Origin of the sequence: Pedobacter sp. KACC 23697 (genome assembly GCF_045348445.1) — a bacterium.
In the GTDB taxonomy this organism is placed as follows: domain Bacteria; phylum Bacteroidota; class Bacteroidia; order Sphingobacteriales; family Sphingobacteriaceae; genus Pedobacter.
Map to the genome: position 1 here is coordinate 346,028 of NZ_CP157485.1, position 57,671 is coordinate 403,698.

General features: G+C 39.6%; 43 protein-coding genes and 1 tRNA gene (1 of these 44 cut by a window edge). 20 read left to right on the forward strand and 24 right to left on the reverse strand.

Annotated elements, in window-relative coordinates; translation table 11 throughout:
• Nucleotides 1-1,027, reverse strand: partial view of a vitamin K epoxide reductase family protein gene (locus ABEG20_RS01250; RefSeq protein ID WP_406825606.1) — the 5' portion only. Its footprint begins 425 nt before the window's first position; 1,027 of the gene's 1,452 nt are visible here — the first part of the coding sequence; the start codon lies at nucleotides 1,025-1,027; the stop codon falls past the left edge of the window.
• Between the two features lie 775 nt (nucleotides 1,028-1,802).
• Between ABEG20_RS01250 and ABEG20_RS01255 the strand changes: the two genes are divergently transcribed.
• From ABEG20_RS01255 to ABEG20_RS01265, 3 genes are read left to right on the forward strand one after another with little or no spacing between them, the layout of a single operon-like run.
• Entirely contained in the window at nucleotides 1,803-2,126 is a 324-nt protein-coding gene (locus ABEG20_RS01255; RefSeq protein WP_406825607.1) for a S41 family peptidase, read from the forward strand.
• A 5-nt stretch (nucleotides 2,127-2,131) separates the two neighbouring features.
• On the forward strand, nucleotides 2,132-3,247 hold the full coding sequence (locus ABEG20_RS01260; protein ID WP_406825608.1) for a sensor histidine kinase: 1,116 nt from the start codon (nucleotides 2,132-2,134) through the stop codon (nucleotides 3,245-3,247).
• Nucleotides 3,244-3,969: a LytR/AlgR family response regulator transcription factor gene (locus ABEG20_RS01265; RefSeq protein WP_406825609.1), complete on the forward strand. Its 726-nt coding sequence runs from the start codon at nucleotides 3,244-3,246 to the stop codon at nucleotides 3,967-3,969. The genes ABEG20_RS01260 and ABEG20_RS01265 overlap by 4 nt, the downstream gene beginning before the upstream one ends.
• A 169-nt stretch (nucleotides 3,970-4,138) precedes the next feature.
• On the opposite strand, the gene ABEG20_RS01270 is transcribed toward ABEG20_RS01265, so the two are convergent.
• On the reverse strand, nucleotides 4,139-6,673 hold the full coding sequence (locus ABEG20_RS01270) for an ABC transporter permease (protein WP_406825610.1): 2,535 nt from the start codon (nucleotides 6,671-6,673) through the stop codon (nucleotides 4,139-4,141).
• A complete protein-coding gene (locus tag ABEG20_RS01275; protein ID WP_406825611.1) occupies nucleotides 6,663-7,397 on the reverse strand; it encodes an ABC transporter ATP-binding protein in 735 nt (244 codons plus the stop codon). Before ABEG20_RS01275 ends, ABEG20_RS01270 begins: the two co-directional genes overlap by 11 nt.
• A 57-nt stretch (nucleotides 7,398-7,454) precedes the next feature.
• Here ABEG20_RS01275 and ABEG20_RS01280 point away from each other — a divergent pair, with 57 nt between their 5' ends.
• Nucleotides 7,455-8,138, forward strand: coding sequence for an arylesterase (locus ABEG20_RS01280; protein ID WP_406825612.1), 684 nt, complete (start codon nucleotides 7,455-7,457; stop codon nucleotides 8,136-8,138).
• A gap of 310 nt (nucleotides 8,139-8,448) precedes the next feature.
• Here ABEG20_RS01280 and ABEG20_RS01285 read toward each other — a convergent pair whose 3' ends face one another.
• Both ABEG20_RS01285 and ABEG20_RS01290 read right to left on the reverse strand, forming a co-directional pair.
• A complete protein-coding gene (locus ABEG20_RS01285) occupies nucleotides 8,449-10,167 on the reverse strand; it encodes a cytochrome-c peroxidase (protein ID WP_406825613.1) in 1,719 nt (572 codons plus the stop codon).
• A gap of 151 nt (nucleotides 10,168-10,318) precedes the next feature.
• Nucleotides 10,319-11,812 carry a hypothetical protein gene (locus tag ABEG20_RS01290; RefSeq protein WP_406825614.1) on the reverse strand — a complete coding sequence of 498 codons (1,494 nt, stop codon included), beginning with the start codon at nucleotides 11,810-11,812 and terminating at the stop codon, nucleotides 10,319-10,321.
• A 362-nt stretch (nucleotides 11,813-12,174) separates the two neighbouring features.
• Here ABEG20_RS01290 and ABEG20_RS01295 point away from each other — a divergent pair, with 362 nt between their 5' ends.
• Nucleotides 12,175-13,608, forward strand: a complete 1,434-nt coding sequence (locus ABEG20_RS01295) for an ATP-binding protein (protein ID WP_406825615.1) — start codon at nucleotides 12,175-12,177, stop codon at nucleotides 13,606-13,608.
• Between the two features lie 8 nt (nucleotides 13,609-13,616).
• Here the strand turns inward: ABEG20_RS01295 and ABEG20_RS01300 are convergent, their stop codons facing one another.
• The 5 genes from ABEG20_RS01300 to ABEG20_RS01320 all read right to left on the reverse strand — a co-directional run bounded on the left by ABEG20_RS01300 (nucleotide 13,617) and on the right by ABEG20_RS01320 (nucleotide 17,030).
• Nucleotides 13,617-14,504, reverse strand: coding sequence for a hypothetical protein (locus ABEG20_RS01300; RefSeq protein WP_406825616.1), 888 nt, complete (start codon nucleotides 14,502-14,504; stop codon nucleotides 13,617-13,619).
• Nucleotides 14,504-15,493: a hypothetical protein gene (locus tag ABEG20_RS01305; RefSeq protein ID WP_406825617.1), complete on the reverse strand. Its 990-nt coding sequence runs from the start codon at nucleotides 15,491-15,493 to the stop codon at nucleotides 14,504-14,506. Before ABEG20_RS01305 ends, ABEG20_RS01300 begins: the two co-directional genes overlap by 1 nt.
• A 66-nt stretch (nucleotides 15,494-15,559) precedes the next feature.
• Nucleotides 15,560-16,051 (reverse strand): hypothetical protein, encoded by a 492-nt coding sequence (locus ABEG20_RS01310; protein WP_406825618.1) that lies wholly within the window; start codon nucleotides 16,049-16,051, stop codon nucleotides 15,560-15,562.
• A gap of 17 nt (nucleotides 16,052-16,068) precedes the next feature.
• Nucleotides 16,069-16,536 carry a hypothetical protein gene (locus ABEG20_RS01315; protein WP_406825619.1) on the reverse strand — a complete coding sequence of 156 codons (468 nt, stop codon included), beginning with the start codon at nucleotides 16,534-16,536 and terminating at the stop codon, nucleotides 16,069-16,071.
• Nucleotides 16,537-16,700: 164 nt separating this feature from the next.
• Nucleotides 16,701-17,030 carry a DUF4870 domain-containing protein gene (locus ABEG20_RS01320; protein ID WP_406825620.1) on the reverse strand — a complete coding sequence of 110 codons (330 nt, stop codon included), beginning with the start codon at nucleotides 17,028-17,030 and terminating at the stop codon, nucleotides 16,701-16,703.
• Nucleotides 17,031-17,260: 230 nt separating this feature from the next.
• Here ABEG20_RS01320 and ABEG20_RS01325 point away from each other — a divergent pair, with 230 nt between their 5' ends.
• Nucleotides 17,261-19,105 (forward strand): helix-turn-helix transcriptional regulator, encoded by a 1,845-nt coding sequence (locus ABEG20_RS01325; RefSeq protein WP_406825621.1) that lies wholly within the window; start codon nucleotides 17,261-17,263, stop codon nucleotides 19,103-19,105.
• A 10-nt stretch (nucleotides 19,106-19,115) separates the two neighbouring features.
• Here ABEG20_RS01325 and ABEG20_RS01330 read toward each other — a convergent pair whose 3' ends face one another.
• The 3 genes from ABEG20_RS01330 to ABEG20_RS01340 form a co-directional block, all read right to left on the reverse strand.
• Nucleotides 19,116-19,643, reverse strand: a complete 528-nt coding sequence (locus ABEG20_RS01330; protein ID WP_406825622.1) for a hypothetical protein — start codon at nucleotides 19,641-19,643, stop codon at nucleotides 19,116-19,118.
• An 8-nt stretch (nucleotides 19,644-19,651) separates the two neighbouring features.
• On the reverse strand, nucleotides 19,652-20,308 hold the full coding sequence (locus tag ABEG20_RS01335; protein ID WP_406825623.1) for a suppressor of fused domain protein: 657 nt from the start codon (nucleotides 20,306-20,308) through the stop codon (nucleotides 19,652-19,654).
• A 95-nt stretch (nucleotides 20,309-20,403) separates the two neighbouring features.
• Entirely contained in the window at nucleotides 20,404-20,736 is a 333-nt protein-coding gene (locus ABEG20_RS01340; protein ID WP_406825624.1) for a DUF4870 domain-containing protein, read from the reverse strand.
• A 197-nt stretch (nucleotides 20,737-20,933) separates the two neighbouring features.
• Between ABEG20_RS01340 and ABEG20_RS01345 the strand changes: the two genes are divergently transcribed.
• On the forward strand, nucleotides 20,934-22,796 hold the full coding sequence (locus ABEG20_RS01345) for a helix-turn-helix transcriptional regulator (RefSeq protein WP_406825625.1): 1,863 nt from the start codon (nucleotides 20,934-20,936) through the stop codon (nucleotides 22,794-22,796).
• Between the two features lie 176 nt (nucleotides 22,797-22,972).
• On the opposite strand, the gene ABEG20_RS01350 is transcribed toward ABEG20_RS01345, so the two are convergent.
• Together ABEG20_RS01350 and ABEG20_RS01355 are read right to left on the reverse strand one after the other, a co-directional pair.
• Nucleotides 22,973-23,122 (reverse strand): hypothetical protein, encoded by a 150-nt coding sequence (locus tag ABEG20_RS01350; protein WP_406825626.1) that lies wholly within the window; start codon nucleotides 23,120-23,122, stop codon nucleotides 22,973-22,975.
• A gap of 274 nt (nucleotides 23,123-23,396) precedes the next feature.
• Complete coding sequence (locus tag ABEG20_RS01355) at nucleotides 23,397-23,936, reverse strand: AAA family ATPase (RefSeq protein WP_406825627.1); 540 nt, start codon at nucleotides 23,934-23,936, stop codon at nucleotides 23,397-23,399.
• A 382-nt stretch (nucleotides 23,937-24,318) separates the two neighbouring features.
• Between ABEG20_RS01355 and ABEG20_RS01360 the strand changes: the two genes are divergently transcribed.
• The 3 genes from ABEG20_RS01360 to ABEG20_RS01370 are packed head-to-tail and all read left to right on the forward strand — an operon-like array spanning nucleotide 24,319 to nucleotide 26,771.
• Nucleotides 24,319-25,194, forward strand: a complete 876-nt coding sequence (locus ABEG20_RS01360; protein ID WP_406825628.1) for a universal stress protein — start codon at nucleotides 24,319-24,321, stop codon at nucleotides 25,192-25,194.
• A gap of 53 nt (nucleotides 25,195-25,247) precedes the next feature.
• Complete coding sequence (gene adhP / locus ABEG20_RS01365) at nucleotides 25,248-26,285, forward strand: alcohol dehydrogenase AdhP (protein ID WP_406825629.1); 1,038 nt, start codon at nucleotides 25,248-25,250, stop codon at nucleotides 26,283-26,285.
• A gap of 30 nt (nucleotides 26,286-26,315) precedes the next feature.
• Nucleotides 26,316-26,771: a pyridoxamine 5'-phosphate oxidase family protein gene (locus ABEG20_RS01370; protein ID WP_406825630.1), complete on the forward strand. Its 456-nt coding sequence runs from the start codon at nucleotides 26,316-26,318 to the stop codon at nucleotides 26,769-26,771.
• A gap of 93 nt (nucleotides 26,772-26,864) precedes the next feature.
• Here ABEG20_RS01370 and ABEG20_RS01375 read toward each other — a convergent pair.
• From ABEG20_RS01375 to ABEG20_RS01390, 4 genes are all read right to left on the reverse strand, one after another.
• Nucleotides 26,865-26,952, reverse strand: a tRNA-Ser gene (locus tag ABEG20_RS01375).
• Nucleotides 26,953-27,125: 173 nt separating this feature from the next.
• Nucleotides 27,126-27,572, reverse strand: a complete 447-nt coding sequence (locus tag ABEG20_RS01380) for a DoxX family protein (RefSeq protein ID WP_406825631.1) — start codon at nucleotides 27,570-27,572, stop codon at nucleotides 27,126-27,128.
• Between the two features lie 252 nt (nucleotides 27,573-27,824).
• Nucleotides 27,825-28,655, reverse strand: a complete 831-nt coding sequence (locus tag ABEG20_RS01385) for a response regulator (protein ID WP_406825632.1) — start codon at nucleotides 28,653-28,655, stop codon at nucleotides 27,825-27,827.
• The gene (locus tag ABEG20_RS01390; RefSeq protein WP_406825633.1) at nucleotides 28,640-31,861 is read right to left on the reverse strand and encodes a two-component regulator propeller domain-containing protein; all 3,222 of its coding nucleotides are present in this window, start codon (nucleotides 31,859-31,861) and stop codon (nucleotides 28,640-28,642) included. The genes ABEG20_RS01385 and ABEG20_RS01390 overlap by 16 nt, the downstream gene beginning before the upstream one ends.
• Nucleotides 31,862-32,539: 678 nt before the next feature.
• Between ABEG20_RS01390 and ABEG20_RS01395 the strand changes: the two genes are divergently transcribed.
• The 10 genes from ABEG20_RS01395 (at nucleotide 32,540) to ABEG20_RS01440 (ending at nucleotide 51,516) form a co-directional block, all read left to right on the forward strand.
• Nucleotides 32,540-35,743, forward strand: a complete 3,204-nt coding sequence (locus ABEG20_RS01395; protein WP_406825634.1) for a SusC/RagA family TonB-linked outer membrane protein — start codon at nucleotides 32,540-32,542, stop codon at nucleotides 35,741-35,743.
• 19 nt (nucleotides 35,744-35,762) lie between these two features.
• Nucleotides 35,763-37,667, forward strand: a complete 1,905-nt coding sequence (locus ABEG20_RS01400) for a RagB/SusD family nutrient uptake outer membrane protein (protein ID WP_406825635.1) — start codon at nucleotides 35,763-35,765, stop codon at nucleotides 37,665-37,667.
• Nucleotides 37,668-37,679: 12 nt separating this feature from the next.
• Entirely contained in the window at nucleotides 37,680-38,381 is a 702-nt protein-coding gene (locus ABEG20_RS01405; protein WP_406825636.1) for a DUF3823 domain-containing protein, read from the forward strand.
• Between the two features lie 210 nt (nucleotides 38,382-38,591).
• Complete coding sequence (locus ABEG20_RS01410; protein ID WP_406825637.1) at nucleotides 38,592-39,557, forward strand: glycoside hydrolase family 43 protein; 966 nt, start codon at nucleotides 38,592-38,594, stop codon at nucleotides 39,555-39,557.
• 119 nt (nucleotides 39,558-39,676) lie between these two features.
• The gene (locus ABEG20_RS01415; RefSeq protein WP_406825638.1) at nucleotides 39,677-40,714 is read left to right on the forward strand and encodes a family 43 glycosylhydrolase; all 1,038 of its coding nucleotides are present in this window, start codon (nucleotides 39,677-39,679) and stop codon (nucleotides 40,712-40,714) included.
• A 16-nt stretch (nucleotides 40,715-40,730) separates the two neighbouring features.
• On the forward strand, nucleotides 40,731-41,810 hold the full coding sequence (locus ABEG20_RS01420; RefSeq protein ID WP_406825639.1) for a 1,4-beta-xylanase: 1,080 nt from the start codon (nucleotides 40,731-40,733) through the stop codon (nucleotides 41,808-41,810).
• Nucleotides 41,811-42,150: 340 nt separating this feature from the next.
• Nucleotides 42,151-44,001 carry a glycoside hydrolase family 2 protein gene (locus ABEG20_RS01425; RefSeq protein WP_406825640.1) on the forward strand — a complete coding sequence of 617 codons (1,851 nt, stop codon included), beginning with the start codon at nucleotides 42,151-42,153 and terminating at the stop codon, nucleotides 43,999-44,001.
• Nucleotides 44,002-44,166: 165 nt separating this feature from the next.
• The gene (locus ABEG20_RS01430; protein ID WP_406825641.1) at nucleotides 44,167-45,687 is read left to right on the forward strand and encodes a glycoside hydrolase family 43 protein; all 1,521 of its coding nucleotides are present in this window, start codon (nucleotides 44,167-44,169) and stop codon (nucleotides 45,685-45,687) included.
• 202 nt (nucleotides 45,688-45,889) lie between these two features.
• Nucleotides 45,890-50,818, forward strand: a complete 4,929-nt coding sequence (locus ABEG20_RS01435; protein ID WP_406825642.1) for a YCF48-related protein — start codon at nucleotides 45,890-45,892, stop codon at nucleotides 50,816-50,818.
• Between the two features lie 17 nt (nucleotides 50,819-50,835).
• Nucleotides 50,836-51,516 (forward strand): hypothetical protein, encoded by a 681-nt coding sequence (locus tag ABEG20_RS01440; protein ID WP_406825643.1) that lies wholly within the window; start codon nucleotides 50,836-50,838, stop codon nucleotides 51,514-51,516.
• 166 nt (nucleotides 51,517-51,682) lie between these two features.
• On the opposite strand, the gene ABEG20_RS01445 is transcribed toward ABEG20_RS01440, so the two are convergent.
• From ABEG20_RS01445 to ABEG20_RS01465, 5 genes are all read right to left on the reverse strand, one after another.
• Nucleotides 51,683-52,126, reverse strand: a complete 444-nt coding sequence (locus ABEG20_RS01445) for a GNAT family N-acetyltransferase (protein ID WP_406825644.1) — start codon at nucleotides 52,124-52,126, stop codon at nucleotides 51,683-51,685.
• A 253-nt stretch (nucleotides 52,127-52,379) separates the two neighbouring features.
• The gene (locus ABEG20_RS01450; RefSeq protein ID WP_406825645.1) at nucleotides 52,380-53,195 is read right to left on the reverse strand and encodes an MOSC domain-containing protein; all 816 of its coding nucleotides are present in this window, start codon (nucleotides 53,193-53,195) and stop codon (nucleotides 52,380-52,382) included.
• Nucleotides 53,196-53,207: 12 nt separating this feature from the next.
• A complete protein-coding gene (locus ABEG20_RS01455; protein ID WP_406825646.1) occupies nucleotides 53,208-55,568 on the reverse strand; it encodes a mechanosensitive ion channel family protein in 2,361 nt (786 codons plus the stop codon).
• Nucleotides 55,569-55,856: 288 nt separating this feature from the next.
• The gene (locus ABEG20_RS01460; protein WP_406825647.1) at nucleotides 55,857-56,456 is read right to left on the reverse strand and encodes a GIN domain-containing protein; all 600 of its coding nucleotides are present in this window, start codon (nucleotides 56,454-56,456) and stop codon (nucleotides 55,857-55,859) included.
• A gap of 320 nt (nucleotides 56,457-56,776) precedes the next feature.
• Entirely contained in the window at nucleotides 56,777-57,286 is a 510-nt protein-coding gene (locus ABEG20_RS01465) for a PRC-barrel domain-containing protein (protein ID WP_406825648.1), read from the reverse strand.
• Between the last annotated feature and the right edge of the window lie 385 nt (nucleotides 57,287-57,671).

The following is a 57,671-nucleotide window of genomic DNA, read 5'->3' on the forward strand; positions in this document are numbered from 1 at the left end:
TAGGTTCTTTACTGCCTAACTCAATAGGGTAAAGTGTATGATCTACAGCATAGCACGGCTGTTTTGAAAGTATTTGATGGAATAGCTCCTTATTATATTTAAACGTTTTTAGCTGTGTACGTAACGGTTCCAGCTTTATCCAATCGCTAAAAACGGGTTTTAAGGAGAACCATATGCTTACCGGAAACAGAAAAGCTAATGCGAGAATAATAACATCGGCGCTGCTTAATACCGGTATGCTATATTCAAATGCAAATAAAAAGTAAAAGAACTCCGCCCCGAGCAGACCTTGCACGCAACAGCATAAAATGCACCAGTTTTTGTTGAAGTATTGGTACCCGATAGACCAAACCGTATAAGGAAGACATAAAAGATTCAGTATGGCTAAAAAATGGATATAGAAAGATGAAACCAACAGAGCGATAAGACTGCCTGAGAAATAAAAAAAACCGACTTCAGACCAACTAAGCCATGAATTGATCCGGGCTGCACTAGAATTAAGGATCTTATTGCAGTTAGTCTTGCCGCCAAGCTTACAAAGACTGTTTGCAAGAGTGTTATTGCCATTAACTGTGTGGATCAGTAGCAGGGTACTTATGGCTAAGCCTGCGAGCTTGATCAGTACCGGAATAAGTGCCTCTGCTGGGCGATGCTGTGTTAGAAAAATAGAGAGGACAGCGCCGAATATTAAGACCATCAACATCGGAAGGCCAAGGCTATTTAAATATCGGTTGGATAGGTTCTTCAATTCCAGGCGCGGACCGCTTTCTGCTCCAGCTTCAGCATGAAGGAAAATCCCATTCCATTGCTCAAGAAAATCACTTTCGGCAATTTTTGCGGAGATCTGTTTAGCATCAGAATAAGTCACCATTCCATCTTCAATCGCTTCTATAACAATAAAATCTTTTTTTGGCATGTAAGCCAATAAAGGATACTCCAAAAGCGTTGGGTCATATTCATCTTTACCGATGCGATAGGTAGCGTTCTCTATACGCCATTCATCAAGACAGTCACTAACAGCAAGCATGCTAGGATAATTTGGATGTTTTCGGATACAGGCATCACTGGTACTCGTATTTATCGGAACTTTTAAGCTTCTTAAAAGAGCACTTAAAATAATTTCCAGGTTTTGTCTTTTTAGCTTGAAAATATTTATCTGTTAGATTAGGTGTTCAAAATTTGCTCAGATCTAAGAACAGCAAGTCATCATTTATTTTTCTTTGCTCTGTGATATCAATCTGTCCGTGCAAATCCCAAGAAGGAATCGGACTGACACAGTATAGCTCATGTTTTTTTTATCGCATTCTGATTCACTGTTGTTTTTACTAAGTTTCTCACTTTTTATCGTTAATCAAAGCGGTCAAAAACACAATTACACCAAAACCCCTTTCGTATGGACGACATACCTGCTGCTGATTGACCAACACGAAAAAAAACAGAAAGTAAGAGCTTTTTTAAACCGGAAATGTGAGCTGTAAACTTTCTTAATCGGGAAGAAATTTCGAAAAAAATCCTAATTGACACCTTCGACTCATAAAAACTACGTGAAATCTTCGAAAATGTGTAGCGCAATTTTATCAGGTCAGATATTTTTTATATATACCGTGGTATTACTATTTAAAGGATGTACCGACCATACACGTGTTTAGTCCTGAAATATAACCATTTGGTGTATTACACTTGGAGTCTATACTAATAAATTATACTTTTAATTAATTTCACAAATACCTTATACCTATTATTATGAACAACAATAAACTTAAAAAAAGAGTACAAATCGTTTTTAAAAGAAAGCGGTCAGAATGCCTAAAGTCTTAAGTTATCCAAAATATGTATCTCTGATCGTCAACAAGAGCACGGCGAGTGCTGCGGAACTTTTCATCTTACAGGCAAAACAAAGCGCTAAGGTAAAAATTTACGGTACTAAATCATCCGGGGCTATAGACTATTTGGAAGTGGTAAGGGCTGAACTGCCTTGCGGTTTTTATCGCCTTGGTTATCCGGCATGTAAATCATTAAGATTGCCCGGGCAGCCACTGGATAACATTGGAATCAAACCTGATATAGAAATTCCACTCAAAATATCTGACTGGATAGATTTTGTAAGAACGAACAGGACAAAATAAAAAACATGAAAAAAAATCACAGAATAATACTATTCCATGTCATTTTTTGGTTGGTGTATATGCTGATAAGTACCCTTATAGAATTTGCCCTTAATCCGAAAGACTATGCATTTAGTATCGGAGATTTTTTCTTTAGCCAGTTTGCCAATATCTGTACCTTCTACCTATGCATTTTTGTATTCGCTAAATATGTCAGTCCGTTAAAAATCATTCCCCTAATAATTGCGATAATTGCTGTTTACCTGTTTTCATATGTACACTGGTTTGTAACAGCTTACCATATCCGGCCTTTGATAAAAGCCAATGGCGGGCCTACTGCCACTTTTCATGTTTGGACGTTTGCAGTTGCCGTTCTTTGGTTATATATTAAATATTCATTTTTCGCGTTCGGGTATTATTACTCCAACGAAACCATTAAACATCAAAAAAGGCTTCGCATTATCGAAAAAGAAAAGCATCACGCGGAGTATGCCTTTCTGCGTGCCCAGATCAATCCTCATTTTTTAAACAATACGCTTAATTTCTTCTATGCTAAATCATTACCGCTTTCTTCAGAACTGGCCGATGGAATTATGACGCTGAGTGAGATTATGCACTATTCTTTAAAACAGGACAGGGAAGACGAGACCACATTGATCGAAGAAGAGATTGCACATATCAGGAATGTGATCAACATTAACCAGCTTCGTTTTAATCATGAACTGCAGGTCAATTTTGAGGCTCATGGCCGTACTACAAACGCACGCATCATACCCCTGATCCTGATTACCATCGTCGAGAATGTGTTAAAACACGGTAATTGTACCGATGAGTCAAACCCAGCGAAAATCATCCTGAACATTAGTGAAGAAGAAGGTTATGTACAGTTGAGAACCTATAATGCAAAGAAAAAAGGCCCTAAAGAGTTATCCAGTGGCATCGGCATGAAAAATATCAGAAAACGGTTAAGCCATCATTACGGAAAAGACTATCGGCTCTCTATCCAAGAAACAGAAACTGATTACACGCTTGAAATGATTTTATATCAGATCTACCACAACAAGGCAACAGCCTACAATACCAGTGATCATCCCCCTTTATTTCAGCCAGTAAATACTAAACCACAATATCCTTTACCATGATAAACTGTATTATTGTTGATGATGAAGCGCATGCTATAGAAGTTTTACAGCATCATATCAAATCTATTCCCCAACTTAACTTAATCGCCAGTTTTACCAAACCCAACGAGGCCATTACTTTTCTAGGCGGGCAGCCGGTAGAACTCATATTTCTGGACATCCATATGCCGGAAATATCGGGAATAGAATTCATTCAAACTGTACGCCATGAAAATTACCATTTTATCCTGACAACGGCGTATCGCGAATTCGCTGCCGATGGATTTGATCTCGATGTAATTGATTACCTTATAAAACCCATCTCCTTAGCGCGCTTTTTGCAGGCTGTTACAAAAGCTCAAAAGGCAATCGCCAATTCAAAAAAGTCTTGGAATAAAGGTTCGATCGAAACAGATTATTTCATGGTCAAAGGGCAAATAAAAGGCAAGATGATTAAAATCAACCTCATCGATATTGATTACATCGAGGGTATGAAAAATTACGTTGCTTTCCATCACAACGGAATTCGTACGGTCGCCCTCACTACCATGAAAGATATTGAAGGAAAATTGCCAGAGCAAAATTTCATCCGGATTCAAAAATCATTCATCGTTTCATTAAATAAAATTACTGCTCTTGATGGTAACCGCGTTATTCTTAAAAATGTCTCCTCAGAAATTCTAATTGGTGAAACCTACAGAAAGCACTTTTTAGAAACGATTAAAAAAAAACAGCTTCTGTAAATCGTCTTTAGAAATTAAATAGATTCAGATCTGGTATAACATGCTGTTAGCGTGTTAAATAGAGTTATTTTTTAATTGTGATAACATTTGTATAAGTCTCTTTTCTTTAAGAGTAAAATCTCTTACATCAACCCCTTAACGCTTCCGCTCAGCAATAAACGCCAGTTGCTTATCCTTCCGTTCTCAAAATCTTCAAGGGCGGTTGGTTCAGAATACTTCTCGTGCTCAACACACCCGTAACTACCACAAGCAATACAATTGAACCAAACAACAATAGGGTCGGTACAAACGGGGGCACAAAGGCCGCGTCGAAAGTAAATTTAGCCAATGCCCAGCTTCCGCTTATGGCTAAAATTAATCCGGCACCTGCCGCAAAAGTTCCTAAAAAGAAATATTCGATCGCATTTATCGCTAAAATCTGCTTTTTGCTTGCACCCATGGTCCGCAATAAAATGCTTTCCTTTATCCGTTGGTTTTTACTGGTTAATACCGAAGATATTAAAACAATCCATCCGGTTACCATACTAAAGCCTGCCATGAACTGGATTACGAAACCAATTTTACTCAGCAATTCATCCAGTAATTTTAACACCAGGTCCAGATCAATCACCGAAACATTGGGGAATTTTTGGACTACTTCTCCCTGGAAACGCGCTGAAACTTCTCCTGATGGTACCCTGGTCATCAATACATGGAACTGTGGCGCTTCTTCGAGTACGCCAGCGGGAAAAACGACCCTGAAATTGGTCTGCATCCGGCTCCAGTTTACTTCCCTTAAACTGCCCACAACTGTAGGGATCATCATACCCTGCACGTTAAAAAGGATTTTATCATTCAAACCGACGTTAATGGATTGGGCATAACGCTGATCAAGTGAAATATAAACCGTTTCGTTGGGTTTTATTTTTCCGGTCCATTTGCCTGCTGTAATTTTTTCGGCAGCGGTTAAAGTATCCTGATAAGTAGCCCTGATCTCATTGCGGTAGGCTCTTCTGTTATTGGTATCGGCACTGGCTTTCTTTCCATTGATTTCTTCTATCCTCATGGTAATTACCGGTACCTGGTTCATTAACGGCAGCTTGAAAGCTTTGGTTAAACTGTCCAATCCTTCTTTTTGGGTATTTTGAATATCAAACATCACCATATTAGGCTGGTTATTGCCGGAGGATAGTGTAACACGGCTCATCAATATGCCCTGTACAAAAAACAGGGTGCAGATAAATGCTGTTGATAAACCTATGGAAACCGTAAGCATTAAAGTTTGGTTATTCGGACGGTAAAGGTTGGCAAATCCCTGTCGCCATAAATAACTGGATGAATCAGGTAAGAGTTTTCTCACCAGGAACATCAATAATTTAGACAGCACAATTAACAGTACAAAAGCAATGGCTATACTCAACGTAAAAGCCAATGTCTGTATCCATGTTTTCATCTGCAAATGGGTAAAGCCGGTAATAAAGGTGGCCATTAGCAGGTACACCAACCAGGTGAGCGGATCTCTTTTTCCACCTGCTTTTTCGAAAGATATCCGTATGGCATTTAATGGCGAAATTTTTCTGACAGATAGGAGTGAGGGGAGCGCAAATAGGATCGAAATAATCAAGCCCAGTAAAATTCCCTGACCAACGGCTGGCCAAGAAACCTGCATGGTAATTTCTACCGGCAGAAAATCTTTCAGCACCAGGGGCAATAAAAATTGAATGCCTGTACCCAAAATGGCGCCCAAAACCGAGGCGATTAACCCGATGAAAAACACCTGGATGAGGTAGATTAAAAAGGCATGACGGGATTTTAGTCCTAAACACCTTAGCGTGGCAATGGCACTTAATTTTTCCTGGATATAAACATGGATAGCACTCCCCACACCAACACAACCCAATAACAAAGCGATAAAACCGGATAAAGCCAGAAAACGGTTTACATCTTTAAAAGATCTTCCGGTCTGTTCTTTTCTCGATTCTACGGTATCGGCATCAAAGCCTTCCTGTTCTAATTTACTGTCGTTCTTTTTTACCCACTCATCTATTCCGGATGGATTATTGTACCTGAAATAAAATTTATTATTGATGCGGCTTCCGGTTTTAATCAGGTTGGTTTTGTCAAGTATTTGTAGTGGAATATAAACCGTTGGGGCGATACTGGCACCAATACCGGTTTGTCCGGGCGCTTTGGTTAAAGTGCCCAATATGTTGAAATTGAGGTCGCCTATTTTAACCGAATCGCCAACTTTTGCATTAAACTGCAGCATCAGGGTCTGATCTACCAGGGCATTTCTCCCGGTTTGAAAATGCTTGGCGGCAGCCAGCGGAACGGTTTCTATGGTGCCATAGTAAGGGTAATTTCCCTCCAAAGCCTTCATTTGTACCAAACGGCTGCCCCCGCCTTTCTGGAAATAAATCATGGAGGCAAAGGTTTTCTCCTGCGATCGTTCATCGCCAAGCGTATCGAGCATTTTTTGCATGGCCTTGCTTACCCCTTTCCGGCTATCTAAAACCAGATCGGCCCCGGTAAGTTCCTTTGCCTGTGCGTCAATATCTTTTTGCAGGTTATCCATAAACGAATAAACGGCAACAAGAGCCGCAATGCCCAAAATGATTGATGAAATAAAGAGCAGCAAACGTGCACGGTTTTTCCTGCTATCGCGCCAGGCCATTTTAAACAGCCAGGAAAACGGAACAGATTGTTTTGGAAGGCTATTGTACATAAGCAGGATTTTCGTCTGAAATGATGATGCCACCTTTAATTTTAATGTTTCTCTCCGTTCTGGCGGCCAGTTCAAGATCATGTGTTACGATGATCAAAGTGGTTCCTGCATCTTTGTTTAAATCAAATAGCAATTTGATTACTTTTTCACTGGTTTCGGCATCAAGGTTTCCGGTAGGTTCATCTGCAAAGAGGATAGCAGGTTGATTAGAGAATGCCCTGGCTAACGAAATGCGCTGTTGTTCTCCACCCGATAACTGGATGGGATAATGATGCGAACGATCGGCCAGCCCAACTTTATCCAGTAGTTCCAAGGCATGTGAACGGATATTTTTTGCGCCTCTTAATTCTAAAGGAACCATTACATTTTCCAAAGCGGTTAAAGTAGGTAGCAACTGAAAATTCTGAAAAATAAACCCTATATATTGATTTCTAACGGCAGCGCGCTGATCTTCGTTTAACTTTTCGAGTGCAATTCCATTCAGTTCAACCGTTCCGTTGCTGGCCCTGTCCAATCCAGCACACAAACCTAGCAAGGTGGTTTTTCCACTTCCCGATGGTCCTGTAATGGCTACCGTTGAGCCCGCCGTTATCGAGAAATTAATATGATCCAGAACGGTGAGTTCACGTCCGGCACTTTGGTAAATTTTGCTTACATTTCGGATGTTCAATATGCTTTCCAATAGCTGAATTTTTAGGGTTTGCGAATAGATGTAGCCAAACATAACAGGGCATTTCCTGTTAAGATAATGGTTTATTAATTAGATACAGATTAATTAGATATGTTACGAAAACGATTAATGGGGCTATTTGTTTTGAGCCTTTTGGTGATAAGCTGCGGAAACCGGCAAAGTAAAAACAATACGGATCAAACGTTAGATTCAACTGACCAAAAAAACACTGCTGTGGCAACCGAACGGAAAAATATCCTTTTTTTCGGTACGAGTTTAACTGCAGGTTATGGGCTAGATCCTACTGAAGCTTACCCGGCATTAATCCAAAACCGGATTGATTCTTTAAAAATGCCTTATAATGTGATTAACGGTGGTTTAAGTGGGGAAACTTCTGCCGGAGGTAAGGCGCGCATTGACTGGCTGCTTAAACAGCGGGTAGATATTTTTGTGCTCGAACTGGGGGCAAACGATGGGCTCAGGGGATTGCCCGTTGCGCAAACCACTAAAAACCTTCAGGCCATTATCGATCGGGTAAAAGCTAAATATCCCGATGTTAAAATGGTATTGGCGGGAATGCAGGTTCCGCCAAATATGGGGGCAAAATATGCTGCCGACTTTAAAAACATGTTTCCTGAACTGGCAAAGAAAAACCAAATGGCCCTGATCCCATTTTTATTGGATAAAGTTGGCGGTGTTCCAAAATTAAACCAGGCCGATGGTATTCACCCAACAGCAGAAGGGGATAAGATTTTAGCAGAAAATGTGTGGATGGTGTTGAAGGATTTATTGTAGTCTTTAACCGAAAAGAACTTGAAGCGGAGTAGAAAAGCACGCTTTTACATTAAATATTTTGGGTCTTTGCATTTTAGTGGTAAAATATAATTCCCGTCTTTTTATACATTTTCGATGAGGTAGTGTAGGTGCTGAAACAAGGGGGTGGAAATTTAAGGGTAGTAGTCTGAAGTGCAATCAGCAAACTAAACACCTGGCTTTGTTTTCCAATACGAAACCTTAGTGCTCTTTGCGTTGAAAATAAAAGGGGGCCTGTTTATGCTCGGTGCCTTACCGCTGTTTTTCCTGTGTTAAAAAAGTTATTATCAGGTTAAGGCAAATCCTCAAGTGTTCCTAAAAAGGCAATAATCTGCTTAATCTCCGTTTTCGTTAAATTTAGCTTATCACTAGACAGCGTTTGGTTATCAACCTTAATACCCATACCGGCGCCTCCGCCCCTGTTGTAGAAATCGATTACTTCTTCCAGGGTTTTATAAACACCGTTGTGCATATATGGACCTGTTTTGGTAATGTTTCTTATGGTCGAAGTTTTGAAAGCGTGTTTATATTGTGGATAAGCATAAAGCGCATACCGGCCCAAGTCGGCGTCTATTTTTGGCTTTAAGGTATCTGTTGTAGCGGGTACACCCAAAACTTCTGCCTCACTTTTAATAAATAAAGGTGCCTGGGTTCCGTTAAACAGAGGGGCAAAATGGCAGCTTCCACATTTTGCTTTTCCCATAAAGAGATTAAAGCCGGCTTTCTCTTGTTGATTTAACTGTTTTTTATCTCCCTGCATATAGCGGTCAAATCGGGAGTTGAAAGGGGTTAACGAGCGGACATAGGAAGCCAGCGCATGTTGGATTTTCCATGGATCAGCTTTTGTGCTTTTGTCCTGATAGGCCTTTTGAAAAAGGGCGGCATAGTTTTTTGAAGAATTGATGCGCACGGATGCTTCTTTGAGCGATCCATTCATTTCCTGTTTATGATGAACTACATCAAGTACCTGATCTTCCAGGGTTCCGGCCTTTAAATCATAAAAAAATCCGCGTTGTAATCCTGCATAAGCTAAGGTTGGTGTATTTCTTAATAATATTTCTCCTTTTCCTATTCCTGCTGCTTTGGTTAAACCATCAGTAAACGAGAGTGACTGTTGGTGGCAGCTGGCGCAGCTTCGTTTATTACCATTGGAAAGTATGGTATCATTGAACAGGATTTTTCCAAGCGCAACTTTATCATTATTGATAAATAAAGTGCTATTGCCTACAAATTTATTTACATTAAAGGCATTTACCTGAAACATGCTTGTGGCGTCATCGTAAAGCGCAGAGCCACTGGTGGCAGTAGGTATTTTCTTTTCTAAACGAAGTAGGTTGATGTATTTACTGATCGGATCAAGATATGCTGTGATAAAGGTTAAGCGGTCGAAATGATTAAAATCGGTATTTCTATTCAGGTAGCTGATTGCTGAAGGTATTAATTGATCTGATTCATTATTTTTATACCGGGCAAGTACGTTGGCTATTCCCTTTAATGCCGAAGCTGTTTCGGGGATCGACTGTAAAGCATTTGGGGTATCAAAGCCCGTAATGCCCAAACTGGTAATCCTGAAAATTTCTAAACGGATGGCGTCAAACAATTGCGCATCGGTAATCTGGTATTGCTCATTAAAGCGGCTAACCCGTTGCAGGTTGAGCTGCATTTTTTTTACCTCATTGACTAACGCCTCCCGGTTTTCTGTAGTTGGATCTTGGTAGATAATTTCTTCCATGACCTGAAAGCCTGTTGGATTTTCAACAAGATTTTCGCCCAGTTCGATTTCATCAATTGGTGCACCGTTAAGCAAAGTAGAAGTTGAAGGGAAAAAATATTCGATATAATACTCTAACTGTTTATATTTTATTCTCGCCTGTAGAAAAGATTGTTTAATGGCTTTTTCATCCCTTTTTTGAACAGCCTGAAATAAATTTTTGTCAATAATATCCTGAAATTCAATAAGCTCCCGGTCAAAATCTGCTTTTACCCATGCTGCATTTGATCTGTTTTCCATTTTGCAGAAAATGGATAGCAGGGTAGTAAAGGTGATGAGCGAAATGAAAAAGACAATTTTTTTAAGGCTGAACATGCTTGAATAAGGGATTGAAATAAAATAGAAAAATCCCTTCCGGCATTTGCCAAAAGGGATAAAGAGGTAAAATCGGTTATTTAGAAACGCCGCGAACAATTACCACTTGTCCGCCTTCGCTATTATTTGCCAATCTGGTGGTACCACCATCGGCATTTTTGTATTTATCGCTTGTCCAGGTGTGTGGGTGTAAGTTAACTATAAATGTTTCCGGGATGCCGGTCAGTGCAGAGATATCGTACATTGCGCCATATTCCCAGCTACTTAACTGTACATTATTTGATGGATTGTATTTGGCATTAAAGGTTGCATCTGTTCTGCGGTGGTTCATTTGCAACATTGGTTTTAATGATTTTGATGCTATTGCAAATTGCCATATCGTTCCATCATGGTCATTGTTTTTGTAGAACGAATCTCCGTCTTCCTGGATATAAACATAGTTTTCGGTTACACACAGGTTATCCGGGTTTACAATGCTTTTTCCAGGATTGTCATTTCCGTCAACGGCAACTTCCAGTTTACCTTTTAATGGATTGCTGGCATCCAATACAAGTTTGTAAACGCGGCCCCACATGGTTTTTCCACTTACTGGTGTAATTTTATCACCCTGGCTTACACCAGTTGCCGTAAAATATACTTCGCGTCCGTTTGCAGCACTGCCTTTTCTGTAATCGATATCTTCTACACGAGCTAACATTAATGCTTTTTTCTCGATTGTTTGTTGCTGTAACTGTGCACCCGTGCTGCTTTTTACATTATCAAGTTCCACAAATTCCACATCGTAGCTTTGTCCTTTTTCCATATTGGTTTCTATCGGATCATTATTGCTGCGCTTCATTACATACAACTTGCCATTTTCCAGATCACCTTGTGTATTGGATACATACATGGCCAATTGTCCGTCACTCTCATCTTCGCCGATCATAATTACCGTTTTGCCACTAAATGCCCCTTTTGGTAGAGGTACTGCATTCTCGGCACTCCATCTGCCCAATGCACTAACTGTTCTTTGTTTGTTCTTTTTATCTGCGGCACCAAGAGGGTCTATGGCGTGGATCATTGATTCTGCACCACTTTCTCCCGCGGTTAAAAAAATGGGTTTGGAAAAGCCGTGTTCCTCAGGAGTTGCCATTGTAGCAGAGCACAAACGGGTCATACCACCATCCGAATCAACAATGTATTCTCCTTTAACTGGTTTAAAGTTTTTATCTAGATATACACGTGATACCGATTGAAGAATTTCATGATTGTTAATCATAATAAAACCTTCGCCTGCAGGGTTTTTGATTATTCCTGCTCCATCAGGTTGCGCACCAAAAATAAAATTTGGCGATTCAGGCAGTACATCATCCGAACTGATTAAAGTAGTAATGTTCAGGTTTTCGAAACCTGACATTGCTTTTACCAAAGCCGGGTTTACCGAATAATCTTTTAGTGTTGCCGGTGTAGTGGTTTCTGGGTTTTCTGCCTCATTATTCTTTTTACAGGCACTGATTACAACTGCCGAAGTAACGAATGCAGCAACAGCAAGGGTTAAAGCCCTTTGCTTCAATAAAGTTTTGTTCATCATTTTTTGTTTTCCGTTTCGGCAAAATTAAATGGGCTATGTTTCCGGAAATTAAAGTCTATGTTAAACTAAACTGTATCTTATTATTTAGAATGGTTCTGTGTAAAGCCGGGTTTATGATTTTAAAGCGCTGATTTTTAGTCGGTAAATTTTATGAAAAGAGCCGGAAATTTTATTGTCGTATCTGTTGAACCATCGGATTTTAAAAATTTTTGTTCAAATTGATACTTTATATCTACAGCCAAAATTGTATATTTGATATATGTTTTGGCTGCAGATAATTTTTTATCCGCAGCCAAAAATGTATTTTTAATCTATATTTTGGCTGCGGATATTAATTGGTTTATTGACTAAATAAAAGAAAAATGGAATTGCTCATCGGAAGGATTACCGAAAGAAAAATACTCGAAGAAGTACTTGCATCACCTTCGTCAGAACTTTTGGCCATTTTTGGCAGGCGAAGGGTTGGAAAAACTTTTCTGATCCGTTCGGTTTTTCAAAAACAGCTTATATTCGAACTTTCAGGCGTTCATCATGCAAATGCTACGGAGCAACTGCTTAATTTTAGCAGGTCGATGGCAGAGGCTTTAGGTTCCCGATTGGCACTCGCAACGCCAAAAAACTGGACAGAAGCTTTTTGGCAGCTCAGAGAATTTGCAACCCCTGTACTCAGGAAAAGAAAAGCGGTAATTTTCTTCGACGAATTCCCTTGGTTAAGCTCGCATAAATCGGGTTTTCTGTCTGCATTTGAATATTTCTGGAATCAATGGGCATCACAACAACCTAATTTAATTGTTGCCATCTGCGGATCTGCTGCCACATGGATGATCAAAAAAGTTGTGAACAGTAAAGGAGGTTTACATAACCGGCTGACGCGAAAAATACGCCTTTTGCCTTTTACATTGCAAGAAACGGAACTGTACCTTAAAAGAAATCATATCCATCTCGACCGTTACCAGATCTTGAATATTTTTATGGTAATGGGCGGTGTGCCACATTATCTAAAAGAACTTAAAAAAGGTGAAAGTGCCATTCAGGCGATTGACAGGCTTTGCTTTACTAAAGATGGCCTGCTGTCAACAGAATTCGCAAACCTTTACCGCTCTCTTTTCGAAGCCGCAGACAGGCACATTGCTGTGGTTAAAGCGCTGGCAGACAAACCATCGGGATTGACGAGAAACGAAATCATGGCTGCCTGTAGCCTGAAAAGTGGAGGAACTACGAGTATCTTGCTTGAAGAACTGGTAGAGTCTGGTTTTATTACTCCGTACCTGCCGCTCCATAAGAATGCCAATAAAAGCATTTACAAACTTAGTGATGAATACAGTCTTTTCTACCTCAAGTTTATCGAACATTCCAGATCTACCGAGACAGGCACATGGCTAAAAAAATCATCTACATCTTCCTGGAAAAGTTGGAGTGGCTATGCTTTTGAAGGAATTTGTATGAAACATGTAGGTAATATTAAACAGGCATTGGGCATTTCAGGGGTGTTTACCGAAACTTCAGCCTGGCGACATGCGCCAGAAACAGGAAACGGTGCGCAGATCGATCTGTTGCTGGATCGGCAGGATAATGTAATCAGTGTATGTGAAATGAAATTCTCCAATACTGAGTTCGCGATAGACAAAGCCTATGCCGCCGAATTACAGTACAAACTTAATACATTCCGCCAGGAGAGTAAAACTAAAAAAGCATTGTTTTTGGCCATGGTTACCACATATGGCATTAAAAGCAATATGTATACTATTGGTTTGGTACAGAATGAGGTTACTATGGACGATTTATTCGACTTATAGGATCAACATTAGAACGCCTTTCTAAAACTTTTAAGTGTGCCATCATCATTGAATTGGATATCAAAACGCTCACGGGTACCGTTGATACTTCTTGGAAACCAGCGCATATCGTTATCCCAGATAGAAATGTAGACTGAATTAGTTGGTACAGCCCCCTCAATCTGAGCGGCTTTTTCGTTATAGATTTTGATTACCTTCCATGCGTCTTCAAAATGCATTCTGCTTAAAGGGAAGGTTTGGCCTTCGATATCTCTGGCCAATACGGGTTTCGGTAAAGACCATTCCCCATCCCGATATTCATAAGCATCGGCATATTGGAGGTTTACAGGGTGCCGCAACATTAGGTTTATGGAGCCATTACCATAAAAATGAACTGATTGGTACACGATAATTTCTTTATTCCGGTATTGGAGGAGTTTCTTTAACCGTTCTTGTGCCAATGCCAGTCCGGCAGTACTTAATAATCCTTTTTTAGTTTTTACTATAGATTTTTCTGTACCAATGGTTTTAAGCCCGCCTTCTTCCAGTTTCATCTCTTTTAAAAACCGGTTTACCCTTTTCTTTATTTCTTTAGCTGTCGCCGGGCTTTGTTTCTGCTTTAACAATTCAATGTCTTTGAACATCTCTTTTGTTTTGAGCGCCATTTCAGATGTATCGACGGTATCATCGTTTTTAACGATAATTCTTTCTTGCTGGCGCTGTATAGAAGTGGCAGAAGATGATTTTGTAATGCCTTTAGCTACGCTATTATGTTTAAAACTGTTTTCTTTATTATATTTTACTAATGAATCGTTTGGATGAAAGGTTTCATTTACACTTTTGGTAATCTGTCTACAGCTCAAACCGAATAAGCTGAGCAGCACGGCCAGGCCATAAAATTTTCTGAAATTTTTCATCAAAATTCTCCTTTAAGTTCATTAAGATCACTTTCAAAGGCAATTTTTTGTGGATTTTCGTTCAGGTAAAAAATAGAAAAATAAGGCTGTCTAACACTGTCCAGGTCTAGCAGATCTACAATCTTTTTAATATTTGCCCGATATTTTTGGTTAAACTGATTGGTAAATTCGAGTTCAAAATCGATCATCGGTTGCGCATTGATATAAGTTCCGGTCTGGCTCAATTTGAGTAGCCTGGCAGTAGTCTGCGTACCTTTAAATTTAATCAGGAATAACTGATCAGGTTTGCCGATAAACTTTTTAGCTATAAAAGCACCGAAAGCACGATAAAGTAGCAGCATCAGGGCGCAGGTTAATAAAGGATGGCCAATACCCATAAAACGCCAGCCCATGCCCCTGCTTTCTACATGATAACAATAAACATAATACCAGACAACAAGGGAGGCAAAGGTAAGCCAGGCCAGGCTGGTCAGAAATATAGTCATTTTTTTAATGCTTACTTCTGTAGAGGCAAAAATAAAATAAGGGGCTTTTTTTACTTCTTTGTCTAACAAAATGCCAACAGTCTTGCCCGCTTCGTAACGGCGTTCATAAGGTTTTGCATCATTTACCATGGTTTTTTGCCTCACCAGGCTGCCCGACAGGTTTTTGAATTGCAGGGTAAGTTCATAGGTATCGTAGGCCGTGTCTTTTTTATGTATTTTTGTCGATTCCAATATTTTGGCCTCCCGCGGTTCGCCGGTGGTTTTAAGTTTTTCTATATTACGTTTGATCGAAAAAGTGCGGGCCACCCATTTCTGGTAATAACCAATTAATAATATGGTCCAAAAGAGTATGGATATGGCCAGTATAGAAAGCGAATACCATGGATTGTCGGTTATTAGGTTGGGTATGCTATCGTCTTTGGTGTTGTAATAGATGAACATGGGGAACGGAATAGCGAAAAACAGCATGTAAATTATCCAGAATATCGAAAGTCCTTTGTTCATATCTTTAGATTGGCCAGGTTAATATTTTGATCGTATCTAATTATGATATTTGAGGTTCTTGGTTTATCATCTTTTCAGGTGGATGATTTTTTCAATTTCCGCCAAAACCTCTGTTTCAAATGCGGCTTGCCTGATCCGGCTTTTGCGGTTGCTGCCAAAGGCCTGGCTGATGGCAAAGCTTTTGCCAAATTTATTCTGTTGATGTGATAAGGCATAATGCAACAGCCCGTCTTCCTGTACGTGGAGGAGATATACATCCTCAAAAGCCATAATTTTGCGGGTAAATACCCCGGGGATCTTTTTATATACCTGCCCCGTGTATTGATCAAAAATATAGGTAACATTAAAATGGAAGATAAAATCGTAAAGTGCTGTTAGCGCCGATACAAACCCAATGGCCATTACGCCCCAGTGCGTATCCCGGTAGAGGTGTAGCATAGGCGTTACCACAAATATTCCTACCGCAAGGAACGAAAAAAATAAAATTTTGCCTTTATAATCCCGTTCAGGCTGAAAACTCAGACGTCCGCTTTCCGTTTTTAGATTATATCCTGTCATAGTTAGGTATTGCGGTTTTAATGTTGTGGCAAGCCCATGATCGTACTCACTTCTTCACTAAGTCTTTGCAGGGGTTTTGCGGTGAATAAGGTTTGTGCCAGCAGGATATGTCTGGTTTTATTATCTTTTCTCATGACCATAATGGCCTGAACCATGACGGTGATAAAATAGCTTTTTTGTTTTGCGATGAGAAAATGGTCAAAATCATCAAAGCTATAGTTAGCCGGAGCGCTGAAGAAAAAACGTTTACGCTGTATTTCCCGGTTTTGGCTATCGAAAATAATAGCGCCAGTTGTACGCAGGATGCACATGAGACCTATAAAAGCAAATAATGCGATATATAAAAATGTCGCCTTGCTGGTGCTATACATCAAAATGGCTATTATGGCTGCAATACAGCCAAAAGCAAGGGTATATAAAAGTCCCTTTTGTATTTTTAGGTTATAAGTATTTCCTTCTTGTTCGAAGTATTTAAATGCTTCCATTTTTATGATTATCTGCAGTATAATATATGCTTCAGTTCCTATACCATCCGTTTTAAGGTATAACTTTAAGTTTAATCCTTGGCTAATATTAAAAACATGCGGTGATGGCAAATACCATCACCATTTGCATGACATTTTAAATTTTGAGGCGCATAAACTTCTTATTAATATTTACCAACAAATGAAGACTTGTCTTCAAACCATTTACCAATAAATGGAACAGGTTTTAGAGCGCCATTGGCCGCATTGATGATTCCAATGATCCAAAGGATGATAAATGCATAACCCACAAATCCTAAAAAGGATAAGCTAGGTACTATTCCGGCAATAATGGTAAAGGCGATGTTGAAAATAATACTTACAATGGCAAGGCCTAACGACTGTCTTAAGTGATATTTAAGCAAAGCATCAGCTTTATCTTTTCCGACAAAATAAGCGACTAACCAACCAATAAGGGTGATGTAAGAAACGATTGAAAGGGTTTTGTTGTCCATGATTTCTGTTTTTTTAGGTTGAAAAATTATTGAGGTCAAATTTGGGGCAAACCATCATCATCTAAAAGAATCTGCCAACTACAGAGCATCTACAATGTTTTTAAAAACGTCTACAATACATCTACAATTTAATTTAATGATCTGAAATTCAGTTTTTTATGATGTTTTATGGTTTTCGGATTTTGTCTGCAATTAGTATCCAACTCCAATCTTTATGTTAATTTTAGCCAATGAAACATCAATATTTTAAAAAGATATTTCTCTTAACTGGTATTTGCATTAGTTATTTTATAACGAATGCACAAACTTTATTGGACAGTACTGCGATTAATAACCTAAGCGATAAAGATAAGCCGGCATTGCTAACGCAGCTTGCAGAGCGAAGTAGAATTAATGGCGATTATAAAGCAGCGATACGAAAGGCTCAACAGAGTGCAGCTTTAGCTTTAAAATTTAAAAATGTAACAGAAGTTACAAAAGCCTATACCATACAGGCAAGTATATATGCCACAACAAAAGCTTTTGTTTTATCAAAAAAAGCAAGCGATAGTGCATTGTTTATCGCGCAGCAATCACGGCAGCCTGTTGCAATGGCCTACGCTTATTATGCACAGGCTTTGTTCTATAATGCGATTGATAATTCGGAGCAGATGACCAAATATTGTGGGCTTGCACTAAAGTTATTGGAAAAAACAGCAGACCCTTACCTCAGCGCCAAAATATATTACCTGCTTTATATGATCAATACCCATTGGGATGATGTTAAAAATGTAAATAAATATGCGAGGGCTGCTACCGAAAATGCATTAAAAACCACCGATTATAACCTGTTGGGCAATTGTTATACTGCTTTATCTGTTGCTGCAGATTATAATTACGCCAGCACTAAAAATGAAGTTTTTCGAGACAGTATCATTTACTATTTAAATAAGGCCCAAAACCTTTATCAGCAATATCCTAAATATGTTGCCCGCAAAACTTATGGTATAGCCTGTATCAATAGTGCAGATTATTATCTGCGTTATTTTTCTGATACCGATCAGGCTGCAAAAGCCCGTGCTATTCGCTATGCCGGAATGGCCAACGAAGTCATGAAAGGGGCCATCAATGGCGAAGAAATCAGGGCAAGCAGTTTGGGGATTTTGAGTGAATATGCCAAGAGAAATAAAAAATTTGTGATGACTGAAGCCTATCTGCAAGAAGCTTATAGCATATTAAAAACTCAAAAAGTACCTTCTTATTACACTTTAATCAATATCGTAACCGCGCTGGCTAAGTTTTATGAGCAACAGGAAAACTATGAAAAGGCCTTGGAATTTCAAAAAAAAGCAACCGAATATAACAGCAAATATTTTGATGAAAAACGGACTTTAAATGCTCAAAAATTAGAGGTACAGTACGAGGCTGAAAAAAGAAACAATGAGGTAAAGCTTTTAAAGCAACGCGAAAAATATGCGAGACAACAAAAGTACCTCTACTTCGGTATTGCCATTGCTTCCCTTTTGGGCCTTATATTTATGTTCCGTTCTTACCACTTCAGGTTAAGGTACTCTTTACAGCGCGAAAGGCAATTGCACTTAGAAAAACAGGATGCCGAACTGCTGATGAAATTCGAAAAAGAAGAGCAGGCCCGGTTAAAAGCGGAGCAGCTTTTGCTGGAAAGCCAACAGCAGCAATTGCAGAAAGAAGTAATGGCCAGTCAGTTACAGCTTGAACATAAAAAGGAAGTGCTGTTTCAGCTTAAGGAAAAACTTAGTGATAACCAAAAGCTCAACATCAATAAAATCTGGAATGAAGAACTCCTCCTGGATAATGATTTCGAAGAAGCCAAATTCCAGATCCAGCAGGTGCATCCTGAGTTTTTTTCTTTGTTAAATCAGAGAGCACAGCAGAAACTTACCCCGCTCGATTTAAAACTCTGTGCCTACCTTCATTTAAAAATGGACACCAAAAAAATTGCGCAGTTGATGCATATTGAAGCCAAAAGTGTGCGCATGAGCCGTTACCGGATAAAGCAAAAATTGGGTTTGGGTAAGGATGAAGACCTGAAACTGTTTTTACAGGATATGGGATAGTCTGCCTGCATTAATTCAGGTGGTTAACCAAATTAAACTGTTTTTGTATTTCGGCCAATTTGGTTTCTTTTTTGGTGATGAGCTTACGCATTTCCATTTTTTTGTTCAGTAATTGCCACTGTTTTGCCATCGCGCTATCGCGCATCTGTATTGTGTTTTTTTTATCCTGGCTTAGCTGCTGAAGGACGATTTCCTGTCTGTCTGAAATTTCCACCTGTTTAACTGCATCGTAATAGCTGACTGCTGCTTTCTTTAGTTCATTTCCATGTTCAATATCTTTTGTTTCCACCGCGTTTATCTCATTGATTACCTGGTTAAAAGCCTTTTCCTTGTCATCAACCGCCTGCAGGGCGCATTTAAAATTGCCATCGATTAGGCATTTTAGTTTCTTTTCATTAGGGCCGTTTTTACCCACCATGATATTAAATATATTCCTTTCTGCATGTACGAGGACTGTATTTAACTGAGCTGCCTTTTTAGACTGACAAGAGGTTAAACCAACGATGAGCAGTATTAAAAGGATATTTCGTTGTAGCATAGCCATTTCTATTTCCGGTTCAGGTCGGTAATCAATAGCGGGTTATCCTTCTTTAAGTTTTTGATCAGTTCTTCAACAGTTCCTGCAGAGGGATTTTTTTTTAGTTCTTCTACCTCGGTGTCGGTAATCCCCACCAACTGGAGAAAACTAAGTTCGCCATGAGGGGTTTCAATTTTTCCCAGTTCCGGATCCAATGCAAAAACAAAACCCGTTATCTGGGTATCAGTATTCAGTCTTATTGGTCCGTTAGCCGGGATGAAATGGTTTTCCTCAAACCATTTACCACTCGAAAATACGTATCTGGCTAAATTATTCATTACCTGAATGGCCCAGACAGGATCTTTTTCATCATCTTTAAATGGTGCTAACCTAAAGGTAAATTCAAAACCCCACCTGCTAAATTCTCCACCGGCTTTTTCTTCATTGTAATAAAGTTCGCTCATACCATAGCTGATGATGTGGCGGTGAAGGCTTTGGTGGTTACTATCATAAATACTGGCACCATCTATCGGGTCGGTGCCACCAGCTACATAATGGATTCCGCACAGCGGTGGATAATGACGGGCTTCGGTAGTGCCATAAATTTTTTCCAGTTGATGATCTATCGCCTGCCATCCGGGGCTATCATCTGGTTTAAACTGTTGTTTATATTGAGCAGTTGTCATGATCAGGTTAGTTAAGTTTTTAAAATGCTTTCAAAGATTTTGCCATTTTGCAATGTGAGCTATTACATTTTCACATCTGTAAAGCCATAACAAACTCAATTAGAGAAATTGAATTTCCTTTCAAATATGCGTCCGATTAAAGGAACTGGTTTTTCTAAACCATTATTGGCCGTTACAATTCCCAACAGCATCAATATAAATGGAAGTAATAAAATAAGGTAAAATATAAGGCCCAATGCGGGTATTATAGCCAGTATAATACTACTTAAGATACTTAAGAGAACGGAGGTAATGATAATGCCCAGTGACTGCCCCAAATGGTAATTGGCCAATGCACTTTTTTCTTTCGATTTTTTAAATTCGAGATAAGAAATAATCCATCCAATGATTGTAATGTAGGCCACTACTGCAATTGTTTTCTGTTTCATAGTTTAAATTTCTGGTAAATTGAACAATGCAAAATTACCTGAGCCTTTATGTTCTGCCAAGAAAAGAGAACCTACACTGCGACTACCAATTGCTCAAATGCCGTCTACAAGGAGACTACAAAAACCCTAAACCGGGCTTATTTCCAATTAATTGTTGTAATTCTGTACTCGTAAATGTTTCTTTTCTATTTTTGATTATGCAGCTACCACTGAAAAAATTATTAAGTATTTTATTTTTTCTTCTATTTTTTTTTAAAAGTGCCGAAGCACAAAAGATCTACATCGATTCTTTAAACCATTTGCTGGCACAGAAAAGCATTTCAAAAGAAGAAAAGGCAAATATATACTGCAGGCTGGCCAAGGCTAATTTCGAAAAAAAACTTCCGCTTTCCTTTCAACAGGCCAATGAGGCCCTTAAGGTTGCAGAAGGGCTAAGGGATGGGAAAAGTAAAGCCATGGCCTATGCCACACTCGTACATTTATATGTATGGAAAAAAGACCTTAAAAGCGCTTATGCAAGTTTAGATAGTGCCCAACATTATGCTCAAAAAACAAAAGACCGTATGGCATTGGGCTTTGTTTGGTTTAGAAGTGGTTGGTTAGACCTGGTGAACGATGAGAACGATAAGTCGGTCCCCAAGCTGCTTAAAGCACTTGATTTTTTTAAAGATCAGCATGCTGATGATTACGAAAGTACCATATATCACTATCTGGCCAGTTTTTATGGATATGGCAATGATCCGTCAAAACAGCAGAAATACGCCGGTTTATGTTACTTAAGTGCATCGAAAAGTAAACAGGTTGACCTGTTAAATAATGCTTATTTTACGATTGGGCAAAGTTATTTCGACCGTTTTAAGCTGGATACATTAAAACGTAATCTGCTCGACTCGACTTTGTTTATGTATAAAAAGTCGATTCGACTCTCGAAAGAGCAGGCCGGCCGTATGCTTACCTACAGCAATACGGCTGCAGCAGCTTTAAATATTGCCAATACCTATTTTCAATATTTTCCGGCATCTTATCGCGATAGTGCCGAAAAATATGTCGATATCGCTATTGGAATTGCGACGAATACAAATTTACTGGAGGTTTTACTCAATTGCTATGGATTAAAGAGCGAATATGCTTTGCGCGACGGAAATTATGACCAAGCAGAAAAAATACTCCTCACCGGATTGGATAAAATTTCTGGTGTGGTTGTGAAAATGCCATTAACGCAGGCCAGGATATACCAGGGACTTGCCAATATTGCCGAAAAAAAAGGTAATCAGCAGGCAGCCTTAAATTATTTAAAGCAGTATTTCAATTATTATAAAAAAGCTTTTGATGAAGAAAAAATAAACAGCACCGTCAGGATAGAGGCGCAGTATCAATCGCAGAAAAAAGAGCAGGAGATAGCCTATTTACAGCAGCAAGCCAGGTATACCAAAAAACTAAATGTTTTTTATATTATTTCGGGATTAACGGGGATTGCCGCATTGCTTTTATTGCTGATGTCTTACAATTATAAGCTCAAAGCATCGATCAGGAAACAAGAGCTGATTGATCAGCAAAAAAAGGCTGTTGAGTTAAGGGCACAGTTAAAAGAGGCAGAAGCGATCCAACTTCAAACCGAGCAGGTTTTGCTCAAAGAGCGGCAGGAGCGTTTGGAGAAAGAAGTGTTAGCAGGTAATTTACAGATTGAAGAAAAGAATGAACTGCTGGAACTTATACCGGAAAAGGTAAACCCTGAAAGCCACCTTTCTGTTGATGAGCAGATTAAACGGATTGTGAACCAACAGAAAAAGATGGATAAAGTATTTGAAGCACATAAGACAGATTTTTTTGAAACCAATCCTGCTTTTTTTGAACGCCTGCAGGAAAAAGCAAACCACGCACTTACCAGGCTCGATCTAAAATACTGCTCCTATATGCTAATGGGTTTGAGTAATAAAGAGGTTTCTGTTCGTTTAGGTATCGAACCTAAAAGTGTGCGCATGAGCCGTTACCGGATTAAACAAAAGTTGGGTTTGGGCAAAGAAGAAGATTTGAATCTATTCTTACAGCAGTTAGGGTAATCCTGTTGATTATCATTAAATGAAATCTGGTTCAAATATAAATGATCACAAGACGAAAGTATATGTAATTAATTACCTTTCGTGCTGTTTAAAAAAGCCTACACTTATGCTATTGGCAACAAGACTACTTATTTTGATAGAGTAAACATATCAAAACTATAGTTGCACGGAATCGTTTACTCTATATTATTAAACCGCGGTGCTGATGAAGAGATTCTTACATTTTTGTGCTCTTGTGGAGAAGAGAACTTATAAAACAAAAGCCAATAAGTGATGGCCATAATCAACATACCTAAGAGCGCACTGATTACATCATTCCTTTTCATACCGCCATTGTAACAAAAACAATGCCGACCAAAACAAACTTGTAAAATAAATGGTTTTTTTTGGATGATATTTAGGGGAACCTGTTTTTTTAAAAAATTGAGAAAGAGTCTTTCTCTACCAGTTTACAAGCAGCATTATACTTTAAACTGTTTTGGTAGGTCTGCTGATGCAGTATAGGATGATGTAACCTCCGGTAGGTAGGCCTTCTTTCCCGACCGGACAAATTTAGACACTCCTAATTCTTTCAATTACTAAATATAAATACTGAAAAGCCTAACTACGATCAACACCGTCAATAATACGCCCTAACCGTTCCGCTACTGTGGTATCTCTTTCAATTTTTATAACCGGGCAGTTTACAGCTTCCAGCCAGCTTTCGTGAATACCGATATTCCGGCCCGTAAAAGAACGGTCATCATATTTTGATGCCCAATCTATAAACTCTATAAACAATTTGTGCCGCAATGGATCATCATAAATATTGTTCCCGTACCGTTCTACTTCTCTTTTTACCAGGCGCTCCATCCTGATTTCTTTTGGCAGGTAAAGAAAAACTGCAAGGTCGAACATTTGTTTCCATTCCTCGCCCCAGCTGACCAGCGAGCCGCTTACAATGTAGCTTTCTGTTTGGCTTAACGCATTCTTAAGCATTTGGTTCCGTGTTACAGCATCTCTTTTTATTGTATAGGGGATAGCTGATTTCTCCCAGAAAAAGCGATCCGTATCAAAAAAGGGGATATTTAATGCTGCAGATAAAGCCTCGGCCAGTGTTGTGGCCCCCGCACAGGATGCACCCAGGATATGAATTTTCATGGTATAAAGATATTGCAAAATGATTTATTAAAGCTTAGAACTTAGAACCGATAAAATTTCTATCCTTTGATGTATCCTTCTCTAAATATCTTCACTACGTTAGGTAAGTTTTATTACCTAGCCCGGGCAAGGCCTTACTTGTGCTTCCATGACAATTATGGTTCACATTATAAAAATCTAAAACGCCTAAAAATTTTTTTGATCAAACAACGGAAATAACGGTCCAATTTTATCTTTCATCAATCCTTTCTTATTAAAAAACGAGATCTGGGAATCTTAGTTGCTCGCCGCATGTAGTTGAAAATCATTAAAATAGCTGATGCTGGTCATATTTTTAACATTGGTTTTTTGCAAACTTTATGCTTAATAAACAGCGCGTAATATGAAAAAGATCCTGGTACCTGTTGATTTCTCTTTAACAGCAGAGAACGCAGCAAATTATGCAACTGATTTAGCCTTTAATATCGGGGCAAGGTTAGAACTATTCCATGTTTTTCAACTTCCTGTGGTATCTCCGGTTGCAGCGTCGCTGGTATGGCCTGCTGAAGCGTACAGCCAGATGGAAGATGACGCTAAAAAAGCACTGGAGAAATTGCTTCATAAGATCGAAAAGAAATACGAAGCCGCCTATCACGATTACAGCCTTAAACCAGAAGTGTACGCTAAAGTTGTTTATGGAGAAGTGGATGATGAGGTTTATAAATATTTTACCGAATGTAAAATGAACCTTGTTATAATGGGATTGAACAGTGCAAGCAAGTTCTCCAAGATTTTAATCGGTAGTAATGCCAGAAAAATGATTGAGCGCCATATACCGCTTTTGCTCATCCCAGGTACTTATCTGTTTAAGAAACCAAAAAAAATTGCTTTCGCTACCGATTTTAGCCATAGTGACATCTCTGTTTTATGTGCGCTTGCCGAATTTGCAAAAACTTTAAATGCCGATATACTCATTATGCATACCGGGCATCCAGCCTCAGATCAGGCAGGTTACAAACAAAAAACTGAAGATTTTTTAAACCGGGTTGCCGATAGGGTCAACTATAGAAATATTTACCACAGGCAGGTGAACAGCGAGCGGGTTAAAGATGGCCTGGACTGGATCGTAGAAAATGGCCAGATCGATATGCTGGTAATGGTACACCGTAAACAAGGATTTTTTTATCGCCTGTTTAATGGTAGCTATACACTGACCATGTCTGATCGTATTCAGATCCCGCTTCTGGTTTTACCACCTGAACACCGCATACCGATGTAAAGCCTGGTGAGTTTTTAAAACTTAATTGTACAATCTATTCCTAAACAAAAAATATGTATCCTAAAACAATGAAAGCCGCTGTTGTCCATCAATATGGAGGACCGCTGGCCATAGAAGAACTTAAGGTCAGACCGCTCAATCAATATGAGATCCTGGTCAAAGTAATTTCATGTGGTGTATGCCATACCGACCTGCACGCCTGTAATGGAGACTGGCCGGTAAAATCAAAAATGCCATTGGTACCTGGTCACGAAGCTATTGGTTTGGTGGCCGCCATGGGGCATGATGTTAAAAGTGTTAAAGAGGGTGATGTAGTTGGCGTTCCATGGTTGTACAGTGCCTGTGGTTGTTGCGACTTTTGTTTAACAGGTTGGGAAACATTATGTTATGAACAGCAAAATGGTGGTTATAGCGTTGATGGCGGTTTCGCAGAATATGTAATTGCCGATTCAAGGTATGTTGCCCATTTCCCTTCACACGTAAATTTTGCAGAAATGGCACCGATTATCTGTGCAGGAGTTACCGTTTATAAAGGATTAAAGGAAACCGAAGTAAAAGCAGGCGAATGGGTTGCCATATCGGGCATTGGCGGATTAGGCCATTTAGGCGTTCAGTATGCAAAAGCCATGGGTTTACAGGTTGCTGCAATTGATGTTTCAAACGATAAGTTGGAAATGGCCAGAAAACTGGGTGCCGATATTGTGGTTAACGCACTTGAACAGGACCCTGGCGAATTTCTTAAAAAACAAACCGGGGGAATGCACGGCGTATTGGTTACAGCAGTATCGCCGATCGCTTTTAGTCAGGGGCTTTCCGCATTGCGCAGAAAAGGCACTTTGTCGCTAAATGGGCTGCCTCCAGGTAGTTTTGACCTTCCCATATTTGATACTGTGTTAAACAGGATTACGATCAGGGGTTCTATTGTAGGAACGAGAAAAGACATGCAGGAGGCTATCGAATTCGCTGTGGATGGCAAGGTGAGGGCACAGATTAAATCCGCCAAACTGGAAGACATCAACGCCGTATTTGAACAGATGAAAATGGGGGAGATTGAGGGAAGGGTGGTTTTAGACATTTCGGAAACGCAGTAGTAATAAATGTTCAACATTAATTTTTTGAAAATGTTAGGGAAACTAGAAGAACAGGAAGTTGAAAAGCTCCTTAAAGAGCAATACATAGGCCGTTTAGGCTGCCACGCCCATGGGGTGAGTTACATTGTGCCTATTAATTATGTGTACCGCAACGGTACAGTTTATGCCCATTCTGCTCCCGGACAAAAAATCAGGATGATGAGAAGCAACCCACAGGTCTGTTTCCAGATTGACCAGATCCGTGACACCTTCAACTGGAAAAGTGTAGTGTGCTGGGGCAAATTTGAAGAAATTACCGATACTTCAGAAAAGCAAAACGTTTTGCAGGGCATTATCCACCGGATGATGCCCTTGACCAATACACCATCAGAGCAGCCATCGCATGGCACAGGCAAAACAGATACGCATGATGAAGAAATGATTGTGTTCAAAATTGTACTGCACCTAAAAACGGGGAGATTTGAGGTTAATGACAGGAGTAATTGATCCGTTTAAAAGAATATCCTCCGCATTCGAATTTAGAACAGGATGTTTAAATAAAAAAAGCCTGAAATCTGCGATTTCAGGCTTTCGGTTTTTTGGCGGAGAGCGAGGGATTCGAACCCCCGGACCTGTTACAGTCAACAGTTTTCAAGACTGCCGCATTCGACCACTCTGCCAGCTCTCCGCTGCAAAAGTAGGAATTTGGCGTTAATCTGCAAACCTTTTCCGGTCAAATATTTTAATTAATATTTTAAGTCTTGCTAATCATTTAGTTAGGATGGATAAAAAAATGAAAAAGCATCCATAAACCGCCATTTTATGCTGTTGATAGTCACAATCGGGGCTGATTAATCCCGGCTAAATTGCTTCTCTAGCATGAATTTTCTGTCGTTCAACCGATAAATACCCATTTCCTTCAATGGCAAAACAGATTAATCCGGCCAGTACCGAAATCGAAATCCAGAATTCGGAGTAGGGTTTAAAAATTCCGCCGGAAATATTGATGAAAAATACGGCACCGATCAGTATAGGCAAATTAATCAGGCAAAATGTACGTGTGTAGGTACCTAGTGTGATGGCCAAACCGCCAATAATATGTAAAACGATAATGAAGTGTGCCAGCAAGCTGATGCTGATCGCCGTACCCAAGAAGGCTCCCCGCATTAAATTACTAAAGGCTTGCATATTGATATAAAAATCAATGCCTTTCCACATTAAAACGAGCCCTAATAAGATTCTGAAAAAATCAAGCCATTTTGGGTGGTGATGATCGCCCCAGTTTTCGATTTTCTTAAGCATGTTCATAACTTCTATATTTAGTTATAACAATTTAAGCATAATAAAGGATAATAACAATGGCTAGCTAAATGTTTGATGTTGAGATGAAAAATGACGCACTTTCACAGATATGCCTTACAAAAGAGTCGTCTGGACTGAAGCCTAGTCCCGGACGTTCGGGAGAAAGCTGCCTATTTAGAATTAGCTTCGCTGAGCACTAAGTGGTTCTCGGCTGAAAAGCCTTCTCGTAATTGACGATTATCTGCGCTTAATAACCTCTTAAAATGACCCCTTCTTCTTTTCTGCTATCCTGCTGTTCAAATAATCAGTAGGCGACATGCCGAACTGTTTGGCAAAATTCCGTCCGAAATGTGATTGCGAGCTATAACCCACCAATTCTGAAATTTCGTAAATTTTCAATAGCCCTTCGTTTAGCAGTTCCGCAGCTTTTTTCAGACGGGCCAAATTAATCAGCTCATTCGGACTCAGGTTAGAAATGGATTTGATTTTTCGATAGAGTGTTGGCCGGCTCATGTTCATTTTTTCTGCCAGTTGTTCTACATCCAGATCCTGATTACTGATGTTCTGGTTAATGGTATCCTGCAATTTTTCCAGAAAAGACTCATCTGCCTTCGAATAGGCCATGCTTTTCAGGTGAAGGAGGGGGGAGCTGGAGAAATACTCCTTAATTTTGTTCCTGTTTTTAAGCAGACTGGCAATCTGCACCTGTAAAAATTCGGGCGAAAAGGGCTTTTCTACATAGGCATCGGCGCCAAGCTCTAAACCTTCAATTTTAGATTGTAGTGAATTTTTTGCGGTAAGCAGGATTACGGGGATATGGCTGAACTCCAGGGTCGATTTTACTTTTGCACAAAATTCAAAGCCGTCCATTTCGGGCATCATCACATCGCTGATGATGAGCTGAACGATTTCACGTTGTAAGATTTCCATAGCTTCAACGCCGTTTCTCGCCTGTATTACGTGGTATTTTTCATCCAGATCATCCGAAATGAAATCGAGAATATCTTCGTTGTCATCAACCAATAACACAACAGATCTGTCCATATCTTCCGTATCTTTTATGATCAATGTGCCTATAATTTCTTCCATTTTCCGTTCAGGTTAAATTCTATAAGTTGGTGGATAGGCAGTGCTAATACAAATATATTAAAATCACCATCATTAAAATCTAAATAAAGTTTACCTCGATGCAGTTGCGCAAGTGATTTCGAAATCGATAAACCTATTCCCGTTCCCGCCTTTATTTCGGTTTCCTTACCCCGAAAAAAAGGTTCAAATATTTTATCCTTAATCTCTTTGGCGATTCTGTTCCCATCGTTTTTAACCATCACCACAAACTTATCGTCATCCTGCAATGATAAGTGAATTTGTACACTAGCTTTCCCGTATTTTAGGGCATTGTCTACCAAATTGCTGATAATTTTATAAAAAGCTTCCATATCAATATAGGCATGGATTTTTTGTTCGGGTAAATGAAGATGGTATTTGATTTCCTGCTGTTCTGCTGCAGGCTGGAACTGTAAAAATATATCTTTTAAAATTTCGGAAATATCGGCTTTTACAAAATTTAATGAAAATTCGCTGGTTTCTGTTTTTCTGAAATCCAATAGCTGGTTGGTTAATTTGAGTAACCTGTCGGTGTTTCGACCCATAATTCTTAAATTTTTTTCTATTGCAGGTACAGCAGCGGCTTGTTTAATCAGTTTCTCCATCGGTCCGATAATTAAGGTGAGCGGTGTTCTGATTTCGTGTGCAACATTGGTAAAAAATTCAATCTTGGCCTGATAAACTTCTTTTTGTTTTTCATGCTCAAAAACTTCCATTCTCCGGCTGTTTTTTAGCGCAATTTTTCGGTGGTAACTCCGTACCACAAAAAAAACAATTCCGCTTGTAGCGATTAAATAAAGGAGATAAGCCAGGGAACTGAGGTAAAAAGGAGGACGTATTTTGATCAGAAGTTTAATATTTTTGGTGCTCCAGGTGTTGCTTCCTTCAACCAAGGCTTTTACTTCAAAAATGTAACTGCCCGGGGCAAGTTTGGTAAAATAAACCTTGCGGTTGGTTTTTAAATATTCCCAGTTTTTATAAAGCCCGGTCATTTTATAAGCATACTCTGTCATTTCTGGCGATAGGTAGCTTAAGGCCGCAAAATCGATACTAAATGATGATTGATTGTAGTTCAGTTCGATGGTATCAGCATAAACGATCGATCTGTTGGTAACCGAATCTTTTCCGTTTAAACCTATTTCCGAACCGTTAACCTGAAACCCGGTTAAAAATACTGGCGGAGTATATTTTGTGGCCTTTAAATTAGCCGGATTAAAGCTTACCAGTCCTTTTACGCTTCCAAAATAGGTTTGGCCATTTTCATCCTGGTAAGCAGAACTGTAGTTGAACTGGTCGGTAAGTAGTCCGTTTGCTTTTCCATAGGTTTTGCTTAAACCTGTAGCGGGATCAAAATGGATAAGCCCTCTGGTACTGCTGATCCAAAATTTATTTAAGGTATCTTCCTCAATGCGGAACAGGTAATTACTTGGAAAACCATTTTTTATACCATAGCGCTTAAACTGATGTGTCAGCTGATCAAACCTGCAAAGCCCTCCGCCATCGGTAGTTACCCAGATGTGATTTTTGCTGTCTTCAAAAATACTATTTACGGAATTATGGCTTAAACTTTTTGCATCCTTTGGGATATTCCGGTAGTTTACATAACCAGGTTTGGATAAATTAAATTGAAATACCCCATCGTTAAAGCTACCTGCCCAAATATTGCCTTTACTATCTTCCATAACCGAATCGTAAAAGATAAAAGGAAGGCCTGTAATGGCGTCAAAATCATCTTTCTTGCGGTTATAACGGTAAATTCCGTTAATGGTTCCAACTAAAATTTCGCCCGAACGCGTTTTACAAAAAGTAACGATGAAATTGGTGCGCAGGGCATTTCCAACGCCAGCCTGGTAATGTTTAACTACCTTTTCTGTTTTCAGGTCTAAAATATCCAATCCATGTTCAAAAGTACCAATCCAGAGTTTATTGCCATCAACCAATAAACCGTGGATATTGGAATAAGCAATGCTGCCGGGTTTTCCATCGGGCAAAAAATGCTTAAATAGTCCTGTTTTGATGTCCAGTTTATTTAGTCCGGCATCTTCCGTACCGATCCATAAATTACCAGCCCGATCTTTTGTAATTTCCCTCACATCGCTTCCGCTGATCGAATTTGCGCCGTTTTGCGGAAAATATTTGGTAAACAGTGAAGTATGGCTCGAGTAATAATTTACTCCTCCAAAGTAGGTGCCGGCCCAAACTCCCCCTTCACGGTCTACACAAATGGTATAAACCGCATTATCGCTTAAGGAATAATCGTTATTGTATTGCTTTTTGAGGTGGACAATTGCTCCAGTTATATCATTATAAATGTAAATGCCGGATTCTGTGGCAATCCAAAACTCGTGTGCCCCTGTTTTTTTAATATCCCGGACAAAGATTGGCGTTTGGTCGTCATTTAATCTGATTATATTTTTTGAGGTTAAGGTAACCGGATTAAAAAGCTTAACCCCCTGATTAGTCGTGCCAACCAATAAATTTCCATCTTCAGTTTCTGCTATTCTGGATACCCATCCGTACTCTGCTTTGGCATTTTTTCCATTAATATTAAACTGCCGGAAATGATTCGTTTTGGGATTGTACTTTTCCAGCGTTCCCTTTCCGGTACTGATCCATACACTGCCATCTTTTAAAATGGTTACCAGTGAGGCATCGAACGGTGCATTATGGCGAAAAGACTGTATTTTCCTGGTACGCTTTTGATATAAATATATCTTAAATGAAGATAAAATCCATAAATTTCCATGCAGATCGCTCGCCAGATCTGTAATCCGCATCCCTTTAGTTGCTGCAATCATGGCGAAGCTTTCTTTTTTTGGATTGTATTGATACACACCGTTATTTGTACCAACCCAAAGTGTTTGTTCGTGATCGTGGTGAAGGGCAGAAATCAGATCGTTGCCCAAACTACCAGCTTTTTCGGTATCGTGGCGATAGGTTTTAAAAGCATAACCATCAAACCGGTTCAGCCCATCTTTAGTGCCAAACCACATAAAGCCATTTCCGTCCTGCACACTGCAAAAGGCCGTATTATTAGAAAGCCCGTTTTCTACCTGGTAATGTCTGAAATAGTAAGGCTGCGCCCAAAGCAGGTTGGCCGAAAGTAACAGACATACAAGGATGATGAGTTTTTTCAAGAGATATTGGTCAGTAGCTTCAAATATATTAAAGAAATGTTTTGCTTTCATGCTAATTTGAATTTGAGCCAATATGTAGCAAGATTGAGACGAATCGGTTTGTATCTGCAATCATTTACCACGTTAATAAACTTGAAAATTGCTAACCGATAACTGCCAACTGAAAACTGCCAACTGAAAACTGCCAACTGAAAATTACCAACTGAAAACTGCCAATTGACGAGGGCGTTGCCCAATTCCGTGAAATACGGCAAAGGGTCGGACTTTTTCAGGGCTGCGCTTCGCTCCGGTACCGATGAAAGATCGGTACTTGACCCTTACAATCCCTAACGCAAAACCGAGCAGAACAACCAGCGGGAGTATGCAATCTTAAGCACGACTGACCGATGTTAAATAACCCCCCGCCTGCAACGGGCAAGTAATAGAACGGATAGCCCGGAGCGAAGCATGAGTGAGGACTAAGCGGCCCAGACGCGCCGGCCCCATCATTTCCAAAAAAACTGTTGCCATTAAAATCCTAAGCAGCGCTCAGGATGATGCATTGAGCGGCATTTCCGGTGTTGCTGAGCCTCCGTGGCTAAACAGGTTCCTTCAAACAAATCGAGACAAAATGGAGAAATATTGATACAAATCCGTATCCCGTGCTAATGCTAAAAACCGAATCTTTGGAAAGAATTAAATCGTACTAAAACCATTTACTTCTAGTTATAACCAAATCTCTAACCAAATATGAAAAGAAGTTTATTCTCCTGTTACGGCTTTTTAAGCCCGGATTGGTACTTGCTTCAAAAGCTGTTTTTGAAAAGCAAAATCCGCTCTGCTATTTTAACCTCAATTACCTTACTCTTATTTTCATTTCAGCTTATTGCACAGGAACAAGCTACTGTTACGGGTACTGTGACCGACGAAAAAGGCGAAACGGTTGTGGGTGCCAGCATTAAAATTAAGGGCACCAGTACGGGGGCAACTACTGATGCTGATGGAAAATTTAAAATCCAGGTGGCCGATAAAAATGCGACCCTGATTTTTATTTATGTAGGTTACACCAATCAGGAAATTGCACTGGCAGGGCGTTCACAAATTAATGTTAAACTTAAACCTTCCAATAACGATCTCAGCGAAGTGGTGGTTGTGGGTTACAACACACAGAAAAAGGAAGCTATAACAGGGGCCATATCCTCCATCAGCAGTAAAGACCTTGAAAAAGTACACGGTGGCTCAACCGTGAGTACGGGACTTGCTGGTAAACTGCCTGGCGTATCGTTCAGGATGCCTGATGGCAGACCTGGATCGAGTGCCAACATCCAGATCCGTAATATGGGCAATCCGTTATATGTTATAGACGGGATTCAGCAGGATGCCGGTCAGTTTAATAATATCTCTCCCAATGATATCGAAACCATCAGTGTACTAAAAGATGCTTCGGCCGCTATTTATGGTAGCAGGGCCGCTAATGGGGTAATTTTGGTCACCACTAAAAGAGGTAAAAACAGTACACGGAATACCTTTAGTGTTGATGCTTATACCGGATGGCAGAACTGGGTACGTTTCCCGGAAACAACCGATGCTTACCAATGGATGTTAGGAAAGGCTACTGCAGAATTGAATCAGAATGGTAAAACTGATATTACCCAGGCTGAACTGGATAAATGGAAAGCAGGAACAGAATATGGTTATCAGAGCCAGAACTGGAAAGATATCATCATTGCGCCCAATGCACCACAATCTTCTATTAATTTAAGTGCTTCAGGGGGCAGCGATAAAGTAAATTATTATTTTTCGGGCACACACTTAGATCAGAAAGGGGTGTACGGAAAGGCAAGGGAGTTCGATTTTAACCGAACCAATATCCAGAGTAATATCGAGGCTAAAATAACCGACCGTTTTAAGGTGGGTATGCTCATTAATGGCCGTATAGAAAGCCGCGACCAGCCGGGCGTACCAGGTGGAGATGATTACTGGGCTGCCCGTTTTGCGTTATTGAGAAACAGGCCAACAGAACAGGCCTATGCCAATGGCAATCCTGATTACCCTAATGATATTGGGCACAATACCGAACAGTTTGCGGTGCAGAGTAAAGCCTTAAGCGGATACTGGAAATCAGACTGGAGGGTTTTACAGACTAATTTATCAGCAAGTTATGATACGCCCATCAAAGGATTGGAAATTAAAGGTTTGTATTCTTATTACATCGCTGATAACGTAATCAATGGCCATGAGTATACCTACAATGTATATACTTACCATCCGGAAACTGGTGTTTATGAAGAAAAAGTGGGCAGTTCTAATCCTTACAGGGAACGCAGGAACGAAAAGATATACACTAATACCTATCAGTTACAGGCCAACTATAACCGTACTTTTGGTAAACACACCATTGGTGGTGTTTTGGTAGCAGAACGTTTAGATCGTTTTAGAACCTATACTTTCCAGCATGCCGTACCACAAACCAATATTTTGCCTGTTTTGCAGTTTGCAGATATGGACGGACAGGATTTTGCCGACATCCAGGAAGAAGAGGCCCGTATTGGTTACGTAGCCAGGATCAACTATAATTACGACAACAAATACTATTTAGAACTTTCTGGTCGCAGAGATGCCTCATGGAAGTTTGCACCAGACAGGCGTGTAGGTTATTTTCCTTCGGCATCAATCGGTTGGAGAATTACCCAGGAGAAATTTATGAAATCGCTTTTAGGTGAAAGCACGGTCTTAAATGATTTGAAACTCCGGGCTTCGTACGGTGTACTTGGAGATGATGATCTGGGGATTGATCCTTTTGCTTACATTCCGGGATATCGCTACAACCAGGGTTCTGTGATTTTGGACGGAAAAAATATTACCACTTCTAGGGATAAGGGCCCCGTGATCAATAACCTTACCTGGTTTAAGAGCAAAATTACCGATATAGGTCTTGATTTTTCATTGTTCAACAGTAAACTTAGCGGAACTGCCGACTATTTTTATAGAAAACGTACCGGTTTAAAGCAGGTTAAAAATGATGTACTGGTACCCATCGAACTGGGGTATCCACTGGCCGCAGAAAACCTGGAAAGCGATGCGCAGTTCGGGGCTGAATTTGCGTTGAATTACAGGGATAAGATCGGGGAATTCAACTACAACGTTGGTGGGAATATCTCCATCAGTCGCAGGAAATTTTTAGATCAGTATAAGCCACGTTATGGCAACTCATGGGACAATTACAGAAACAGCTATAATCAGCGTTATACCGATATTTTTTGGGGATATGAAGTAACCGGACAATTCCAGAACATCGACGAGATCAATAATTATAAAGTAAATATCGACGGGCAGGGAAACCGCTCTTTATTACCAGGAGATCTAATTTATAAGGATCAAAACGGTGATGGTGTGATTAACGATCTGGATCAAAGACCGATTGGATATACCACAACAGGTCAGCCCAATATCGGCTTTGGTTTTACCATTGGTGGTTCTTACAAGAACTTTGATTTTACAGCCGATTTTTCGGGCGGTGCCATGTACTCCTGGAACCAAAACTGGGAACAACGCTGGGCATTTCAGAATACGGGAGCTTTATTGCAGAACTTTGCTGATGACAGCTGGCATCGTGCCAATCCATATGACCTGAACAGCGCATGGATCCCTGGGAAATACCCTGCATTGCGCTTTAATGATGGAGGACACAGTAACTACAACAAAAACTCCACCTTCTGGCTACATAATGTGAGGTATCTGCGCGCCCGTACGCTTGAGATTGGTTATACCCTACCTAAAAGATGGGCTGAGAAAATCAAGATCCAGAATGCAAGGGTTTATGTAAACGGATACAACCTGTTTTCTATCGATAACCTGAGTGATTATGGTGTAGATCCGGAAATTGCAGATGATAACGGCTTACAATATCCACAGAACAAGTTCTTTAATATCGGTCTTAAATTAACGCTGTAACATGAAAAAGACTAATCAGATGAAAAAAATTATATACGCATTTGCTGCCATTGCCTTTCTGAGTTTTGCGCAGTCTTGTAAAAAAGATTCAGCATTTTTAGATAAACAACCTACCAGTACACTGCCTATTGATGCCGTATGGAAAGATCCTAATTTGGTACTCACCGTTGTGGGTGATCTTTACGATCGTTATCCGGATTACCAGACCATTGAAGCCTGGTGGACTTTTACTGATTTTGACGAAGGTTTTGCCTCCGCTAGTGGCGACTATTTTCGCCACCAGAATTTAGAGTATGGTTATGATGCCTGGAGATATTGGGATATGGGAGTTTACGGTTATATCCGCGACCTGAATATGTTTATTAAACGTGGGCAGGAATCTACCGCTTTGAAAGCAGAAGACCGCGACCGTTTCCTGGCAGAAGCGCGTTTTATCAGGGCTGGGGTATATTTCGAAATGGTAAAAAGAATGGGCGGTGTGCCGCTGATCACCACCGTTTTAGATTATGATTACAGCGGCGACCCGAGCTACCTTCAGTTTCCAAGGGCAAAAGAAACCGAAATTTATGATTTTGTGATTGCTGAACTGGAAGCCGTAAAAAACATACTGCCTGATAACCCGACTGTACAGAGCAGGGCTACAAAAGCTGCGGCATTGGCCATGGAGTCAAGAGCGGCTTTATATGCAGGTTCAATTGCCAGATACAGCAACTCGCAATTAACCTTGCCTGGTGGCGAGGTGGGCATATCTTCAAGCCTGGCCAACGGTTATTTTACCAAAGCATTAGCTGCTGCCAAAGAAATTATCGATGGTGGTAAATATTCATTGTACAAAAAGAACCCTAATTTGTCTGAAAATTTTGCCGCGCTATTTACCGATAAAGGCAGCAATCCTGAAGTAATTTTTGCGAAAGATTTTAAGTTAAAAACCAATAAGGTTCATGGTTTTACCATTGATAATCAACCACGTTCTTCAGCCGAAGAAGCGCAGGGCGGGCGTTTAAACCCATCCTTAAATCTGGTACAGTCATTCGAAAAACTGGATAATACCTATGCTTCTATGGCTTCGGTTGATGGAAATGGTAACCCGGTATATTATACTAATATCACTGATATTTTTGCAGGTCGTGATGCACGTTTGGCTGGAACGGTGATTCTTCCGGGAACACAGTTTAAAGGCAAAACCGTTGATATCTGGGCTGGATATCAATTGGCTAATGGTACAATCATTACCGGAGATAATTTCGGGCAGAGCAAAAGTGAGGTATTGCCAGATAATCCGGCATCTGTACAGGTAGTGGGAAGAGATGGTCCGGTTGATGGTTTGGAATTCAGTGCACAATCAGGCTTTTATGTCCGGAAATATTTAGATCCGGCAACAGGTTCCGGACAGATTGGTACCCGTAGTGATGTTTGGTGGATCCGCTACCGTTATGCCGAGGTCTTGTTAAATGCAGCCGAAGCAGCCTTCGAACTGGGCGATCCGACTACAACAGCCAATTACATCAAACAGGTAAGAGACCGTGCCGGATTAACTATTGCATTAACTCCTGCACAGGTCACTTTCGACCGTATTGTACACGAGCGTAAAGTAGAGCTCGCTTTTGAAGGACATGAACTTTGGGACATGAAACGCTGGAGACTGGCCGATAAGGTCTGGAATGGCAATAACATGTCTGCCGCCGATTTTATTAATGCCACTAATATTGGCAGCGCCACACGCACCAGTACGCAAGTATTTGGTTTGTGGCCCTACAAATATTATAATCCCGGCAGTGCTAATCATTTGAAATATATTTTTAAAGTGATCAAACCAAGCCGCGTAACCGCTGCCCACCGTTTCCGTATTGGAAATTATTACTCTTCAATCGGGCAGGATGTGCTTAACGGAAACCCTAAAATTATAAGAAACCCTAACCAATAAGCAGATATAGATATGAAAATTAGAATTTATTTCATGATGGGGGCACTCATTGCCGTACTTTTTGCTTCCTGTAAAAAAGATAATTATGATGCACCCGAAGCCGATTTTACCGGGAGGATCGTCTATAAAGGAGAACCCATCAGTGTTCAATATGGTCAGGTGAATTTTGAGCTCTGGCAGTCGGGTTTTGGTAACTACTCTGCGCTGAACGTGAATGTCAGCCAGGATGGAACCTATTCTGCCAAATTATTCAACGGAGATTATAAATTGGTTTTCTCACCAAATCAGGGGCCTTTTTTATGGAAAAAGAATGCTGCTGGTAAACAGGATACCATTGCGGTAAACATCAACGGCAGTAAAACCATGGATATCGAGGTAATACCATATTATATGATCCGCGGAGCCACGCTCACCGCTGCAGCAGGCAAAGTAAATGCTTTTTGCAGGCTCGAAAAAATCATTACTAATGCCGACGGGAAGGATATTGAAAATGTATCACTTTACATTAACAAAACACAATTTGTTGATGGCAGCAATAATATTGCTACCCAGCAGATCAGCGGTGCAGCCATCGCCGACCTCAATAGCCTGAACATGAGTGTAACGATCCCAGGCATTACACCCACGCAAAATTATGTTTTTGCCAGGATAGGGGTTAAAATTGCCGGTGTTGACGATCTGATTTTTACACCTGTAACTAAAATAGTTTTTTAAAGGCTGGATGATGATTTAGAATTGACAGACTCCAATAGAGTAATCGTCATTGCGAGGAGGAACGACGAAGCAATCTTTCATGCTAGCGATTCCGCAACAAAGATTGCTTCGTCGGCTGAAAAAGCCTTCTCGCAATGACGATACCTTGAAATATGTGATATTTTTTAATTTAATTTTTATCAGCAACCTATCTCTAGTTAAACATTGCTAATGAAACATATTTACGCCCTTTTTTTCTGCTTCTCACTCTGTTCCATTAGCAAAGAAATACTTGCAAAACCGCTAAATGATACCCTTTATATGGCCGATCCGACCATTTTTGTTGATAAAGGCAGCTATTATCTATATGGTACCAGCAGTGATGAAGGTTTTTTGGTTTATGTTTCAAAAGATCTTAAAAACTGGAAGAGAAAGTCAGAAAATAATGGTTTTGCTTTAAAAAAAGGCGAGGCTTTTGGGAGCAAAGGTTTTTGGGCGCCACAGGTATTTAAAAGAGGGAATACTTATTATATGGCTTACACCGCCGATGAACAGATAGCCATTGCACAGAGCAAAAGCCCACTGGGCCCATTTAAACAGGAAATATTAAAAGCTATTTCTGGCACGGGAAAACAGATTGATCCTTTTGTGTTTACCGATGCTGATGGGAAAAATTATCTTTATCATGTAAAACTGGCAAATGGTAACCGGATTTTTGTATCCGAACTGAAGGCCGATTTTTCGGATGTCATCCCAAATACTGCAAAGGAATGTTTATCAGGAACCGAATTTTGGGAAAATACGGCTAAAACCGATTGGCCGGTAACCGAAGGACCAACAGTTATTAAAAAGAACAATCTCTACTATCTTTTTTATTCAGCAAACGATTTCCGTAACCCTGATTATGCGGTGGGTTATGGCACTTCAAGTTCGCCTACAGGGCCCTGGATAAAATATGCAGGCAACCCGATCATCAGTAAAAAATTATTGAAAATAAACGGTACCGGCCATGGCGATTTTTTTACCGATAAAAACGGGGGGTTACAGTATGTATTCCACACCCATCATAACAATCAAAAAGTATCGCCAAGAGCTACAGCTATTATAAAAGCTGCTTTTGTGAAAGATAAAAACGGTACAGAACACATGCAGGTCAATCCGGAAAGTTTCCGCTTTTTAATGCAGGGCGCAAATTGATTGTTTTTGTAGAAATAATGAAACAAAAGAAGGCGGGTTTCAGAACAGAAATCACTTTTTTTAAAACTGGAAAAAATGAAGCGGACTGGAAAGAAAATAGCAGTCGTAAAACTTTAATAATGAATAAATTGAAACTAAAATTACTTTTTGTATTTTGCTTGTTGGCGATCGGAGAATTAAATGCACAAACATTTACCAATCCACTTTTGCCATCCGGTGCCGACCCTTATAGTTACTATAAAGATGGTTATTACTACTATACCCATACCACTGGCAACCGTGTGGATCTTTGGAAAACCAAAACCTTGGAAGGTTTAAAAGGTGCGGAGCGCAAAACCATTTGGAAAGCACCTGCCGGAACGATGTACAGTAAAGAAATATGGGCGCCTGAGGTGATGTTTTTAAGAGGAAAATGGTATGCTTATTTTGCTGCTGATGATGGCAAAAATGAAAACCATCGGATGTATGTTTTAGAAAATGCTTCAGCTGATCCGATGAAAGGGGAGTGGATATTTAAAGGCAAGGTTGCCGACCCTAGCGATAAATGGGCCATTGATGGCGATGTGATCGATTTTGATGGCCAGTTGTATATGATCTGGTCGGGATGGGAGGGAGATAAAAATGGCAAACAGGAAATTTTTATGGCCAAACTTAAAAATCCCTGGACGGTAGATGGGGAACGCGTAAAAATTTCTACCCCAAAATTCGATTGGGAAAAAAACGGAGATTTAGGCGGAGGAGAACATGTTGATGTAAACGAGGGCCCACAGTTTTTAGTGCATGGCGATAAAGTCTTCATCATTTATTCAGCCAGTGGCTGCTGGACTGATTTTTATGCCTTAGGTATGCTATCAGCATCAGCAAAAAGTAACCTGCTAGATCCTAAATCCTGGACGAAAGCCGATCAACCTGTTTTTCAGCAGTCGCCCAAAGACGGCGTTTATGCCCCAGGTCATAATTCATTTTTTAAATCGCCGGATGGCAAAGAAGATTGGATCCTATATCACGCCAATGATAAACCGGGCCAGGGCTGCGGAGGTTTCCGCTCGCCCCGGGCTCAAAAGTTCTCCTGGAATAGCGATGGAACACCAAATTTCGGAACTCCGGTAAAAGTAGGGAAGAGCTTGACATCACCATCAAACCGAAACAAAAAATAACCAGATAAATACCGATATGAATTTAAAAAACTATGCGCTATTTGCTATCCTGAGCCTAAGCATCAGCACTGGCTTTGCGCAAAAAACGAAAAAAAGTACCGAGCTTGCAAAGGTTTGGTCAGTAGAAAAAGCCAATGCCTGGTACAAAGAACATAAATGGTTAACGGGGGCAAACTACATTCCTGCTAATGCCATTAACCAGTTAGAAATGTGGCAGGCCGATACCTTTTCGCCCGATCTGATCGATAAAGAGCTCGGCTGGGCCGAAGCAATCGGCTTTAATACCTTACGGGTTTTCTTGTTCAGTAAGGCCTGGAGCCAGGATCCCGAGGGTTTTAAAAAGAGAATGGATCAATTTTTAACCATTACACAAAAACATGGTATCAAACCGATGTTTGTTTTTTTTGATGACTGCTGGAATAAAACTTCAGCCATTGGCAAACAACCTGAACCAAAAACAGGCATCCATAATTCGGGCTGGTTACAGGATCCTGGCGATCCGGCTTTTAAAGAAGAAGCCAATTTTCCCGAACTCGAAAAATATGTAAAGGATGTGCTTAGCCATTTTGCTCATGATAAAAGGATTTTGCTTTGGGATTTATATAATGAACCCGGAAACAGCGGAAAGCAGGAAGCCTCCATACCTTTGTTAACCAAAACCATTGGCTGGGCGCGTTCCGTTAATCCCGATCAACCAATTTCAATTGGATTGTGGAGCTGGGGTTTTGAAAAGCTGAACGAAATACAGCTGGCCAACTCGGATATTATAACCTACCATAATTACGAGGCACCAGAATGGCACCAAAGAACCATTGATCTGTTAAAAGCAAGCGGCCGACCATTGATTTGTACTGAATATATGGCGAGATCGCGCAATAGCCGTTTCGCTAATATTTTGCCAATGTTAAAAGAAGAAAATGTTGGCGCCATTAACTGGGGTTTTGCAGCGGGTAAAACCAATACCAAATACGCCTGGGATACCCCACTTGCAGATGGATCTGAGCCGATGGAGTGGTTTCACGAAATCTTTCAGCCCGATGGTACCCCTTACCGGCAAGATGAAGTTAACCTGATTAAAAAACTTAATAATAAATAAATAGTATCAGTAGGGTGATCAGAAGAAGAACTTTATAAAAATTATTGTCACTCTGAGCGGAGTCGAAGACTCTAGTTTAAAATAGAAATATTTGTCTTTCTATAGGCTATCATTGACAGACTTCAATAGAATAGTCGTCATTTCGACCGCAGTGGAGAAATCTTTCCTTCTTCATAAGATCTCTCCATTTCGCTGCGCTACATCCGATAGCTATCGGATCGAGATGACGGCCATTTCTGTCAGAATCTGTGTGTATTATTAGCAAGCCGAGAGATGACTGTTTTTTTCTCCTTGATTAACAACATTCCCAAACCCAATCTCAACACTCAAATTTAAACAAATGAATAAAAAAGTATCTATTATCTTATCCCTGCTGGGGCTTTCGCTTTCCCTTTTTGCGCAGCAGCAAGACAAATCATGGTCGATGGTGAAAGGAAAAATCTCATCACCATGGGCTCAGGAAGTTAACCCTAAAAATGTATTGCCAGAATATCCACGCCCTCAGCTAGCGCGTATGGGTAACTGGAAAAACCTCAACGGCCTTTGGGATTACGCCATTTCTGAAAAATCGCAGCGTCCGGCCATTAACCAAGGGAAAATTTTGGTTCCTTTTGCGGTAGAGTCTGCACTTTCTGGTGTGGGTAAAACGGTTGGTAAAGATAGTCTATTGTGGTATAAAACCGTATTTACAGTTCCAGCGAATATGAAGGGAAAAGAAATTCTACTTCACTTTGGTGCTGTTGACTGGAGATCTACTGTTAGTATCAATGGCAAAGAGGTAGGCAAACATGAAGGTGGTTTCGATCCTTTCAGTTTTAATATTACCCCATTTTTAAATAAAAGTGGTAACCAGACGATAACTGTAGAAGTTTGGGATCCTACTGATGATGGCCCTCAGCCAAGGGGTAAACAGGTAAAAAGACCTGAAGGCATCTGGTATACGCCGGTAACGGGTATCTGGCAAACGGTATGGATCGAAGCGGTAAACAAATCACATATCGATCACATTAAAATAACACCAGATATCGATCAGCAAACGGTATCTGTTAACCCATTTTTAATAGGTAATGGAACGGATCAGGTTAAGGTTTCAGTATGGGATGGCACGAGTAAAGTGGCTGAACAGATTGCTGATGGTAGCAGCGCAATCACTTTGAAAATAGCCAATCCTAAACTTTGGAGTCCTAAAAGCCCGTTTTTATACGATTTAAAAGTAGAATTGCTAGCTAAAAACAAAAAGGTAGATGAAGTAAAAAGTTATTTCGCCATGCGCAAAAGTTCAATGGGCAAAGACCAGAATGGTGTTCAACGCATGTTATTGAATAACGAATTTGTTTTTCAGTATGGTCCGCTTGATCAGGGATGGTGGCCGGATGGCCTTTACACCGCGCCGACTGATGCTGCTTTGAAGTTTGATGTAGATAAAACCAAAGAAATGGGTTTTAATATGATCAGAAAACATATTAAGGTAGAACCGGCCCGTTGGTATTACTATTGCGATAAAGCCGGCATATTGGTTTGGCAGGATATGCCTAGTGGCGATTTAGGTAATGGCTGGGAAAACCGTCCTGGTGTTTTAGACCACGGTTCGGATCAAAAAAGAACTCCTGAATCAGAAGGCTTTTACAAAAAAGAATGGAACGCCATTATCGATGCACTTTATAATGTACCTTCAATTGTAGTATGGACACCTTTTAACGAAGCCTGGGGCCAGTTTAAAACTGTAGAAATTGCCAAATGGACCAAGGAAAAAGATCCATCGAGACTGGTAAATACGGCCAGCGGCGGTAATTTCCATCCGGTAGGCGATATTATCGATCTGCATAACTATCCGCATCCGGCTATGCCAAGTCCTGATTATTTTGGAAAAGACTATGCCTTGGTGTTAGGTGAGTTTGGCGGTCTTGGTCTTCCTATTGATGGGCATGTGTGGCAACAGAAAAATAACTGGGGTTATCAAAGTTTCAAAAATAAAACTGATTTATTTAACAAATACGCAGCCTTTACCAAACGTTTGGAGCAATTGATCCCACTAGGGCTTTCGGCCGGAGTTTACACCCAGACTACTGATGTGGAGGTAGAAACCAACGGATTAATGACCTATGATAGGAAAGACATTAAGTTTTCAGAAGCACAGATGAAAGCTCTGCACGGTAACTTATATCAGATTACCGTACCGGTGCAGAAATAAAATGCTGTAAAATCGTCATCTCGACTGTGTTACACTAGGCTACCATTTACACATCTACTAGTGAGGTCGTCATTCTCGCGCATGCGGGAATCTTAAAGCGCTTGCATTACGATTTCCAATCGAGTTGGGAATGACGATTTTTTTTACAAAGATCTATTCATAATAATGATGAGGAAAAAAATGAAGTTTTCGTGGTATGTAGCCTTAGTAGTAATCGCTAAATTGCTCTTGATTATGAATATTTCATCGGCACAAACTATAATAGAACCTGTAATTGCCGGAGATTTTGCCGATCCATCTATTATCCGGACCAATAACCAGTATTATGCTGTGGGTACATCTTCGGAGTGGGCACCTCATTTCCCGATATACAGCTCAAAAGATCTGCTGAACTGGAAACAGACAGGTTATGTTTTTGACAAGGCACCGGCATGGACTTCGGGTTCTTTCTGGGCACCGGAGTATGATTATCATGATAAAACATATTTCATATATTATACTGCAAGAAGGAAAAAGGACAATATCTCTTGCATTGGAGTAGCCACCTCAAAATATCCCGATAGGGGCTTTGTTGATCAGGGTATTATTATCGATTATGGAAAAGAAGCTATTGATGCTTTTGTTTACCTTGATGGTACTACACGTTACATTACCTTTAAAGCTTATGGTTTAGATAAACGCCCCATCGAGATTTTAGCTTACAAACTTGCTCAAAATGGACTCAAAGTAGAAGGCGAGCCTTTTTCTTTGCTTAAAGACGATCAAAAGATTGGTTTGGAAGGTCAGAGCATTATGAAAAAAGATGGTTATTATTATCTGTTTTATTCGGCTGGAAACTGTTGTGGTGTACAGTGTGATTATAATGTAAGGGTGGCCAGATCAACATCTTTTGCCGGACCTTACGAACTTTATGCGGCCAACCCCTTGTTAATGGAAAATGAATTCTGGAAGTGTTCGGGGCATGGCACTTTTGTAAAAGCACTAAATGGAAAAGATTATTATTTGTACCATGCCTATAATAAAAAAAACAATGTTTTCTCCGGCAGACAGGGAATGTTGGCTCAACTAAGCTGGCCTGAGAAGGGTGGATGGCCATTGCTTAAAGAACATTCAGGCCCACCAGTTAACCAGGATCTTAAATTGAACTTTGCTAAACCCGAAATCGATAAAAGATGGCAGTGGGATTTTAGAAATTCATCGCCAACAATTAGACAGCAAAACGGGCAGCTTCATTTATCAGGGCATATCCATAAAGATAACCTTACCGGGATAGTATTAACCGTTAGGCCTGTATCAGCAATTTTTGAAGCAACGACAACTGTAACCAATATCAATAGTGCACTAAAAGGCTTAGTATATTATGGTGATGCAGGTGCAGCAATAGGTATTGGCATATCTGGAAATGCGATTGCCTATTGGAAGGTGGAAAATAAAACCAGAACGGAACTTTCGAAAATAAAAATAAAAACAACGGTTCCGGTTGAGCTTAAAATAAAAATTGCAGATGATTTAAGCCTGATGGTATTTTATAGGGAAGCTAATGGCGCATGGCAAAATGTTCCGCTTAAGGAGAAAATTACCGTTAACTTTTTGCCACAATGGGATAGGAGTCCGCGTATTGGCCTTCATTTTAGTGGAAGTATTAGTCAGCATGCTGATTTTTCCTCTTTTGAATTAAAGTATTGATTGATTTGAAAGCTGTATTATAAAACGATTTTGAGGAAGTTGTGATACAGCTTCATATTTAAAATTGATGAAAGTTGTTGTTTTTTATGCTCCACTGTGCAAACCATTTTTCGGCGCGAAAATTAAATCGGATGCAGTAAACGATTAATTTATTTGTACTATTTGCCTGGTTCATCTATCTTTAGCTCCAAATTACGCCTCTATGAAGAAATGCTACTTTGCGGTACTATTTTTATCTTTTTTAGTGTCTAAATCCTGGGCACAAACCTTTTTAAGGTCGTTTACCTCGGCCACTTCATTTGTAAAATTAAATAACTCATTTTATTTTGCCGGTGGTAATGACGCTACCGGAATTGAGTTATGGAAATCAGATGGGACTGCAGAAGGAACATTATTGGTTAAAGATATTATTCCCGGGCCAAATGGTTCGAATGTTCAAAATCTTATTGAATACAATGGTAAAATCTATTTCAGTGCAACCGATCTGGTTAATGGGACCGAGTTATGGGTGAGTGATGGCACGCCCGACGGAACAAAAATGCTTAAAGATATCAATCCAAATAGGGTTGGGACCGGCAACCCGGGTTCGTCTCCAAGGCAATTTACCATTTGTAATAATATACTTTATTTTATCGTCAATATAAATAGCAACAATAGCGCGGTTTGGAGAACTGATGGTACCACAGAGGGCACTACATTAGTTTTAGGAGGAATAAATTCGGGTTTAAAGCTCTTAAAAACAGTTGGAAATAAGTTATATATTAATGGTGAAAGTTATAATGGGGCTTTATATGCCTCCGATGGAACAGTAGCTGGCACTAAAAAGCTAACCATCGATGAATATGGTCAGATAGACTTGATTACTGTGGTTAACAACGAACTGGTTTTTGCAACCAAATATTCCAATGGGCAGAAATGGAGAATATATAAACTGAATCCGGTAAATGATGCATTAACATTGATCAAGTCATTCGAAGCAGCCATATACGGAAATATCGAACTGGATAATATTACTGCTGTTGATAATAAATTCTTTTTTTCAGTAAGAACCGATAACGGATCTGGTGCATACACTGATGATCTTTGGGCAAGTGACGGAACAACGGCCGGAACCACTGTTCTTAAATCTTTCCAATGGTCGAGATATATGTCTAATTCGCAGATGCAAAATTTTGTTGCTTTTAAGGGTAAACTTTGTTTTGCGGCCAGTAGCAATTATGAACTTTGGACAAGCGACGGAACCGTGGCTGGTACTTTACAGGCATCAACTGTAAAGCTAGAACCCAGCAAAATACCGCTTGTTACAAGTTCGAAAATATATTTTAATACCACTAGCAACCAACTCTGGAGTTATGATGGCACGACAGCGAAAAGTGAATTAACCAACCTTTCGAAGCCAGATCAAATGTTCGAGTTTAGTAACAAGGTATTTTTTACCATCAGTAATTCAAATTACAAAACAGAACTCTGGAATAATCAGTCAGGTCCGGTAATTACCTTAAAAAATGCATACGCACCAGTAGAAAACAAAGGGGTTATATTAGTTAATGCGCAGGCAAATAATTTTACAAAAGCGCTTATTACTATTGGCAACAGCGGTAATAAAAACCTTAATTTATCAGAAATTAAGGTAACAGGTGCGTCTTTTTATGTTACAGGTTTACTTAAAAGAACAATTAAGCCCGGTGAGAGTGCAACTTTTAATCTCATTTATAGCTCTGGTAAAGAGGAAGTTATCAAAGGGTTAATGATCATCAAAAGTGATGCTGATCATACTGCTTTTACAGTTGATTTACTGGGTACAACCTCTGGTAAAGCAACAACGCCTGTAGCTTATACAAGTGATGTACTCGGCAAGAGTATTACATTTAGCGATGATGAACCAAATTTTGTAATCAATAACAATAGTATAAATGAAAAATCGGCAGTTGGAACTTTAGTTGGGTCTTTTGGCATAAAAAATAGTACTGAACCAACCGTTTACACACTGGCTGATGGCAGTGATGGGAATTTTAAAATAGAAAATGATCAGCTAAAATCGCTGAGAACATTTGATTACGATGTAAAATCTGTTTATAGTGTTCCCGTAATTGCCACTAATGCCTCCGGCGTATTCCAAAAAACCTTTTCTATTCAGGTAAATAATATGCAGGAAGCTGTAACAGGTAAATGCCTAACATCTGTCGAATTGTTAACCTATTCGTTAAATGATGTGGCTTATACCAGTTCAAAAATTATTGCCATTGGTACAAATGGGAAAATTATCACATCGGGTAATGATGGGAAAGACTGGGAAATTATTCCTTCAGGAACAACAGGTTCGTTAAATACAATTAAAATGTTTGAGCAGGTTGGCTACATCCTTGGTGACCAGATTTTATTAAAAACTGAAAATGGCGGTATTTCCTGGGTAGCTTTGGATAAACCCGATAATGTTTACCCATCGTTAACGAAAATGTATTTTTATTCAGCAGATATAGGATATCTGTTCGGAGAGAGTAAGTTGTATAAAACCGTTGATGGTGGGAAAAGCTGGAAAAAGCAAACAGCTCCCAATAGGAATTACACGCAGAATGCCATGTGGATGACCAGCGAAAATGAAGGATTTATGTGTGGACCAAATAAATCTTTAGTGAGTACAAAAAACGGTGGCGATAGCTGGGAAGAGTTAAAATTACCTGATGGTTTAAGCTATAGCGCAAGATTTAATACGCTAAATTTTACCAGTAGTACCGTAGGTTACGTAAGTGATGATAGTGGAAATATTTATCAAACAACTGATGCAGGTTTAGCCTGGAAAAAGATCAGTAACACAGCAACGCCCAGTAAAATTATCTTTATAGATGCTAATACGGCTTATTCGGTTAATGTTTATGGCGAATTCTTATATAAAACTACAGATGCAGGATTAACATGGGTAAAAGAAAATCCCGCGTTAACATCTGGAACCGCCCGTGCATTGGCAATAAAACCTGGCAATAGTCAACTTTGTGTAGTAGGTTGGGGAAGTAGTTATAATAACAATACCGGCCATACCATTTGGTTGAAATCGGGTACTGGTGATTGGGTTAAAAGATCAGCAATGAGTCCCTATAACACTTTTTTTTCGACCAGTTGGCCTGATGAAAAAACAGGATACGTATTTGGTGCTACATCTTTTAAAACAACCGATGGGGGAATTACCTGGAAACAGATGAACATTGGAAACAGTACAGATTATGGCATTGGAACAAATTTCTTTATTTCGAAGGATGTTGGTTTTTGCAGTTATTACGGTGGCTTTAAAAAAACTACAGACGGTGGTGAAACCTGGACAAAGCTTGATTTTCCAACAGTTAATGCAGCTACTGACATATATTTCATGGATAATAAAAAGGGTTTCGCCTCTGGCATAGGGGGGATTTACAGGACTTTGGATGGTGGTACAACATGGGCAGTAGTTTCAAAAACGTCAAGTATTAGTCCTCCAAAACTTCAGTTTATTAATCAGCAAGTCGGCTTTGGAACATCGATTGGGTCAAGTTTTTTAAAAACCACTGATGGTGGTGCAACCTGGTCAAGTATCAATATTGCAGCTATCAGTGTTGTAATCAATGCTTATTTTTTTGATGAGCAAAATGGATTGCTTGGTGGTAATGATGGTCAACTTTATAAAACTGTAGATGGAGGAGCTACATGGACAGAGATAAAAACACAAATGCAGCAGAATATCTTCTCATTTTCATTTTTCGACCGCAACCATGGATATGCAATATCAACTGGTTATTCTAACGCATTGATTTATGAAACTTTCGATGGTGGTGAAACATGGAATCATGTAACAGATACCCAGGGCGATATCAGAAAATTACAGCTTCTTGGTACCAACGCCTATGGTGCTGGCGGTACAGGGGTAATTTTAAAATTCAAATCTATTCCTGATGCTCCTGTCATCAGCAGCATTTCTGGCGACAGAACGGTTGCTAAAGGGATTTCTGCAACCTACACTTTGCCGGCAATTGCAGGCGTAAATTATACCTGGACTGCACCAGACGCTTCAAGCATAAGCTATCAGCCTAATTCTGCTCAAATTATATGGAATAATCCAGGTGTATACCAACTGAAGGCTAAAGCTCAAAATAACTGTGCAATAGGAGAATCGTATTCGATTAATATTACAGTGCAGGATATTCCTGAACCGAAATTAACCGGACAAACCGACGTATTAAGTTTTTCTAAAGAGGTGGAATATACAACTGTACTCCATCCCAACAGTAACTATATCTGGACGATAACGGGAAGTGATCATTTTACAGGTAATGGTAATAAGGTTAAAGTAGACTGGGGAAGCAGCGGCATAGGAAAAGTTAGTGTAACTGAAATTTTTAACGATTTTAATATCATGAAAACCGCTTCTGTTGATGTTAAGGTAAATAATTTGTCCAGTACAAATTTCAGCATTCGGGCTACAAGTGTTACCTGTAAGGGCAGTAATAATGGTATGCTGAAGATTACTGCTAATGCCGATTATAACTATCTGGCTACCGTGAGTGGGCCTGGTAATTTTAATAATACTTATGCTTTCAACACAGCCAAAGAAATACAGAACCTCATACCCGGCACCTATTCTGTTTGTATTTCCATTGAAGGAAATGCATCATTTCAAAAGTGCTTTACAATAAATGTAAGCGAACCTAAAGATCTTAATGTATATGCTGATGTTAAACCTGAACAGAAAATTTTAATGCTGAGTTTATCCGGAGCGAAGCAATATAATATTGAGTTAAATGGTGTAACATATCAAACATCAGAAGCCAATTTTGAACTTAAACTGGAATCTGCCGTAAACAAGTTAAAGGTCAGCTCCGATCTTGTATGCCAGGGAGTATTTGAAAAGGTAATTAGTCTTAATGGGATTAGTGCTTATCCAAATCCTGTGATAGACTGGTTGACAGTAAACTTGGGCGTATCCAGATCAAAAAACGTTAGTATTAAAATTTCCGACTTAAGCGGTAGACTTATTTACGATAAAACCGCGTCTGGTGATGAGGGATTCCTGCGGATAAACTTTAGTCCGTTTACAACGGGCATGTATGTATTGCAAATTATTACTGACAATGAAAAACAAACTTATAAGATATTAAAGCGATGAGGAACATCATATTTATAATGATTGTAATCTTATTATCAGCAGGTTGCAAAAAAAATAATCCCGAAACTATTGATCCGGACCCGGTTAACCCACTTGGAGCGGTCACTTTATCACTGCCGGAACAGAATAGTATATGTACTACCGGAACTGTAATTTCACCAGTTCAAAGCAATGTTGAATTGAGGTGGGAAAATGTTGCGAATGCTACTAAATATGTGGTTACCGTGAAAGATTTGTTAACGGGTACCAATAGTACATTTACAACTGATAAAAACGTGTATATAGCAACTTTAAGTAGAAATACTCCTTATGCATGGGATGTTACTGCACAGGGCGTTACATCAGATAAAACGTCTAAAAGTGTGACCTGGAAATTCTATAATGCAGGTGATGGGGTAATATCATACGTTCCATTTCCAGCTGATCATTTAATACCGGCAATAAATCAGATAGTAACAGCCACTAATGGCAAAATTACATTAAGTTGGACGGGTAGTGATGCTGATAATGATATATTAAACTACGATATTTATCTGGGTACAACAACATCTCCTTCGTTGTTTAAGAAAGAGGTTTTAGAGTCCAAATTAGAAAATGTTGAACTAACAGGTAAATTGACCTATTACTGGAAAGTGATTACCAGGGATAGGAATGGTAATACATCAGAAAGCGATATGATTAGGTTTGCAGTTAATTAATTGGAATTATTTTTTTTATATACTCTCGCTGTTCTAAACTTGTTGTCGTGCATAATAATATTAAACTGGAGAAAAATGAATTGAAATGGCCATTACAATTAATTGTTATCTTATGATGTTTTTGATCCAGATTCAGATAAAAACTGTTGGTTAACGATTATTTATTTTAAGCTTGTAAGGCCATTGTAAGTATAGGAAAAGGTTTCCCTGCGCCATCTATTTCGCTCCGCTCAATCGTTACGAAACCAAGTTTTTGATAAAAACCTACTGCCTGCTCATTCTGCTCATTTACATCTACCATATAGGCATCATGTTCTTTTTTTGCAAAATCAATTAATCTTTTGCCAAGTCCTTTTCCCCTTGCGTCCGGGCGGATAAAAAGCATCTGGATTGATTTTTTGTTGATGCCAGTGAAACCCATCACCTCTTCTCCGATCTTAATGGCGTATAACCGTACCTGATCAAAATACTCGTTTAAAATCAACGATCGGTAGGTTATAATATCGTTTTCAGAAAGAAAGTAGTGTGTGGCCCTAACCGAGCTTTCCCAAACAGTAATCAGTTCTTCATAATCTTTTCTACCTGTAGCTACAATTATTGCTTCTTTCATTCCATAAATATTAAATCATTTGGTTTCCAATAGTTGCTTTGGAAAGTAATTTTTAAACGTTAAATGTGGTGAAAAGTTTGCGTACAAACATAAGGTACTTTGGTTCATGGCCAGGGTTTGGCTGAATCTCAGTTGTCTAAGTCGATCAGAAAAATATTGAATAATTAAAGCCTTAAAATTTAGCCGTTAAATTAAGTTAGTAGAGAATTTTATCGTAGAATCAACTCCGTCCTCCATTTTTACGTATTCCATCTTACATCTTGTGTGTCATCACCTGCAGTGCATCACCCACACGTATGGTCCCATTTTGCTGATGCAATAAATTCTGTCCGAACATGATTTTTTTACCTACTGTGCGGTAGCTGGCCAGTGTTCTTAAAGGTTCTTGGCCTTTCTCCCCGGTTTGCTGATCAATCGTAATGAGTACGCACCGCGAGCATGGCTTTACAGCCGAGAATAAAACCTCGCCGATATAAAAGTCCTTAAAACTATCCTCAACATGAGGTTCACCCCCGGTAAAAACAAAATTTGGGCGAAAGCGGTCCATAAGAATTGGATTAGAGAGCTTTTCATTTAGTCCATCAAGCGAAGACTGGCCGATGAGCAGGCAGGGATAACCATCGGCAAAGCTTACTACTTCATTATTCGAGGCATAATCACGGTCGACCAATCTCATTTCCATTAGAGGCATTTTTACCAACCTAACTTTAAACTTCAGGAAATTGGAAAACCAGTCGCTTACCGTTTTATTTACTTCAAGTGCTGTTGCGGTGTCGTTCCAAATCACCACTGAAATCTGTTCTCCGGTGTCCTCATCCAAAGAAAAGGATATACTTTGCTTTGGCGATTTTTTATGAAACACCTTTAGTTGTCCAGCCACAATATTTACTTGTAGCAGCGCCAGTTCAAAATGCTTTCTTTGCGTAATAAATACCCCTTCTTCATCAACGAGCATCCATCTTCTGTCGTACTGAAGGCCTTTTTCCTCTAACCTGGCTTTTTCAAGCTGTATTCCGCCAAGAGATTTAATAGGATAAATATAGATTTCGGAAAGGACAAATTGGCTCATGTGATCTACAGTTTATAAAATTTCAATCCCTTTTTGTTCAAATGCTTCAAAAATCTGTGCATTAATCATACTTTTGGTCAGGTCGGCCTTTGAGATATCCTTACACCAGAAATAAATATTAATCTTACTGTTCAGTTTACTCACCGGGCTAATCATAATTACGGGCTCTTTGCTGATAAATACATTGTTATTTTCGACGATGATTTCCCTGATCAGGTTGACTACATCTGTGGTATTAAAGGGCTTGGCAACGGATAATGAAATATTTACCCGCATCTGGTTGTTGCTCAGTGTCCAGTTGATGATATTATTAGAGAGAATAGCACCATTTGGAATAATGATTTCGGCACCCTCATCGCTCAGTAAGGTACTCGCACGCACACCAATTTCTTTTACACGTCCTTTTTTATCGCTCAATTCCACAATATCTCCAATACGGATCGTTTTGTCAAAAATGAGGATGATCCCGGATACAAAATTGCTTACAATATTCTGTAAGCCCAATCCAATTCCCACACCCAGGGCACCCAGGATAACCGTGATTTTATCAATTGGCAATCCGGAAGCCGCAACGGCAACTAAAAACCCCCCAATTAATAGCAACAAGCGGGTGACCAGTAATTTCGATCGTTCTCCTTTATTATCATCAAAACTATCATCCCCGGTATCACCAAAGAAATAAGCAATGTATTTCTGCAAAAAGTTGGCAATCCAGATAATGCCTAAAAATAATACGATGCCCCCAAGTGTAAAAGAGAAACTGCCTATGGTTCTTTTTTCAGTCAAAACCTCCATTACCGATTCGTAGAGGCCATTAAATATATTCAGGTTGGTGGTAAATATTACAAACCAGATAATGGTTGCACCTATACCTGTAAGCCTTTTTAGTCCTGCGATTACAGGTTGCCAATCAAAATACTCCGGAAATCCTTTACGGATTCTGCTGCTTTTCATTTGTAGTAAAAAGGCTTCTACCAGTACCTTGGCCAGGATGGTTAGCGATATGGCATTTAAAAGCGAGCTTACCCCAGTAGAGTAAAAAATCTGCGTGAGGGTAAATCGTCCAAATAGATTACAAAACGTGGCAATAATAGCAAAGCCAACATAAATAAAACCCGTAATAAGGATCATCCTGTACCTTTTGGTTTTTTCATCGAGTATTTTCCATACCATCATACCGTAGGCAACTGAACTGGTCGTGAGGAATAGCAGAAGCCAGCGCTGGTATCTGGGCGGCATACCCAAAAGGCGTAAGAACACGGGGGCAAGAAGCAGTATTACAAATATACACCAATAGTAAAATAACTTTGAGTTTAATTTTTTACGGAAATATATCGTGAGCAGGATGGCGAGAACAATCTCTACAGCTTCTATATACAGCGCGGGCGCCCTCAGATCGAAGAGAGGCGCCAGTGCAAAGAGCATGATAAAGGTAATTAAATAGGGCTGTGGGCTGATCAGCGAAAAACCATCAAGTGTTTCTAAACGGCCCAAATGTTTTACACTTCTAAAATTGAAGAATACCCATAAGAAAAATATGGTACAGGTAAAAAGTAATAATAGCCGGCTGCTTCTGGTGTATACAAAATAATAGCCAGATATTTCTTGTTCTCCCTGAATAAACCTGCGGAAGCCCATACTTTTATTGGCCTGTTTATTTACCGGTTCCCATAAATAGCGGCGCTCTTTACCAAAAGCTTTAATGCTTACGGCATCGAGCTGGCTATCTGTAAGGTACATTAACTCTTTAATATTGATGAGGTTAGAAGAGGTTCTGGCCTGTAGGTTATTGATGGATAAAGTTGTTGTTTTCAGCAGGCTATCCATTACTGTACGTTTCTTTTTTAGCTCTGCAAATTCACTTTTAAACATTACCTGTACGGCAGGTACAGTAAATACTTTAATCAGTACAGAATCTTTGCGCAGGTTAAGAATTTCGGTTTTTAAAGCCCGTAATTCCTTTTCATAATCATTAAGGTCTGATAAACAATCTTTGTTATTGCTTTCCAGTTCTGCCAGCAAGGTCTGGTCCATCTGCAGATTTTGAAGATTTGGTGACCTTTCATACTGTGTTAAGCGGCTTTTAAGTAGTGCCAGTGCAGCCTCATCCTGGGTTAAATGCACGGCTATAGGCTTAAGTTTTTTAAATGAACCAACGGTTACCGGAACTTTGTTAATGGTTTCGAATACTTTTTCCAGGTGTGTAAGATAATCGCTTTTGGTCAATATTGCAGAATCTGAAAGAATAGAAACATCCTGTCCCTTGTATACAGGTTTATCTTTCTGTGCAAACACTTTGACAGAAAAAAATAAGAGAAGGACTAATGATACGGCATTCCGGATGGTTGAGTTAAAAGACTTTTTTGTAATCATCTAGCTTAGGCAGTGTTGGATATTCTCTTTGATGAGGCATATGGTTTTTCAAAAATAGGGAATAGAATTGATTTTATATATGGGGCAATATAGTAGTCGAATGCATGCAGATGGCGAATGTCTAATTTACATTCAACAGGTTATATGTTAACTGGTAACGGTACTTTAAAAAGCTGGTATATTGAGGCAAAGCTCAGAAAACATATAAATTCTGAATTTTGCGATTGCATTGGACAAAAAAAAGGCGGCCAAAATATTTTGGCCGCCTTTTCAATTTTTATTAAAAAACTATTTTGCTAATGAAGCAGTTTGTGTTGTTTCGGCTACTGGTGAGCTCATTTGTGTTTTTAGTGCAGCAAATCTGTCTAAATTTAGTTTTGGTGTGCTCCCCATTACCAGGATGTGTTCTTGAGTAGCACCACTTAATTTTAAATCTGCACGCCCTTCAATTACAGTATATAAACTTTCTGTATTGGAATTGATCTCTGCAACAGCATCTCCTTTTAAGAATAATTGAAGATATTTTGTATCCAATTTGCCTGTAGTTTTTATCACCGCATTTTCTGAAGCCTGTATCCTAAATATGTTTTTTACATAAAGGGTAATTTTAGCCATACTTCCATCAACTGAATTGATTTTTAGTGCATGGCCATCCTGGATCACTTTTACTTTACCAGTGTTATTTTCATCATAACTGATACTTTCTTTTGCTCCTTGTACTAAGGTAACTTCTACATTTCCACTCACAAGAACTTGCTGGATATTTTTAGGTGCCGACATTTTAATTGGCTGTTTCTCACCCGCCATTACACTTGTTGAGAAAATAGCAGAAGTTAAAACGATAGCTGCCAATATTGATTTTGTTAAGGTTTTGATTGAGGTTTTCATAATGCTGTTGTTTATATTTTTATATATTTTGTTATTGTTTTGTAGATAAGACGTCATTATCCACAAAACGTTGCAGCAGAAAATCCTTAATTATACCAATACAGCTTAATTCTCGACGAACGGGTTTAAAAATCAGGCCAACCGCCATCTTTTTGAAAGGGCTTATCACCAGGCTTGGCTGCGGTTAAATATTTAAACTGTATTATGAGGATAGGAGTGTAAATAATTTTAAAATAAAAAGGGAGCTTCCTGATTGCAAGCTCCCATGTCTTTTGATGATATTATCGATGCATTTGCCTCATTTATAACCTAATGTTTAATTAAATTAACGGATCAGTATCCGGATGGCGGGGATGTTGATCAGGGAAATTATTCCGGTCAAAATGGTGATGACGATAAAAGTTTGCACGGTCTATCTCCACAATTTCATCTTCCATTCGCAATGCCGCCGGACTTCCGATTACGTGGCGGATCTGGTTTTCAATTTGAGGGGTAACTTCACCGATAATATACCTTGGCATTGCCCTGAACTGGTCTTTGTGAATATCAGGTAAAATAACCTCTTTTTTATCTTCACCTAAATTGGCGAGGCCAATAGGTATCAGCACGGCTTTTTCCTCCAAATCTTCGCCCATATCTGCAAGCTCTACAATCACGTACCGTATTGCATTTTGCTCCGGATCGAACAGGAGATCGCGCACCTTTCCAACCGGATTACCTGCTTCATCTCTTACAGGCCATCCTTTGATGTTGGTCTCGCCATCTGTTAATTGATAATTACTTTTTGAGAGCTCTTCTAAATTGCTGTATACAATAGTTCCTGAATCCATAATTGCTTTTTTAAAGGGGCTGTTCATGAAGTGCCCAATTTTACAACAGGTTTAATCAGTGAATGTTTTTTTAAACTCATGAGGCAGCTGATAAAAATGAGGTATTAAACGGATATCATATTTAAGTATTTTTTTGGTAAATATCTATGGTTTAGTGTTTTGTGTTGTTATCTCAGGATGTGAAAATCCTGAAGAGATTAATTGAAAAAAAAGTCAACTATTCAGGGAAATCGCTTTTAACTTTTTTCTGTTAGTTCTGGCTCTTTCTGCGCATGCCTAAGCATTATGTTTGCCACGTAAGCACGAAAAACACGGAAAAATTTTAATCTCCTCCGTGATTTCTGTGTTTCCTTGGCTAATTAATTTTTGCACATGCTTTAAAAGC

What these genes read in the sequence shown, in the direction of transcription:
- ABEG20_RS01255 (WP_406825607.1), top strand. Translation starts at nt 1,803, where the DNA reads ATGCCTAAAGTCTTAAGTTATCCAAAATATGTATCTCTGATCGTCAAC.
- ABEG20_RS01260 (WP_406825608.1), top strand. Translation starts at nt 2,132, where the DNA reads ATGAAAAAAAATCACAGAATAATACTATTCCATGTCATTTTTTGGTTG.
- ABEG20_RS01265 (WP_406825609.1), top strand. Translation starts at nt 3,244, where the DNA reads ATGATAAACTGTATTATTGTTGATGATGAAGCGCATGCTATAGAAGTT.
- ABEG20_RS01270 (WP_406825610.1), bottom strand. Translation starts at nt 6,673, where the DNA reads ATGTACAATAGCCTTCCAAAACAATCTGTTCCGTTTTCCTGGCTGTTT.
- ABEG20_RS01275 (WP_406825611.1), bottom strand. Translation starts at nt 7,397, where the DNA reads ATGTTTGGCTACATCTATTCGCAAACCCTAAAAATTCAGCTATTGGAA.
- ABEG20_RS01280 (WP_406825612.1), top strand. Translation starts at nt 7,455, where the DNA reads ATGTTACGAAAACGATTAATGGGGCTATTTGTTTTGAGCCTTTTGGTG.
- ABEG20_RS01285 (WP_406825613.1), bottom strand. Translation starts at nt 10,167, where the DNA reads ATGGAAAACAGATCAAATGCAGCATGGGTAAAAGCAGATTTTGACCGG.
- ABEG20_RS01290 (WP_406825614.1), bottom strand. Translation starts at nt 11,812, where the DNA reads ATGATGAACAAAACTTTATTGAAGCAAAGGGCTTTAACCCTTGCTGTT.
- ABEG20_RS01295 (WP_406825615.1), top strand. Translation starts at nt 12,175, where the DNA reads ATGGAATTGCTCATCGGAAGGATTACCGAAAGAAAAATACTCGAAGAA.
- ABEG20_RS01300 (WP_406825616.1), bottom strand. Translation starts at nt 14,504, where the DNA reads ATGAAAAATTTCAGAAAATTTTATGGCCTGGCCGTGCTGCTCAGCTTA.
- ABEG20_RS01305 (WP_406825617.1), bottom strand. Translation starts at nt 15,493, where the DNA reads ATGAACAAAGGACTTTCGATATTCTGGATAATTTACATGCTGTTTTTC.
- ABEG20_RS01310 (WP_406825618.1), bottom strand. Translation starts at nt 16,051, where the DNA reads ATGACAGGATATAATCTAAAAACGGAAAGCGGACGTCTGAGTTTTCAG.
- ABEG20_RS01315 (WP_406825619.1), bottom strand. Translation starts at nt 16,536, where the DNA reads ATGGAAGCATTTAAATACTTCGAACAAGAAGGAAATACTTATAACCTA.
- ABEG20_RS01320 (WP_406825620.1), bottom strand. Translation starts at nt 17,030, where the DNA reads ATGGACAACAAAACCCTTTCAATCGTTTCTTACATCACCCTTATTGGT.
- ABEG20_RS01325 (WP_406825621.1), top strand. Translation starts at nt 17,261, where the DNA reads ATGAAACATCAATATTTTAAAAAGATATTTCTCTTAACTGGTATTTGC.
- ABEG20_RS01330 (WP_406825622.1), bottom strand. Translation starts at nt 19,643, where the DNA reads ATGCTACAACGAAATATCCTTTTAATACTGCTCATCGTTGGTTTAACC.
- ABEG20_RS01335 (WP_406825623.1), bottom strand. Translation starts at nt 20,308, where the DNA reads ATGACAACTGCTCAATATAAACAACAGTTTAAACCAGATGATAGCCCC.
- ABEG20_RS01340 (WP_406825624.1), bottom strand. Translation starts at nt 20,736, where the DNA reads ATGAAACAGAAAACAATTGCAGTAGTGGCCTACATTACAATCATTGGA.
- ABEG20_RS01345 (WP_406825625.1), top strand. Translation starts at nt 20,934, where the DNA reads ATGCAGCTACCACTGAAAAAATTATTAAGTATTTTATTTTTTCTTCTA.
- ABEG20_RS01350 (WP_406825626.1), bottom strand. Translation starts at nt 23,122, where the DNA reads ATGAAAAGGAATGATGTAATCAGTGCGCTCTTAGGTATGTTGATTATG.
- ABEG20_RS01355 (WP_406825627.1), bottom strand. Translation starts at nt 23,936, where the DNA reads ATGAAAATTCATATCCTGGGTGCATCCTGTGCGGGGGCCACAACACTG.
- ABEG20_RS01360 (WP_406825628.1), top strand. Translation starts at nt 24,319, where the DNA reads ATGAAAAAGATCCTGGTACCTGTTGATTTCTCTTTAACAGCAGAGAAC.
- adhP (WP_406825629.1), top strand. Translation starts at nt 25,248, where the DNA reads ATGTATCCTAAAACAATGAAAGCCGCTGTTGTCCATCAATATGGAGGA.
- ABEG20_RS01370 (WP_406825630.1), top strand. Translation starts at nt 26,316, where the DNA reads ATGTTAGGGAAACTAGAAGAACAGGAAGTTGAAAAGCTCCTTAAAGAG.
- ABEG20_RS01380 (WP_406825631.1), bottom strand. Translation starts at nt 27,572, where the DNA reads ATGAACATGCTTAAGAAAATCGAAAACTGGGGCGATCATCACCACCCA.
- ABEG20_RS01385 (WP_406825632.1), bottom strand. Translation starts at nt 28,655, where the DNA reads ATGGAAGAAATTATAGGCACATTGATCATAAAAGATACGGAAGATATG.
- ABEG20_RS01390 (WP_406825633.1), bottom strand. Translation starts at nt 31,861, where the DNA reads ATGAAAGCAAAACATTTCTTTAATATATTTGAAGCTACTGACCAATAT.
- ABEG20_RS01395 (WP_406825634.1), top strand. Translation starts at nt 32,540, where the DNA reads ATGAAAAGAAGTTTATTCTCCTGTTACGGCTTTTTAAGCCCGGATTGG.
- ABEG20_RS01400 (WP_406825635.1), top strand. Translation starts at nt 35,763, where the DNA reads ATGAAAAAAATTATATACGCATTTGCTGCCATTGCCTTTCTGAGTTTT.
- ABEG20_RS01405 (WP_406825636.1), top strand. Translation starts at nt 37,680, where the DNA reads ATGAAAATTAGAATTTATTTCATGATGGGGGCACTCATTGCCGTACTT.
- ABEG20_RS01410 (WP_406825637.1), top strand. Translation starts at nt 38,592, where the DNA reads ATGAAACATATTTACGCCCTTTTTTTCTGCTTCTCACTCTGTTCCATT.
- ABEG20_RS01415 (WP_406825638.1), top strand. Translation starts at nt 39,677, where the DNA reads ATGAATAAATTGAAACTAAAATTACTTTTTGTATTTTGCTTGTTGGCG.
- ABEG20_RS01420 (WP_406825639.1), top strand. Translation starts at nt 40,731, where the DNA reads ATGAATTTAAAAAACTATGCGCTATTTGCTATCCTGAGCCTAAGCATC.
- ABEG20_RS01425 (WP_406825640.1), top strand. Translation starts at nt 42,151, where the DNA reads ATGAATAAAAAAGTATCTATTATCTTATCCCTGCTGGGGCTTTCGCTT.
- ABEG20_RS01430 (WP_406825641.1), top strand. Translation starts at nt 44,167, where the DNA reads ATGATGAGGAAAAAAATGAAGTTTTCGTGGTATGTAGCCTTAGTAGTA.
- ABEG20_RS01435 (WP_406825642.1), top strand. Translation starts at nt 45,890, where the DNA reads ATGAAGAAATGCTACTTTGCGGTACTATTTTTATCTTTTTTAGTGTCT.
- ABEG20_RS01440 (WP_406825643.1), top strand. Translation starts at nt 50,836, where the DNA reads ATGATTGTAATCTTATTATCAGCAGGTTGCAAAAAAAATAATCCCGAA.
- ABEG20_RS01445 (WP_406825644.1), bottom strand. Translation starts at nt 52,126, where the DNA reads ATGAAAGAAGCAATAATTGTAGCTACAGGTAGAAAAGATTATGAAGAA.
- ABEG20_RS01450 (WP_406825645.1), bottom strand. Translation starts at nt 53,195, where the DNA reads ATGAGCCAATTTGTCCTTTCCGAAATCTATATTTATCCTATTAAATCT.
- ABEG20_RS01455 (WP_406825646.1), bottom strand. Translation starts at nt 55,568, where the DNA reads ATGATTACAAAAAAGTCTTTTAACTCAACCATCCGGAATGCCGTATCA.
- ABEG20_RS01460 (WP_406825647.1), bottom strand. Translation starts at nt 56,456, where the DNA reads ATGAAAACCTCAATCAAAACCTTAACAAAATCAATATTGGCAGCTATC.
- ABEG20_RS01465 (WP_406825648.1), bottom strand. Translation starts at nt 57,286, where the DNA reads ATGGATTCAGGAACTATTGTATACAGCAATTTAGAAGAGCTCTCAAAA.